This is a genomic window from Cupriavidus pampae (assembly GCF_914271485.1).
GTDB classification, from domain to species: Bacteria; Pseudomonadota; Gammaproteobacteria; order Burkholderiales; family Burkholderiaceae; genus Cupriavidus; species Cupriavidus pampae.
In genome coordinates, this window is record NZ_CAJZAG010000021.1 from 1 (window position 1) to 57,671 (window position 57,671).

The following is a 57,671-nucleotide window of genomic DNA, read 5'->3' on the forward strand; positions in this document are numbered from 1 at the left end:
CGATCACTCCGAACTCCTGCGCGTTGCCGAGCAGGACAGTGTTCTATACGTGGGTCAACATTCGATGCAAATTACAGGCCCTAGTGGGTCAGGATCGGGTGCAACTCAACACCAAGCTATCCCAACGAACGACGGGAGCGCCTTTATAAGCGGAGGTTCATCGACCAAGATTCGCCCGGGATTCGGATGCGCGACCATAAGAAAAGCCTCCCGAAGGAGGCTTGTCAGCTAGTGGCGCGGTACTATTCAGCGACCGAGTACAGGTCGGATAGTGCAACGCGCAGCTTGCCACTGTAGGCACTGCGTACGGTCGTGCGCGCTTTCGCACTGTCGGACTTTGCAACTCGCGACAGCAACACTTGCACGCCACGCTTCTGCATGGTCACGACGTCCGTCCGCAGCCGCTTGCTGGGCTTGCGCGCGGTCGTCAGACCGACAACTGTCGACTTACCTGCGTTCAAAGCCATAGAAACCTCCTGTGTCTGCATTCGGGCGCGTTACGCATTCAAACTGGGGGCCATATGCACCAGCCTCGAAGCGCCGTCCAAGCCTATTGTAAAGCAGATCGAGTTGGCTCGACTGCGTCATATAGAAATACTGGGGGATGTCGGGGAAATGCTGAGCGTGGATTGAAAGTGCTCTAGCTAGCACTTCACAGAACTGCCAAATCAGCCGCGGATGGGGAAGTGGCCAAGCCTCCGGATCGAACATCGTGTCCGCATCCGCTTCCGCCCGAATGAACTTGACCAAGCGCGCGGTTTGGGCTGGCCGGAATCCGCTTGCCCATTCGTCCGCAGTCTCTTCCACCCATTGGGGGTCGCCCTGCGCATAGACGAGAACATCTGCAAAGAATACGACGAAACGCAGGCCTGCGAATGAAATCCCAATCACCTCAATGCCCTCGTCCAATGCTAGTGGTTCGGAAATTTCGATAGCATCGGGCTGAAGGCCTGCCGGCGGCTGGCCCGCAAACAGATCCTCAAGGACGTCCGGGGTAATGTAGTGGTACATGCTTAATCGGCGGTGGGAATGTGCGTATTGTATCGGCCGGCGATGAATGTCAAGCCACCTAACAGTCGTCTAGGAAAAACCTCCCCGACTGCGCCGAATCGCCCCCAACAATCGGCGCTCCTTTGCGGCACGGGCCGCAAAGATGGAAACGCTCACTGACGAAGAGTGGTCGCCGCCAGGGTGGAGCCGCCCTCCCCTCGCTGGCACCCTCCCGCGTATCGCATCGGGGCACGGGCTCCGTCAACTTTCCCAAACGGCTGCCGACCGATGGCATCCGAAGCTTTCTTAATATGGCGCATTTTTTACGGTTCTTGATAATCTTTCTTATCCAGAACCGGAAGATCCGTCGGCGGCCTTTGCGCAGGGGCCAACAAGCAGACTCCAATCGGTTTGTTATCGCGCGCCCCGCGCCTGGCGATAGGCGTCCGCCGATGTCGTCGCCCGCTTAAGTTCCTCCTCCAGAAAACCCACCCGCCCCGCCAGCGCATCGCGCTCGGCCTGGTAGGCCTGCCGCACGTTGTCGGTCTCGAGTGCGCGCCGGCGATCGGCCGCGGCCTGACGCTCGCCCATGCGTGCGAGCTCCTCGGTCGCAGCCTTCAACGCGGCGAGCAGACTGGTCTCCTTGTCGGCCAGCCGCGCACGCTCCGTTGCTAGTGCGGTCAGCGCCGCCTTCGCCTCCGCCTGCGCGCCACGCGCGGCGGTCTCCGCAGTGGCCGCCCGTTCGCGCAGTTGCCGGTTCTCCTCCTCGAGCATGCTCATCCGCTGCGTGAGCAGCGCGGCCAGCCCGGTCCCCTCCCCTGCCTCCGGGGCTGGCGCTGGCACGCGCGGTGGCACCGCGACCGCTGGCGTTGGGCCGCGCCGCCCGGCCGCGCCGGTCTCGTCCAGCGCGACGCGGATTTCCTTGTGCAGGAACGCCCGCAGGCCGTCGTCGAGCAGCCCTCGGCGCTCGGCGTCCGCCGCCTCGGTCGGCGCCTTCTTGCGCTCGGCGATCACGGTGGCCACGGTCTGGCCGCTGGGCACGCGCGCGACGCCGGCGGCAGCCAACAAGCGCCGGTAGACCGCGGCGCCGAAGGTGCGGCCGGTGATCCGGTCGATCGCGTCGAAGGCGCGGCGCAGGAAGGCGCGGTTGTCGGCGTGCGCGACGTCGAGTTGCTGCAGGGCGCGCGTGATCGCGAGCAGTTCGGCGTCGGCGAAGGCGGTGGGGGTGCGGGGCATCGGCGAACTATCAAATGGACGTCGGTGAGGATGCGAATAGTCTACCCTTTTTCGATACTATTATCAGTATCCATTAACAGTACGATTTGTCATTAGCCCAATAATGACAATTGGTTTCAGGTGGCCACTGTCTCGATACTCAGCACGCTGACTAGCAGCTACACTCGCTCGCAGCCAGACTTACACATCACCTCAGAATGGCGGCCGTTCATGGGCGTCTTGCCACCGCAGTCGATCGCTTATGCGCTCGGCGTGATCGGCGCACTCTTCCGTCGGCTGATCTCACAGCATTATGTCTTGGCGAATCCTTTCGCCGGCCTGAAGGTGCGTGGTGCGCATCGCGCCGCTGACCTCGACGCATCGCGTGCCTTTACCGAAGGGGAATGGGCGCTCGTGCGCACGCTGGCTGACGGGCTTGAATGGTCGCAAGGCTGGAAGCCGGATGCGGCCACGCGGCTGCGGTTTCTGCTGGATTTTGGATATGCGACAGGATTGCGTGCGGCCGAGCTGGTCGGTGTGACGCTGGGCGGTATCGAGGTGGGTTCGCGCGGGGAACGCTGGCTGCATCTGATCGGCAAGGGCGAGCGCCGTGGCAAGGTGGTGCTGCCCTCGATGGCCAATCAGGCGTTGGAACAATACCTGCTCGTGCGCGGGCTGCCGGTGACGCCTGCGCTATGGGACCGACGCACGCCTATTCTCGCCAATCTGGAGGATGGGTCGCCCATCACGACGCCGCGACTTCGCGCGGTGCTGCGGCGCTTTCTGACCTATGCGGCGAAAGCATCGAGCGCGATCATCCGCAGCTTGCAGACAAGCTGCGGCGCGCCACGCCGCACTGGCTGCGGCATACCCACGCTACCCATGCGCTGGCCAACGGCGCATCGTTGACCGCCGTCCGCGACAACCTGCGCCACGCGTCCATCACGACCACGTCGCGCTATCTGCATGATGATGATCTGCAGCGTAGCGACCAGCTCGAGCGGGTGTTTGGCCGCTCGTGAGCGGTTCGCCGCGCGGCCTCCTTCAAACAAGCGCAACCAACGAGCGCAGCCAGATCAATAGATGACCGATCTTGCGCAGCGAACGTGCTCCGTCGCACCCTTCGTCGGCGCAAGCGCACGCGCTGGATTGTCTGCGTATTGGTTTCGCGGATCTCGGCTTCGCGCTCGAGGTGCGTGCGTGCGGCGCAGTACGTCTTCGACCTCCGCCACCGGCACCGCGATCACGCGTCGATACCGGAAGGGTGGATCCGGCAAATAGACGTTCTTAACTTCGGATGATCGACACGTCGAGTTCGACTTTCTAGCGCCACAGTCGAGGCTGATTTTGAGAGACCTAGCCTGGGAAATCAGGAGACCAACCGAATTGGCCCCGGATACTGGCCCACAGTCGAGTCTTTCGTCAGCAGCGTGATGCCCTCGACCGTGGCCTGTGCGATAAGCAAACGATCGAACGGATCTCTATGCAACGGAGGCAGGCTTTCGACACCAACGGCGTGCTCGCTACCGATCGGCAACTCGTGGTACTCGTTGTCCAGCAGTCCGCGCCGCAAAACGCGCGGATCGACTCGGAAGTCGTCTCGGCCCAGCCCTCTCTTGATCGCAATTTCCCAAATGCTCGCGGCGCTGAAAAATAATTCGGTTTCTTCCGATTGCATCAGTGTCACGAGCTCAGCCGGCAGCTTGTCGGGTGCGCTGGCCGCCCATATCAACAGATGAGTATCAAGTAGAACTTTCACGCGCCACCTTCGAAAAGCTGCTCGATCTCTTTCTTACCCATCTCGTCAAAGTCATCCGGGACACTGAACTGCCCTTCGAGAAAACCGAGACGCTTCACTTTTGCGCCGGTAGGTGCCGAAAGAGGCACCACCTTGACCAAAGGCTTCCCTGCTTTTGCGATGACGAACGGCTCACCGTTCGCGGCCTGTTCTACCAGCCTCGAGAGGTGGGTCTTGGCCTCGTGAATGTTGACGGTTTGCATGGCACGACAGAATAAACTAAGTTCTGTTAGTCTAGTTTACTTGCGGTGTGACTGCAAGACCCCGCAGAGTTGTTGTTCGCGGTGACCGTCAACGCCAACGGCGGCTTCGACCTAACAGATAGCAACGGCTCAGCGCGCGCGTTCGGCTTCAAGGGGGTGGATGGACAACTGTCGATGGTGATCGTCCATGGCGGCGGCTTCATGGTCGCCAAGCGCCCGGTCGCACGCACGCTGCCTGCGGTGGGCTTCGTCAATGCGTTCTGGTAACTGGCCTCAGGGCGCACGCGCTACGGCCTGCCAGCCGCCGCCCAAGGCCCGGAACGCGGCTATGGCCGCGCGGGCTGACTGCGCCTCGGCCTGCGCCTTCGCATCAGACGTTTTCAGCAGATTCTCGTCGGCAAGCAACACTTCGATCAGGCGGACAACGCCTTTCTCGTACGCTGCAAACGACGAGTTCCGCGCCTGCCGGAGCGCCAGTTCGCCGCGCTCGAGAGTCTTGGTCTGTTCCTCGCGCTTGATCAACGCCGTGAAGGCATTCTCGACATCTTCCGACGCACGCAGCACGGCCAGTTTATAACCCGCCAGCGCTTCGGCCTCCTGGCCCTTCGCCTGATCAATCTGCGCGCCGATGCGACCGAAATCGAACAATCGCCAGCGCAGCCCGGCCACGCCGGCAGCCTGGCTGGCGCCAGCGGAGAACAGATTGCCGCTGGCCACAGTTGTTGCGCTGCCCAGCAAGCCACTGAGCGAGACCTTCGGGTAGTACTCTGCAATGGCAGCACCAATGCGGGCATTCGACGCCGCCAGCCGTCGTTCCGCCACGATCAGGTCAGGCCGCCGGCGCAGCAGGTCTGACGGCGTGCCAGTGGCTTCGATCCGCGGCGCCGCAGGGATTGCCTTGGTCTCAGCGAGCTCGGCTCGATAAGTCCCCGGGGGGCTTCCAAGCAGCACGTCCATCGCGTTCTGCGCAGCTTCCAGTCCAGATTCGAGTTCCGGAATAGTGGCCTCCACCTGCGCGAGCGCGCCTTCCGCCTGCTGCACCTCCAGCGCGGCAGCAAGTCCCTTGCCGTAGAGCAGCCTGACGGTCGAAACCAGCTTCTGCTGGGTGTCCACCTGCTGCCGCGCGATCGACAGCCGAACCTGCAGCCCGCGGATGGTCACGTAGGTGTCGGCCACCTGAGCCACCGCCTCCACACGGGTGGCAGCCAGCCCAGCCTCCGAGGCTTGATATTCCGCCTGCGAGGCCTCGCGCTCGCGCCGCAAGCCGCCGAAGACATCGATCTCCCAGCTGGCGGTGAGGTCGGCCTCGTACAGGCTGCCATGCCGGTCGTAGTTTGGCGTCGCGTTGAGCACGCGGCCGAGAGGCGTTTCCACGGACTGGTATTGTTTCGCGACTTGAGCGCTGACGCCGCCTGAGGGCAGCAGTGCGGCCGTGGCTGAGCGGAGCCCTGCCCTCGCCTGCGCGACTCGTGCGGAGGCTGCCGCCAGATCGAGGTTCTGATCAAGCGCCAACCGTACAAACCGCGTCAGTTGCGGATCAGCGAATCCTTCCCACCATACTTCGATATCCGCTCTGGTCGCGGCCCGGCGCTGCTCCACGGCGCGTTGCCCGAGGAAGCGATCGGCGTTGGGAACGTCGGGCTCACGATAATCGGGGCCGACGGCACATCCGGCGAGCGCCGCCAAGGCGGTCAAGGCGACAGCAAGGCTGGACAAGGGAATAACGGAACGGGGACGAAAACGTTTGGGTTGCATGGGCTGCCGGGCTAACATAATTCAGAATATTTCAGTGACGTGTGACCATAATACAAACTAGTCACCCTTTGTCAATGACGATTCAGCGTGTAAGCTCACGACATGACCGATACCCAACCCACAACCACCGCCCCAGCGCGAGGCCCCGTGGACCACAGCGTGCGCAACCAGATCGTGGATGCGGCCACAGAGCACTTCAGTCTTTATGGATACGAGAAGACGACCGTGTCCGACCTTGCCAAGGCCATCGGATTCTCCAAGGCCTACATCTACAAGTTCTTCGACTCCAAGCAGGCGATCGGCGAGGTCATCTGCTGCAACTGCCTCGACCAGATGCGGCTCGCCGTGGACGAAGCGGTAGCCGGCGCGGAATCGGCTTCCGAGCAGCTGCGGCGGCTTTTCGGCACGCTGGCCGAGGCTGGCACGCGGCTTTTCTTCCAGGATCGGAAGCTGTACGCCATTGCCGTGGTGGCCTGCGAGGAAAAATGGCCCTCCGCCCGCGCCTACGAAACCCATATGCAGCAACTGGTCCTGAAGATCGTGCGCGATGGGCGCGAGTCGGGTGAGTTCGAGCGCAAGACGCCACTCGACGAGACCGCTCACGCCATCTATCTCGTCATGAAACCCTACCTCGACCCCCTGCAACTTCAGCATAACCTGGACTTCGTCCAAGTGGCGCCAGCGCAGCTCAGCAATCTGATTCTGCGTAGTCTGGCTCCCTGACCCTCTCTGCGGAGAATAGCGCTGGCGCAAAAATACCATTGTGACCATTGACTAAATTGGTCACTGTTACTAAAGTGAGGCCACCTGTACGGAGGCCTTCATGCTTCAGCGCCGATTTTTCGCACCCACTGTCACCCACACCGCCACCAGCGGTTCCACGTTTGCTGCCTTACTCCTGCTGCCACTCGCACTGGCGGCGTGCGGCGGCAAGCCACAGCCCGATCCTCGCGTGCAAGCGCCGCTGGTGAGGGTGGAAAACGTTCAGGACACCTCGGCCGCCCGACGTGCCTTTACCGGCATCGTTGCCGCACGGGTGCAGAGCGATCTGGGCTTCCGCGTACCAGGCAAGGTGCTGGAGCGCCTCGTCGACACGGGACAGTCGGTGAAGCGCGGCCAGCCCCTGATGCGGCTGGACCCCGTCGATCTGAAGCTGGCGGCACGTGCCCGGGTTGAAGCTGTGGCCGCCGCCAAGGCACGAGCCACCCAACTCGCAGCTGACGAAGAGCGCTACCGCGACCTCGTGGCGGCCGGAGCAGTATCGGCGTCGGCTTACGACCAGATCAAAGCCTCCGCCGACTCGGCGCGGGCGCAGCTCAGGGCGGAAGAGGCCCAGTCCGACGTGGCGCGCAATGCATCGGACTACGCGGTGTTGCTGGCCGATGCCGATGGCGTGGTGGTCGAGACCGTCGTCGAGCCGGGGCAAGTCGTGAGTGCCGGCCAGGTGGTGGTGCGGCTGGCCCGCGCCGGACAGCGCGAAGCTATCATCCAGCTGCCCGAAACGCTGCGCCCGCCGGTAGGCTCCACGGCTCGCGCGACGCTATACGGCAAGGACGGTGAGGCCATCACCGCGACGCTGCGCCAGCTTTCCGACGCCGCGGACCGACAAACCCGCACCTATGAAGCGCGATACGTGCTTGGCGGTGCATTGACCGACGCGCCGCTGGGCGCCACCGTCACGCTGCAGGTTGCCGATCCGCACGAAGCGTCGAAAACCGGCCTGCAGGTTCCCATCGGCGCGCTCCACGACCCGGGCAATGGTCCAGGCGTCTGGGTGCTTAGCGGCACCCCGGCGCACGTGACGTGGCGACCAGTCACCGTGCGCTCCATCAGCGACGATGCCGCGCGGATCGAAGGCCAAATCCGGCCCGGCGACCGCGTGGTGGCACTCGGGGCCCACCTGTTGCACGAAGGACAGCAGGTCAGAGTGACGTCGGACGTGAAGGTGGCCGAAGCCATCGCCGACAGCAAGGGCAACAGCACGGTCGGCCGCCAGCGGGGGCAGCAATGAGCGGCTTCAATATATCGGCACTGGCCGTACGCGAGCGTGCCGTCACCCTATTCCTGATCATCCTTGTCTCGATCGCCGGCATCGTCGCGTTCTTCCAGCTCGGCCGCGCGGAAGACCCGCCCTTCACAGTCAAGTCGATGATCTTCATCACGGCATGGCCCGGCGCAACGGCGCAGGAAATGCAGGACCAGGTCGCGGAAAAGCTGGAAAAGCGCATGCAGGAACTGCGCTACTACGATCGCACGGAAACTTATACGCGGCCTGGCCTGGCGTTCACCACCGTCACGCTGCTTGACAGCACGCCGCCGGCAGAAGTCCCAGAGGAGTTCTACCAGGCCCGCAAAAAGCTGGGCGACGAAGCGCGTACCCTGCCGGCAGGCGTCGTCGGCCCTATCATCAACGACGAATACTCCGATGTGACCTTCGGCCTGTTCGCGCTGAAAGCCCGGGGCGAGCCGCAGCGGCTGCTGGTGCGCGAGGCAGAGACCATCCGCCAGCGACTGCTGCATGTGGCTGGCGTGAAGAAGGTCAACATCATTGGCGAGCAGGCAGAGCGCATCTACGTGTCGTTCTCGCACGACCGGCTGGCCACGCTCGGCGTGGCGCCCCAGGACATCTTCGCCGCGCTCAACAGCCAGAACGTGCTTACCCCCGCGGGTTCGATCGACACCGACGGACCGCAAGTCTTCGTGCGCCTGGACGGCGCGTTCGACAAGCTGGAACGCATTCGCGACACCCCAGTCGTGGCCCATGGCCGCACGCTGAAACTGTCTGACATCGCAACCGTCGAACGCGGCTATCAGGATCCGGCCTCCTTCGTCGTGCGCAACAAGGGCGAACCTGCCCTACTGCTTGGCATTGTGATGCGCGACGGCTGGAACGGCCTCGACCTCGGCAAGTCGCTCGATGCGGAAGTCGCAAAGGTCAACGCCGCGCTGCCGCTGGGCATGGAACTGAGCAAGGTCACCGATCAGGCCGTCAACATCAAGTCAGCCGTGGACGAATTCATGGTCAAGTTCTTCGCCGCGCTGATCGTGGTGCTGGTGGTGAGCTTCCTCAGCATGGGCTGGCGAGTAGGAATCGTGGTCGCTGCGGCCGTGCCGCTGACGCTGGCAGCGGTGTTCGTGGTCATGGCCGCCACCGGAAAGAATTTTGATCGCATCACGCTGGGCTCTCTGATACTGGCCCTCGGCCTGCTGGTGGACGACGCCATCATCGCCATCGAAATGATGGTGGTGAAGATGGAGGAAGGATATGGAAGGATCGCGGCGTCGGCCTATGCGTGGAGCCATACCGCCGCGCCGATGCTGTCCGGCACGCTCGTCACCGCCGTCGGCTTCATGCCAAATGGTTTTGCGAAGTCTTCCGCGGGCGAGTACACCGGCAACCAGTTCTGGATCGTGGGAATCGCGCTGATCGCGTCGTGGATCGTAGCGGTCGCCTTTACGCCTTATCTCGGCGTGAAGTTGCTGCCCGAGATGAAGAAAGTGGAAGGTGGCCATGGCGCCATCTATGCCACCCCGAACTACCAGCGCTTTCGCGAGATATTGAGGCGCGTGATCGGGCGCAAATGGCTGGTCGCAGCAGTCGTCGTTGGTCTGTTCGCTGCGAGCGTGATTGGCATGGGCGCCGTCCGCAAGCAGTTCTTCCCGACCTCCGATCGTCCCGAGGTGTTGGTGGAGGTGCAGATGCCCTACGGGACGTCCATCGAGCAGACCAGTGCCGCGACGGAAAAAGTGGAAGCCTGGCTCGACAAGCAGCCCGAAGCGAAGATCGTAACGTCCTATATCGGCCAGGGGGCACCGCGCTTCTACTTGGCGATGTCGCCGGAATTGCCCGACCCCTCCTTCGCCAAGATCGTGGTACGCACCGACAACCAGGAAGAACGCGACGAGCTCAAGGGCCGGCTCCGCCAGGCCATCGCCGAAGGCCTCGCGCCAGGTGCGCGCGTCCGCGTGACGCAGCTGGTGTTTGGCCCCTATTCACCCTTCCCTGTTGCGTTCCGCGTCATGGGCTCGGATCCTGACAAGCTGCGGGCCATCGCGGATCAAGTCGGCGGTGTGATGAAGGCCAGTCCGCTGATGCGCACCGTCAACACCGACTGGGGGCCACGCGTGCCGGGGCTGCACTTCACGCTCCAGCAGGACCGGCTGCAGGCAGTCGGCCTGACCTCACACGATGTAGCGCAGCAGCTTGAGTTCCTTCTGACCGGCGTGCCAGTAACGGAGGTGCGCGAGGACATCCGATCCGTGCAGGTGGTGGCGCGCGCAGCAGGTGATGTCCGCCTCGACCCGCAGCGCATCGCTGACTTCACTCTGATCAGCGCCAACGGCGGGCGTATTCCCCTCTCGCAAGTCGGCACGGTTGACGTGCGGATGGAGGATCCCATCCTGCGTCGTCGCGACCGCACGCCGACCATCACAGTGCGGGGCGACATTGCCGACGGTCAGCAACCACCCGATGTATCGCAGGCCATCCGGACTCAACTGCAGCCGATCATCGAGCAGTTGCCGGCTGGCTACCGCATCGAGATGGCCGGCTCTATCGAAGAGGCGGGCAAAGCGAACAAGGCGCTGGCACCACTGTTTCCGATCATGCTGGCCATCACGCTGCTGATCATCATGTTCCAGGTACGGTCGATGGCGGGCATGGTCATGGTCATCCTGACCAGTCCGCTCGGTCTGATCGGCGTGGTCCCGACGCTACTGCTCTTCCACCAGCCTTTCGGCATCAACGCCCTGGTGGGGCTGGTAGCACTGTCCGGCATTCTCATGCGGAACACGCTGATCCTGATCGGGCAGATACAAGGCAACCTGAAGGAGGGACTATCACCGTACGACGCGGTGGTGGAGGCCACAGTGCAACGGGCACGTCCGGTGCTCCTGACAGCAGCAGCGGCGGTTTTCGCGTTCATCCCGCTCACCCATTCGGTGTTCTGGGGGACTCTGGCCTATACGCTGATCGGTGGCACACTCGCTGGCACGCTGCTGACGCTGGCGTTCTTGCCGGCAATGTATGCGATCTGGTTCCGGATTCGCCCGCCGGCTCCTGTGGTTGTGCAGGAGGCGTCTTTGGGACAAGCGGCGCAGGTGTCATAAGCAGCCTCCATAACAACGGGATCTCGTTAGAATCGCGGCAAGGCGATACGAGCAAGCTCGGCGAAGTACCTTGCCCCAGTCGTAAGTACTTCGTCGTTGAAGTCGTAGCGATTGTTATGCAGAGGTACGCCACCGGCTGTTCCTGACTCGCCGTTTCCGATGAATACAAATGCGCCAGGCACGGCCTGCAAGAACGCACCAAAATCTTCGGAAATCATCATCGGGGCGACAGCATCGTTCACACTCTCCGCGCCGACCGTGTTCCGCGCCGCTTCCACTGCCACGGGGACGCACCGTTCCCAGTTCACAGTCGGTGCGAACTCGTGCGTGTACTCGAACGTGCAGGTCGCACCGTGCATGCGGCAGATGCCCTCGGAGATTTCCCTCATGCGAGTCTCAAGTAGTGCCTGGACTGCTGGGGCGTAGCTACGTGTATCGCCTTTGATGGTGACGTTCGTCGGGATGGCGTTCCGAATTCCGTCGGTGATGAACTCCGTGCAAGAAATCACTGCCGACAGACTAGGGTCGACATTGCGCGAGACGATTGTTTGCAGCGCAAGAACGATTTCCGAACCAATCACGATGGGGTCGATACCCATGTGAGGCCTGGCAGCATGCGTGCCCTGTCCCTTCACATGAATCACGAAGTTGTCCTCGCTCGCCATGATGCCGCCCACGCGCGTTGCAATGTTCCCCGTCGGCAGGCCAGGCATGTTGTGCGCACCGTAGATGGCGTCAACTGGGAAGCGCTCAAACAGGCCGTCCTGCATCATCGCCTTCGCACCACGACCGTGTTCCTCAGCGGGCTGAAAGATGAAGCGAACCGTTCCATTGAAATCACGACGCTCGCTCAGCAGCTTGGCTGCACCGAGAATCATAGCCATATGACCATCGTGGCCGCATGCATGCATCTTGCCTTCGGTCTTAGACGCATGCTCACGCTCCGGCGCGTTCTCGTGAATGGCGAGCGCGTCCATATCAGCGCGCAGGCCGATGACACCGCTACCATCGCCAACCTTCAGGTCCGCGACAAGGCCGGTGCCGCCGATACCGCGGTGGACATCCATTCCCATGCCGCCAAGCAATATGGCGACGAAATCTGATGTTCTCAGTTCCTCGAAGCCCGTCTCCGGATGTCGATGAAGCTCATGCCGCCAGGACTTGAGTAGGTCGGAAAGGTCTTTATCAGCTTGCATGGAGGTGTTCTCAAAGTCGGAGGTCCACGAGCATCTTACGAGGGCACCCCCGCAAAAATTCACCGTTCTCGCCGAACGAAATGAAACGTTGTTGCGTTGCGATTCGTTCTTTCTCTGTAATCGTGACTAATATTCGGTAGAAAATTGCGCCATGGCTGATTTGCAATGAAGGAACAAATGGCACAGCAACTAGATTCATATGACCGCAAGCTCCTGCAACTGCTGCAGACCAACAACAGGATGTCTCAGCGCGAGCTTGCTGACGCGGTCAACCTTTCTCCCTCCGCGGTGAATCGTCGCATTGCGGTACTTGAAGCTGATGGAGTCATCACGGCGAACACTTCCGTGGTTGACCCGGCGAAGGTCGGGAAGCCCATTACGGTGCTCGTGCAGGTGAAGCTTGAGAGCGAGCGTCTGGACCTGCTCGACGAAGTTAAGAAACGCTTCGTCGACTGTCCGCAGGTCCAGCAGGTCTACTACGTCACGGGAGAGTTCGATTTCCTTTTGGTTCTCGCCGTCGCTGACATGACAGAGTACGAGCGGCTCACTCGCGAGCTCTTCTTTGTGGCCAGCAACGTGAAGAGCTTCCAGACGCATGTGGCAATGCAACGCGCCAAGGTAAGTCTCCAGGTGGCCATCGACAGCTAAACGAAGTCGCGCAATCCGCAGGCGCTGCTACGCACACAAAGTCACTGATAGGCGCGCACCGCGGCGATGAGGTCTTCCACATCGTCAGGGAGACGTGCGTCCGTAAAAAATGGAGACAGCTGCGACTTCCGGAGAAGCGCAGGATGTGGCCGATTGCCCTGATGCTCACCGGCGCGGTTCCACCGACTCAGAGCGCGAGCCAGGCAGATTGGCGGGCAAGCACTGATTCATGCGATTCGCCTACCAGTTGCTGATAGACGGAAGGCGCCGTGGCACCTTCGGTGTTGATGACTAGGACGCGTGAGGTTGCGTCAAGCCCTGAATCTTCAGAAAGCGATGCATTCGCACGGAGCACTGCGAGACCGGCAAGGCCCGCTGCGCCGGATTCACCGGCAACGACCGGCAGATCGCCGGTCTGCTTCCCCGCGAGTTGATGCATCGCCGTGACGGCATCGTCGTCCGAAATCGTCATGAAAACGTCCACGCTGTCCTCGAGGAAGCGCCAGGCGAGTGGCGATGTCTCACCGCAAGCCAGCCCGGCCATTACCGAGTCAACTGAGCCCGTGGCATTGGCCGGCCTCCCTAGCAATGCGCTTTGGTACAGGCAATCCGCCTGCACGGGCTCAACAACGATGAACTTCGGGCGATTCGCGCCGAAACACTCCCAGAAATAGCTGACAATGCCTGCCGCGAGACCACCCACACCGCCTTGCAGGAACACATGCGTGTACGGGCACGGCTCGCCTTGGGCGACATTCGCCTGCATCATGATTTCCGCTGCGATGGCGCCGTAACCCTGCATCACATCGCGCGGAATGTCCTGATAGCCTTCGTAGGAGGTGTCCGATACAACGGTCCAGTGATTGGCAGCCGCGAGACGGGCGGCCTCTACAACGGACTCATCGTAGTTGCCTGCAATGCGGACGATGGTTGCACCGTAGGCTGCAATGGCAGCTTCGCGCTCCTGGCTGACGTTGGCGTGCAGCACAATCACGCACTGGCAGCCAAACGACCTCGCTGCGGACGCCAGTGCACGACCGTGGTTACCGTCAGTTGCGCTGATGACGGTGAAGTCCTTCAGAAGATCCAGATACTTCCCCTCAATCAGAGCCAGGGGGTCGAAGTTCCGCTCCGGATAGCTGCGCAGAATCAGCCGAACCAAGGCAATCGGCGCCCCCAATGCCTTGAAACTACCCAGCGGCGATCGAACGGATTCATCCTTCACGCTCAGTTGCGTCACCCCGAGGCTCGCGGCAAGCTTTGGAAGGTCACGTAGCGGCGTGGGCCCCGGGTTCAGTTGGTCCCAGTGAGAGAGCCAGCCACGGCTGCGCTCGGCTTGCTCGACACTCATGATGTCCTTCAGCTCTATGGGATAGGCCGCCAGGCGTGCGCGGGTATTCTTGGTCAGCATAAGGACTCCGATGGCAGATGTTCGGATCTGAGACAGGGCTGGATGCCCGAATGTCTGCAATGTTAGAGCCGCGGTGTTGCAACAGCGTCCCCATTTGGTGAGCCCGGATGCAACAACTTTGCGTAGTGAGGGAGCAAATCGCAATGCTTCCTTGGTGCCGAGGCCGAGCCCGCTTCCTGTATCCCTAGAGCTCGTCGGCATTTGCTCCGACCCTCCAGCACGAATCTTGAATGTCAGGAATTTCCCTTAGATAGCACGCCCCAAGCTAGGGATAACCCGATCATTCTTCTCCTAACTATGCCGCTTTTTGCACCAGTGTCGCGTTTTGTGCGGTTGTTATGGGCGGATATTGGGCACTGTGAATTCCAGTCATAACCCCGTGAGATTTTGACAGTATCGAGTCGCCTCTCTGGATCGTAAATTCTCAGTGCCTCGCACAAATCCAAGAAGGAACCTCATCATGACTGCCGCCCCTTCAATGCCCCCAGAGATTGCTCGGAAGATAAGCTGGCGCTTGGGACCGCTGATGATTCTGATGTACATGGCGAATCAGCTGGACCGCGCAAACATCGGCTACGCTGCGCTAACGATGAATCAGGAGCTGGGCTTGACTGCAGCCCAATACGGGCTCGCCGCGAGCTTATTCTTCATCGGATACGTTCTTTTTGAGTTGCCCAGCAACCTCTGCATGTATCGATTCGGCGCCCGCCTTTGGATGACACGCATCATGGTGACTTGGGGCATCGTCTCCTCGCTCACTTGCCTCGTGCCGAGCGCACAATGGCTGTATGTTGCCCGCTTCGTCCTGGGCGTCTTTGAGGCCGGCTTGTTCCCTGGCATGGTGTTCTATCTCACGCTCTGGCTGCCCGCCAAGGACCGCGTGTGGATGATGTCCCTGTTTGTGACGGCTATCCCCCTGACCGGCGTGTTCGGCGCACCGATTTCCACCTGGCTGATGGAGCACGCTTCTTTTTTTGGTCTTACGGGGTGGCGCGCTATGATTTTCTTGGAGGGGTTGCCCTCCATTGCTCTCGGGATTTTCGTCTTCTTCTACCTTCCCGACGGCCCATCAAAAGCGCGCTGGTTGAGCGCAGCGGAGAAGACCACGGTTGCATCCGTATTGGCTCAGGAGCAGAAGCAGACGGACGCGCGTAACACTCAAGGTCGCGACAGTGTGTGGACGGTCATATCGAACCCTCGGGTCTGGGCGCTAGGCGCGGTGTATTTCGGCGTGAACGCCGGCATCGTGTCCTTGCTCTTCTTCCTGCCGCAGGTCGTTGCATCGTTTGAGAAGACCTTGGGAGTGAAGTACACCATCACGCAAATTGGCACGATTACGGCCATCCCGTTCGCGTTCGCCGCCGTTAGCATGCTTGTGTGGGGTCGCGTGGTGCAACAACGCCAGCTTACCAGCAAGCATGTCGCCGGGCCGCTGCTGGTCTGTGCGATTGCACTGACAGTGGCCATGTGGATGAAGTCGCCATACGCAGCAATTGCGGCGTTTGCAGTCGGAGCGGCGGGCTGCTTCTGCACCATGACTACGTTCTGGCAGTTGCCGACCAAGTTTCTCGCCGAGCGTGGCGCAGCAGCCGGCATTGCAATGATTACTAGTCTTGGAGTTTGCGCCGGCTTCGTATTGCCGTACTTCATCGGCTGGTCAAAGGACGTGACGGGACATTTCGCTGTGGCGTTCTACGGCGTCTCCGCTCTTATGGTTGTCTCAGCGATTATCGTGACGGTGCTGGAAGCGTCGCGACGAAAAGCACCGTCTGGGCTTACCACCCCTGCGTAACCGGGAAGTACAGTGTTGACGTGTCGGGGCAGCCCTGCGGCTGCACGATGCCGCTAGGGCCACATCGGTGATTGCCCTTGTAAGAAGGTCGTTGATAAGGGAGTAGGAATGCGACGCGGAGTACCTAGCCTTGGTTTGTTGCAAGCGTTCGAGGCGTCAGCCCGGCACGAGAGCTTTTCCAAGGCAGCAGAAGAACTCTCGCAGACTCATGGCGCGATCTGCAAGAAGGTCAACGAACTCGAGGAAGACCTGGGAGTTGCGTTGTTTGACCGCGTGCGACAACGCCTCGTTCTCACTCCCGCGGGCGCAGAATATGCGCGACGCATTCGCGTGAATCTGGACCAGATTCGGCGGGACACGCTTGAGCTCGTTCGGTCGGAGAGCGCCGTGAACCTCGACGTGGCCGTTGGGGTGTCGTTTGCCACCCAATGGCTCGTCCCTAGGCTGCAGGATTTTTATGAACGACACTCCGAAATCCGCGTGCACATACTTGGTCGAGACCAGCCCAACTTCTTCGACGACTCAAACTTCGACGCGACCGTCTACTTCGGGTTGCACCTATGGGAAGGCATGGCAGGGTCAACATTGATAAATGACGACCAACTTCTGTTAGTCGGTTCGCCGAAATGGTGTGCGGCAGGCGAGGAGCTGAGTCTGGAGCGGATTGCGGCCGCGCCATGGATATACACGAGAGATTTGCCGACCGCGTGGACGGAATGGGGACAGTCACTCCTAGGCCATCCAATGAAGCACAACGCGAGTACTCCTCGCTACGACATGTTCGTCATGTCGATAAATGCCGCAACCTCTGGCCAAGGCCTTGCACTTCTACCCCGAACGCTCATAGACCGAGAACTAGCCAGTGGTCAGTTGGTCGTGGCGCATCGGCACTCGATAAAGAACCCCAGCACCGTATTTTTCGCGTATCCCGAGCAACGCCGAAACTGGGAGCCGCTGAAGCTTTTCGAGGAATGGCTGCTTTCAACGGCTGCAAGCTACACCGCATCCTTGACGCAGCCCCAATAAGCGCAGGGCTTCCGGTGCAGCACCATCCTGTGAGATTTCGTCCCTATCGCTGACGGGGCCTCACCATCAGAATGATTCTGGTAGACAGGAAAGAATCCCATGAACGATATCGCAAACATCAACCTGCAGATTCCCACACCAATCGGCGGTCCGCTTCCGACGCCGGCGATACACGACTCCTTCGAGTCTGAGCGGCGAGACCGGAAACTTCGGCTTGTCGCAGCGTTCCGGATGTTCGCTCGCTTTGGACTGGCAGAGGGTATTGCAGGACACATCACTGTCCGTGACCCCGAATTCAGCGACCGTTTCTGGGTCAACGCTTACGCCCAGCACTTCTCCTGCATCAGCCCGCAAGACCTCATCTGCATCGATGAACACGGGAATGTCCATAGCGGAAGCGGTGGGCCAGTCAATGCCGCCGCCGTGGCGATTCACTGCGGCATCCACGCATCAAACCATCGCGTCACGGCAGCTGCCCATACTCACTCGGTGTATGGCCGCGCCTTCTCTGCCAGGAAACGAACACTTCTTCCGATCAATCAGGAAGCCTGTCTCTTCTTTGAAGACCAGGTCGCGTTCCAGGGTGACGTTCTCGTGCTCGACAGGGATGAAGGCCGTCGCATTGCCTCCGCGATGGGAGATCGACGCGCAGCAGTTCTGGTCAATCACGGCTTATTGACGGTGGGAACCTCCGTTGACGCAACTGCTTACCGGTTCCTCGCCATGGAGCGTTGCTGCCAGATTCAAATGCTCGCCGAGTCCGCAGGCGATTTCATCGTCATGAGCGACGAAGAGGCAAGGTCGGTTCGACGCCAGATTGGTTCGGACTATGTGGCATGGCTGGCCTTCCAAGGACTTTTTGAACAGCTTCTCAAGGATAGCCCGGACCTTCGGGAGTATCAGAAGAGCATCCGCTCAGCGTGAGCACTTCACAGTCTCTTCAGCACTAGGCCCTCAAGCCTTCGGAGCCAGCCGCATAGGCTCGCTCCGACTTGTTCCTTTAACGTACTGATACGATTGCCGCCTTCGTGGACAATGACTCGGGCTATCGCGCTGGCGTGGCTACGCGCGTAGGCTTGGCCGCCCCCTCCGAGCGCTTCGTAACCTAACGGTTAATAAGGCCGCTGCCGCGAATAGGAGGCATCGAGCCGATGCGACGCAGGCCCCTTAGATCCGATGATCCACCAACGCCGGAGTTTCAACGATGATTCTCCGCAAGAAATCCATGACCGTCCGTATTTGAGGCGAACGGCGCAAGTCTTGATGAATGGCCATCCAGATATCTCGGGAAAACGGCTCGCCATCGTGCGTGACGCGCTGCAGCTTTCCATCGATCTCCGCCAAGAAATCCGGTAGCCCGGCCACGCCAGCGCCGGCTCGTGCCGCTTCCAGGTGGCCATTGATGTCGCTGATTTCGCAGGCGACGGGTCTGTCCCCTGCAACGCCCATCAACCACTCCCGCTGCGAAACGCCTACGAATCCGGGGTCATAGGCGATGAATTCCCATGCGGATGGATCGTGCAGATGCGGATACTCCTTACTGGCATACAGACCAAACGATATGCGCCCCAGCTTGCGTACGACGCTTGTCGTTTCCTCCGGTCGCGTTAATCTCAAGACAACGTCTGCTTCCCTGCGACTCAGAGAAACCTGCCGTGCGTCGCTGCACACGGACAGTTGTATGCCGGGATGCGCACGGCGAAAGCTTGCGAGATGCCTCACCAGAAAATTCGCCACAAGTATGGGCGGTGCGCTTAGCGTGACCTTGCCGCACGGCGGCGAACGGTTGGCGTCGAGGAATCGTTCGATTGTGTGGGCGCCCTCTTCCATCTCCAGCGCCAGTTCGAACACACGCTGCCCTAACGGGGTCAGTCTGCATGTCCTGGGTTGGCGTTCGATCAAGCGCGCATTGATTTCCGTCTCCAGCGCACTCAAGCGTCGACTGATCGTGGCGTGATCGACCTTGAGACTACGCGCTGCGCCCGACAATGTTCCGGTGCGGGCGACGGCAAGGAAGTATCGAATGCTTTCCCAATCGATCATGTGTGCATATTTGCAGGGAGGGATTGCAGATATGAGGAATATTCAAACGATTCAAGAACCCCTATGATCGGCCTTCCTCCGGCCGTTAAGGACATTTCTGATGGGGCATCGTCATATTATTTTTCACTACCTGCAAGGAGAAGCATGATGCTCCGTCTCAATACCGCTGAAATGTCCCAAACCACAGGCCCCACCTCCGACTTGTTCGGCGCTGTTGGGGCCACTTTCTACATGGTGCGGAATCTGATGTGTCGTGTGAAGCAGCCCGCCATGCAAGCATTGCTATTCGCTAGCGTCGGCGCTTCACATGCGCTTGCATCCTCCGTGCCCGATGACTATTTCCATACTGGAGCCGGCGCCAGATACCTGCGCCGTGCCGACGAAGCCATCGTCGTAAAGCCTGTGCGCGAGAACGTGACCGTACTAATGGGCTCTGGTGGCAACATCACCGTGCTGTCGGGCAAGGACGGCAAATTTCTGGTTGACGCTGGCATCAGCAAAAGACATGAGAAGGTGCAGGCGGCACTCGATCGGATTGGACCTGCACCGCTACGATATGTCGTCAACACGCACTGGCATTGGGACCATACCGACGGCAATGCGTGGATGCATGCGGCAGGCGCCACCATCGTGGCGCAGGAGAACACTGCTCGTCATTTAACCGAGACGACACACGTGAATGCATGGAACTGGACGTTCGATCCAGTCCCCGAGGCTGCACGCCCGACGCTGCTGATACGCGACGAGAAGGTGTTCGACTTTGCAGGAAATAAAGTTGAAGTCGAGAACTTCGGGCATGGCCACACCGACGGCGACCTGTGGGTCTATTTCAGGGACGCGGATGTGCTGGCGCTCGGCGACACCTTCTGGAACGGCTTCTATCCGTATATCGACAACGAGGATGGTGGGAGCATCGATGGCGCCATCAAATGGGCCAATCAGGCTGTGGCCCGGACGACGGACCACACCATCGTTGTGCCCGGTCACGGCCCTGTTGGCACAAGAGCTCAGCTGATCGAATTCCGCGACATGCTGACCACAGTGCGCGCCAACGTGGCGGCACTGATGCAACAAGGAAAGTCACTCGACGAGATCGTTGCCGCCAGACCGTCCGCGGCCTTCGATGACAACTGGGGACACTTCGTTTTCAACGGGGAGCAATTCACCAGGATGGTGTATGCGGGCCTGTTGGCCACGCACCCGAAGCCATCTGGGTCTTGAAACGAGGCGCGCGCGACAGCTCTAAGGGCTCTTGTGCATGGAGGTTTCCCCCGAGCATCGTCGCCGCACGAGTACAGGATCCACTCTGGCCCCCACTCGACGCCGTCCCATTCAGTAGCTGGCATTGTCTCCTATGGCTCACCGAAGGCCAACTCCGGCCAGAAGCGGCCTATCGCCCCATTGTCATTAGCGTCCGCTTCGCGCTTACCTTCAGGCACTCGACGCATCCGCTGCCAACCATGCTCAGCCGTCAGCTCGACAGCCGCGTGCTGCGCAGCGGGCTAAACCACGCTGCATGCGGCATCCCTGCTTTTTAGAATCCTTTATATCCACCGCGAAAGCCGCGCGATAGAACATCACCTGCGGCATGGCCGCCAAGCCAAGGTCGATGACTTCCGAGCGTCGGGCTGCCCACGGATGAAAGGCACAATCCCTAACGACCGTGAACATTGGCTAACTCATACAAGTTATGGGGTGGCGGGCCACGTTGCGTCAAAATTCGAGACAACGTACCGACACTCTCTCGAACAAGGCTTCGCCCCCCATGTCTTTGTCCAGTCTGCAGCGGCGTGTCCTTCGACAGTTGGAGGAGGGCTCTCACCTCCGCATCGTTCGCTCTGCCTTAACTCGTTCTCCCGTGTATTGCGAACTCATATGTCACCAGTCGACGTGCCAAGGCTGAGGTTATCCCGATGTGGCGCATCTACAAGCTGCTAGCTACGGATCGGGTTCGGCCCGATACCGGCGAGTTGGCCACAGCGAACGAGATCGTGATGTCCATGTGCCAACAGGCGGGTCGCGTGTAAAGCGAAACGATTGAGCGGCCCCATGATGGCCACCCGGCGTGATTGGACGCCAGTCGGAACGCATCTAGCAGCGTGTAAAGTATGTGCTCGAGCAGTCGTAACCTTACGCTGTCACGGTCGCGCAGTTAAAACAAAGCTGATGAACGAGCGTTCTCACCGAGTGGCGACGCTGGTTGACTAGACTGCCGTCGAGACAACGCGTCGTGCTGCAGAAGCTTTACGCGCATTTCCTCCAGCTTTGCACGTAGCTCCTTCGGCGTGGAGTCGTCCACCTCTCGCATAGCCTCCTCCAGACAGGAGGCAAGCCGTCCAAAGACGATCTTAAAATCGGACACTGCGATCACCGCTTCGAGGACCGCAACACGGGCATGAAGCGGCAGCGCTTGATCGACGGGCGAGGCTTGGGGTGATTCCGAGTCCATGAATTTGGAAGCACAGGTGAGATCCATCTTGCACGAGAAGGGAGGCAGCAATTTCTGCTTCAACGAGCGAATCGCATAAGACAGTCACACAATAAAACCCGAGGCTTACCGCATTCTTACAGCCAGTCCGCCGCTTCGGGGTCATTGATTGCACTGGCTTGTCTGGGGGAGGGATCTAAGTCTGCGATCCCCATGGCGATTGACGACCGGGCCTGGTCGCTCGCATGCGATGACTGTAACCGCCTCACGATGTTCCCGTCGTACGTGAGTCTCCTAGGAAGAGCCGGAATCGGATCCTCCCCGCTCGATCGTGAATCACCATGCTCACCCGCTCCCTTACTGCGACTGTCGCGCCATTTTCCATGGCTGCTTGTTGGGTCACATAACGGATCCGAAGATCTCCATCAGACGTCTGAACTACCCATCTTTTTCCAGACCGAACCACATGAATGGTCTTGACCATTCACGACTCCTCCGCAATTGAATTGATTGTTCAACGCCCCTGGTCTGCAGGGACCGAAATATTATTCTGGCACCTTCGCGCAGATGCCATCCCTCGGAAAAGGGGGGCCATCATGCGCGCCACGGGCAGAGCATTGGCGTAGGGGGCCCAGCGAAAGAAGGAAAACTTTTTTAGAACAGAGCATGTCCTGCATCTCGCTACCGACCTGCGGATTGGAGGCACCACTTGCCGCTGGAACTCACATCGCGCCGAGCGGCGGAGAAGTTGCGGAGCAGCAATTCCCCATAAATAGCGCCTTATAAATCACTTATTTACTTTCATACGTGAAAGTGAAGATGCTTCCACGGAATATTTTTCTTAAGCGCCAGCTACCGATTGCAATTCCGTCGTCTACACTAACCACTGTATATTTATACAGTATCACGAGACGACATGCTCCCAGAACCCGCGAACTGCCCGATATGTGGCGCATCAGCTGAAAGACTTCGGGATCCTCAGCTACGAGGTTTTAGATACACCTGCCCGGCCTGCGGCGCGTTTGGCATCGAATCCGCCGCCTTAGCGGGATGGAACGCACCCCCCACAACTCGGCAGGACCTCGCACGGCTTCGATCCTATGGACATCTGCCGCTCATTCAGCGCGACAAGCATGGGATTCGCGTCGGGCCCGGCCGGACCTAGGCGGTGAGGCATACAAGAAGCGACAGGAGCGATTGAGGAGCGTCATGGGAAACAACCGTGCAGCTAGATGCCATCTGCCAGGAGAGCGACGCATGCGCGAACTGCAGACGCCTGGGGCGGATGGCATCCTCGGACATATCGAAAGCAGACACATTGCGAAGGCTGTGGCACTGCTTCCGGCCGCGGCGACCGCGACGCAGGAGCATCTGGACGTCGAGGTCGATACAGAGGCGTACGGCAAGGTGCGCTTCTTCGCAGAGAGAACAACTATCAGGCACCGTCGTCGGTCGCACTTCTTCTGGTCGGTTTACAGAGCTGAACCGATTCGGAGCAATGACGCGCTCTAACCCTGTTACGGCTTTGGTCTCCTACAACGACTCCTTGTGCTCCCGTTGTGGAGCGCTAAGTGTGACTGCAAAAGTATCGGCGCAACGTGTTCAAGAAGAGCACCTGGACGCCGTGCAGTTGATACTGGCAAGTGTCTGCCGGGACTTCAAAGCCGAGTTGGTGGAGTTCAACGGCGAGCACGACCACGTACACCTTCTGTACGCGAGATAGCCCGCTATCGTTACCGATGACCGGCTAATTTTTTACTTTGACCAGCGTGTCCCGGTCGGTATGGTCAAACCGCTTTCCATAGACTAACAAGTGCGTCGTGTATTCGTATTTCAGAGTGTCGCCGGACACCGTTAGAGAAATCTCGACAGAATTGGTGGAATCGTTATGGACCATATATTGGGCCTGGGCGACTCCTTGGCTCTTGGTGGTCATCCTCATGGTTTTCCCAGGCCGGCCTTCCGCCACGAAACACACTGAGCGAGGAATGCAAGAGGTATCGTAGACGAGGTTGTTCGTCTTATCGTAGGTCAGATAGCCGATCTGATCATGGAACCAATGGTGATTGCTGGTCCTGTATATCGACTGATGATAGATCACGGAAATTAGAGATTCGGCGCTATTGTTGGTATCAGGAATATTGGGCGTGATTTTTATGATTTCATAGAAAGGAGAAACTGCTTTCCCGCCCGTTCCGACAGCGGAGCCGGTCTGACCCGGAGCGACGTCTACCCCGGTCGCGCTTGCACTTTTCCAGGCGCCAATCAGCGGGGCAAGTGGTCCGTAGTCTTGCACCTTCCCATTAATGGAGATACTTTGCGTAGGGCTTTCGGCAAAGGCCAAGGTGCCGGTCGCCACGAGAGACGCGACGAGCGTCGAAGCGACGGCGATGACTCTTTTCATGGGTTTCACGACAGCCTCTACTCCCTGAGAGTTTGCGAGGTTATGAGGCGCTCGGGTCAAATTAGGACTTACGCGGCCACTAGGCCTAGGCACCTCCACTTGTCACAACGGAGGCAGAATCCTTGGGACTTGAGTGCATAGTGTTGTGTGTTGCTGCCGTCTACGCGATGACGCGATCATTACAGTATCGTCATGCAGTCAATCGGGGGCGTGTGTTGGCTCGGGTGGAAGTTCGGCGAATCCGCACTTTGGGCCTTCCTTTAAGCCGCGTGATTGCTCGCGTCGGGATGGCTTGCGTTCGCAGTGCGAAAGTGCCGTCTATTGATTGCACCGAAAACTGACCCACCGCGGACAAGCGTCCACAACAAGCCCCGGTGGCGCACTTTGCGCCAGCGCGCTGGCCCCATTGACGCGTGCATCGATCACCAAGAGTTGCTTGCTCGCGGGGTGCGCCGCAAGCGTATCAGGTGCATCAGGCGCATGATTGCCCGGCGCTGCACCATCCGGCTGCGGTTGTTGTGTCTGCTGCTGATGCTCAACGGCAACGCCGGCCGCAGCGTCATACAGTAGCCGAGGCTCGAGCGCTAGGGCATGACTGGCAGGCAGAAAGTTGGCAGTCTGGCGCATATCCGGTGTCCTGCCCGATGAGACGAGGCCCGTTCAACCCGACAACACTTACCCGGCACGTCCAGATAGACAAGAAGCGCCATAGATCAATACGACGGGCTGACCACGACATACTGCGGCCCCTGCGGCATATATCACGTGCTGCCGCATTGCTAATAAACCATGCCGCCAGCGGAGCGCGCACCACGCCGCCTCGTGGTCGTATCAGGTCTCCCCTTCCCGGCCGCGCTTCAGGGACGTGCCGTCCGACCTCCGGGGCGCGTCGGCCACATCTCAGTTGAGGCTGCCCGGATCTCGCGCCACCTGTTGTCGCTTCGCTTTGGCCGCAAAGTACGCGCCGATTTGCTTTTGCGAGATGCCCCCTGTCTTCTTGGTGTCGATCTTGTCGTAGTTTTTATAGACCTCCGGCATGGCACTTTCAGCTTCTTCTCGACTCAATTTTCCATCGTGGTTGATATCGGCATCATTGAGCTTCTGCGTGAATTCCGCCTTGGCCTCCTGAGCATTCGCTGGTTTCTGCCGCGCAAAGGCATTCATTGAAACGAGCGCAATCATCATGCCGACACTTCCGGCAGCGACGAAGTAAGATCTCATCAAAAGCTCCCTAGTATTTTTGACTGCAGCAATTTGGAGAAAACCAATGAACTCTATCGCAGCACTTATCGACATCGAAGTGACGATTTCAGTCTCAGTCATGAAATTTTTTATTGGATTCGCTTTCGGTCTTGCCGACGGCAAATTGAAATTGCTGCTCTCCCCGTGAGTACTGCGGGCCTAGGAGCGCAGACGCGCGATCGCTGACGCCGCCATCGGCGGTGCGCGGTGATTACGACTTCGAGTGATGCCGTGAAATTTGGAAAGATGAGCGATTGCCTCGGACGCGACTTTCCACATCTTCTACATATCGGACAAGCTCTTGCCGCTGAGTTAGCGCCATGCGCTACCAACCTGAATGTAGAAGGCGTTCTGTCCCCGGCTATGGGCTACATCGATTCCCATTGACAATCCCAGCTTGCGTGCAAGCATGTAGCGAAATCCGGCGCCGACACTTACCACTGTTGTGGCATCAGAAAAGTCATGCCAGCGGCCATATGCCTTTCGATAGATTTATCGACAAGAACGAACGCCAGCTGCGGCTACTCGAGGCGCGCCTGAAGCAGCCCTCTGGCGCGCGACGTGCGGAAGAACATCATCCCGAGGTAGTTAAACTCAGGCAGGCAGGCAGGCAATCTATACGCTGCGGGTGCGCCGCGCAGAACTGGCCGATCAACTAGCGCGGCGGGCAATTCTGGCCGGACAACCAACCACCACTTCTCAACATCGCACGCGATTCGAGCGCGAATCAAGCGGACACTAAATCGACGCGACCTGCGCATCATCTCGGCTTGGACCCCTAATTCCAAGTGAGATTAATTCAGCAGGCTGGGCTGTCGAACCGGTCAGTGAGCGGAAACTTACTTCTCACGGACTCTGCCGACGGGTTTAGCATGCAAACCTAGACCGGTCCCTCGTCAGCCCTACCGGCGCCGTTGCATAGGTTTGGATTTCGGACAGCGGCACCGAGACGCTCCGCCCTAAACGGGGCACCCTCCGTTTTTCCGCGCAGCCATAGTCTGCTCACGTCTTGCCACCCGGGTCGCAATCCCTGAGATGAAGCCGAAACCTAATCTTTCCTTCGCGATCATGGACCACCATATCGATCCGGCTTTTATAGCCGCCTTCATGGCCGTCGGGGCCGCACTTTGCTTTGCACCCATCGAGCCGGCCCGCATGCTGGTATGGAATGCGGTGCTGAGCGGAGTGGCCGCTGCACTGGCGATGAACGTGCTTCAACTTATGTCGCGGCGGCCCAAGGTCATGGGAGGATTCTCACCACCCGTTCAAATACACCGTCTCGCTTGGTGCGAGACAACGGTGATGTGGTTCACGTTGTTCGTGCTTGGTCTGACAGCAATCGTTTGCTGACTTTCGTCTCAGTGGTCCCCTCCCGCTTGTAGGACGAGAAACGAATACATGACGCCAGGCACGGGCGACGCTCTCGCCGTGCACTGTATCAATGACTCGGGACAAGGCCGCACAGCGAAAGCTTAACCCAGGCTGGCTGGCTTCAATGCACACATCGAGAAATCCGTGGATATAGCTGCCCTCGAAAGACTGCTTCGCAAGGAGGCGACAATCCTTCGCCAGGGGCTCGGCTTCGATGAATGAGTCGGGAAGCCGAGCCCGCGAAGCTGCTATGCTGATGATCGGTGTTCTCTTGATCTCGGGCGATGGGCACTCTTCCTGTAGCTTCACAAGCATTAATACCGACTGACGACATCGCTGCGGTGGGGCGAATTGCGGCGGTCCCCACGATTTTGCAGGTGGTTTGTGAGGTGACGGGAATGGGGTTCTCGGCCGTCGCACGAGTCACTGACGAATCGTGGACTGCCTGTGCGGTTCACGATCGTGTGTCGTTCGGCCTGGATGCCGGCGGGCAGCTGGATCTACGCACGACACTATGCTTTGAGTCGCGTGCCGCGCGACAACCCATTGTTGTGGATGATTTCGAAATGCATCCGCTCTATCGAAATCATCACACTCCCCGCCTCTACGGCTTGAGGAGTTATATTTCTGTTCCAATTGTATTGCCGGACGGCTCCTATTTTGGGAACCTCTGCGCGATCGATTCGCAGCCGGCGTCCGTTGCCAACTCCCGTACGCTGGCAATTTTTGAAAGCTTTGCGAGTCTGATCGCCGCCCAGTTGGCAAATGACCGAGCTACACAAGGCGTGTATGCGGCCTTGTCCCAAGAGCGCGAAGTAGCCAAATTGCGTGAGCAGTTTATAGCGGTACTTGGCCACGACCTGCGAAATCCCCTTTCTGCAATCAGTTACGCAGCTCAGAGCTTGATCGCGCAATCGAGCGAACCGCTAAGTATGAAAGCGGGGCAGCGAATTCAATCCGCGGTGCAGCGCATGTCGCGACTTATAGAGGATGTGATGGATTTCGCTCGGGGACGTCTCGGCGCCGGCATGTCAGTTTCCATGCGCGAAGAAGCCGACCTCACGAGCCCGCTACGGGCTGTGATCGCCGAGCTTGCCGAAACACATCGCCCCCGGGAAGTCCTCGAGGAGATTCACATCGCTGGACCGATTCGGTGCGACGTAATCCGCCTGCAGCAGTTGGTTTCGAACTTACTCGGTAACGCGATTGCATATGGGGACGTCGATACGCCGATCGTCGTACGAGCGCACAGCAGTCACGGACAGCTGATGATTACCGTGACCAACGGCGGCACGCCGATCGCGCCGGAAAATCTCAAGCGGATCTTTGAACCTTACTGGCGCCCAGCCCAGCGGAGCTCTGTGGGCGGGCTGGGACTTGGCCTTTACATCTGTCATGAGATCGTCAAGGCGCATGGCGGCACACTCGAGGTCCGATCCACGAACGAAGCCGGGACATGCTTCACTGCCCGCCTGCCCTTGCGCTGACCGAGCCGTAGCCATAAGCCTAGCCAATTAAGCATGATTTATTTTGCTTTACCGGGCTTGACCGCCACCGTCGGCGAGTGAACATCGAACGAAACGCTTTTTTCGACTCGTGTGAGCTGCCACAGATTTGTAGAGCTTCACCGCTACGCCCGACTTCGTCAGACGTAGCTTGAAGCTGCGGCCCCACTTCGAAACGTTCAGCCCGCTCCCGTCGCCGTGTGCCCCGCCTCACGAGCGGACAAAGAAACCGTTCGCCGTCAGGCCAGCCGGTTCGACACGTGCGGCACAGCGGCTACGGGCGCGGTGGCACTCACTGCGTCTTCGTGGTCGTCATCACCGCCAGCCTGTCCGAGATCCATCCCCGAGGTTTCGGGCAGCAGTGCCGCTGACACCATTACTACGGCATAGCCTACCCCGGCGGCCATGGCGATGGCCAATGCCAATGACGTGCGTCCGCTGTTGAGCCAGCCCACCGCCAGCGGAAAGAAAGAACCAATCACACGCCCAAGGTTGTAGGCCACGCCATAGCCCGTGGCGCGCACGCTGCTGGGGTACGACTCCGATATCGTCGCGCCGATACCCGAGAACACACCCTGCATCAGCACGCCCAAAGGAAAGCCCAGAAACAGCATTGAGGTGTTGGACACCGGGATCACCATGTAGATCATGGCCATCACGAATGCACCGGCTGCGAACGCAATATAAGTCAGCCGACGCCCCCAACGATCGGTGGCATAAGCGCCCGCGACATAGCCGACCAGCGATCCGAGAATGGTGACGGCCAAATACGAACTGGTGCCGAACACCGACAGGCCTCGCTCAGTCTTCAAGAAAGTGGGCAGCCACGTGGCGATAGCATAGTAGGCGCCGAGCATGCCGCCTGACAGCAGGCTACACAGCACGGTCTTGCGCAGCAGTGGACGTCGGAAGACGCGCGCGAGATCGGATGCCGCTGAGACATTGCCGCGTTCAGCGCGACTCTTCAGGAAGACTTCGGGCTCCTGCAGGTTGCGCCGTAGATACACGACCACCAGCGCGGGCAGGATGCCTAGGAAAAAGCAGACTCGCCACGCTGTCTCCGGTTCGAAAATGTTGAACGTGATCGCATACGCAATGGCAGCGCCTCCCCAGCCGAACGAATAGCTGCTCGCTGTAAAGCCCGAGTACTTACCGCGATGTGCGGGATTGCGGATCAATTCCGTCACCAGCACCATGCACAGCGATGACTCGCCGCCGAACCCGAGACCTTGAAGCATACGGAACACCATGAGCTGTTCCGGCGAATTTGCAATGCCGCACAGGAAGCATGACACCGCGAATACGAGGATTGTCCACCGCAGGACTCTCACGCGGCCGAACCTGTCAGCCAGCAAACCTGCGCCAATGGCGCCCACCAAAGAAGACACCAGAGTCCACGTGACGATGGCTCCCGCCATGGACTTACTCATCCCCCACTGCGCTAGAAGCGTGGAGATCAGAAACGAATAGATCATGAAGTCGAACACGTCGACAGCGTGACCCAGAAACGCTCCATAGAATCCCTTGCGCTCGGCGCGCGACAACTCCCTGAACCAGTCAAGCATGATCGATTCCTCCCGTTTTTTTAATCAGATAGACGTCGCCGCGACGAGCGCGCGGGGCGGCTGAAATGAATAGCCTGCGCCTTCCAGCAGTTGGGCAAAACGCAGCGACGTCAGGTCACCAAAGCGGCGCGCGACGATCTGCACGCCTACCGGTAGGCCGTCGCGCGCGGGGCCGATGGGCGCCACGGTTGAAGGCAGCCCACACAGTCCCGAATGGCCGGCCCAGAACAACTGCGACGTCAGCGGCCAGGGTTGCCCGTTCACCATGATCGATCGCTGCCATGGCTCGCCGATCTCGTCGATGGGAAACGCGGTGGTCGATGCGGCCGGGCACAGAAGCACGTCGAAATCGCTGAAGACATCGCCCCAGGCGCGTGCAAACTGCTCACGCGCTCGCTGCAGCAGCAGCCAGTGGCGATGGCTGAGCGCCGAGCCAGTAAATTGCAGTGTCGCGTAATTGTCGTCGCCATCGTCCGGATGACCAGCTCGATGGAGCGCGTTGGCAAACGCCGCTTCATCAATATGCAGCGACGTAGTCGCGCGTAGGAGCATCACGTAAGTTCGCCAGAGGGCGGATGCATCAAAGTCGGGACGGACGCGCCATTCGACCTGCGCGCCCTGCTCGGTCAGCCAATGTCCGAGCTTCGAAATGGCATCGCTAACCGCTGAATCGGCTTCCGCCAGCGGATGCGATGGCAATACAGCAACGCGGAAATCGGCAAGGCGCGTGTGATCACACAGCGGTAGCGTAAGGTGCCATGCCGGTGCATGGGCGGCATCCGGGCCGATGATGGCGCGAAGCACGAGTTCCAGGTCGTGCGCGCTTCGCGCGACCGGCCCGGCCACGTTGATGTCCTGTTCAGCGAACCCTGCATCGGCATTGCCGTGCCCGCGCAGCGGCACGATACCGTGACTGCTCTTGTGCGAAAAAACGCCGCAGTAATGCGCCGGATTGCGCAGCGACGAGCCGATGTCCGAGCCGATGTCGAAATAGCTCATCCCAGCACAGACTGATGCAGCACTGCCGCCCGATGACCCACCTGGTGTGCGAGACAGGTCGTGCGGGTTGCGCGTAGTGCCGTAGATGGCGTTATAGCTCTGCCAGTCGCGCAGCCCTAGCGGGACATTGGTCTTGCCGAGCAGGATCGCTCCTTGCGCGCGCAGCCGCTCTACCACCACCGCGTCGGAGTGGGCGCGATGGTTCGCACGCGCGGGCGCTCCGCACGTGGTTGGCCAACCAGCCACGTCGAATGATTCCTTGATCGAGAATGGAATGCCATCGAGGGGGCCGCGCGGGCATCCCGCCTGGCGTCTTGCGTCGCTTTGCGTGGCGGCTTTTCGTGCGGCTTCGAAATCAGCCAGCACCATCGCATTGACGCTGCCATTCCACTCCGACCATGCGGCCTGACAAGTCTCCACCAGCGCCAGAGCGGTGGTCTCACCTCGCGCCAGATGTTCTGCTGCCACGTACGCGGGCAGAAATGGATCGGGCCCACCAGAAGAATCAACTGGCATCACGTCCTGCATTGTCACGGTGGCTCCGTCGTTGTTATAAGACCACCGCGACCTGAGTGTCGTCTGGTGGCACCTCCTCCGATTTGGTATACTATATCCACAGTTTTCCAAATAACAAGGAGAGCTGAAGAACCACGTCGAGATGCACCGCAACAAGGATTCCAAGGCGTCTCCGCCGACTGCACTTCACCATACGCAATCCGATTGCACCAAACCCGAAGCAATTTTGTATACCGTTTGGTGCAAAGAATGGGGTCTTTCGAGAAGGCGTAGCGCGTCAGTGGCGGCGCTGAGTCGCAGTAGGCGGGCACGCACGCAGACACCGACAGCAATGCCCCGCTGGGAACGCGTCTTAACACTACGTACCGGGAAAGTGGTGTGAGGCATAAAACTGACGGCGCCGACTCATCCGAAGCCTAGAGCTTGCTCGCCTCGCCAGAATGGCACTCGAACGTTTTCAGCCGCTTCGTGGATCGGATGACTCATGCCTCGCCTAGGCTGCGGGGTCGCGGCAACAACAACGCCAGCCTGGAGCTCGAGAAGAACGTGCGGGCACAGCACTGGCGCCCCTTCTATCGTCGCTCGTCGATTTCTCTTTGTATGTCATTGTCCGGCCAGCAACAGCGCCTTGTCCGACTTCTAAAGCAGGGTTCTCAGCTCCGGATCGTACGTTCCGCCCTGAATCAATCACCCGTTTACTGCGAGCTCGTCGCGGCTGAAGCGGCGACAGAAGTCGAAGTCATCGCGATGTGGCGCATCCATAAACTGCTTGCCACTGGCGTTGTACATCTGGACACCGGCCAGATTTCAACCGCGAGAGCGATCGTGGTTTCCGTCCGTCCATCAAAAGATGACTTTGTATAGCGGCCCCTACTGCTCGCGGCGCCGACAGCTTCGTTGGCCGTCTCGGAGGCTGCTCCATTATGAAGAAGCTAAGCTCCACGGACCTTCCTCTAACGAGAGACACGCCTGGGCGCTGCGCGTCGCATGCGGATGTTTTCGCATTCCAGGCCGAGTTGTCAGAATCCGGGCACAGGATGGCATCGCGTGGCGGGTGGCAACGACAGTCATCAGCGGGGTACTAGTACATGCGGGAGTAGCTCATTTACATGATCGGCGTAAGGTTTGCACACTCATTACCCTCAGACCCGGTGGCGGCTGTAAATCTTCGGGGGAATCGTTGCCCGTGCGAAATGCGTGCTATCGGCCACAGCGCAACCGGTACACACAGCGAATCGCTCCCCTCGATGAAGCGTTCGGCTGATCTGATAAATCGCCGACGATCGGCGCGGCTTCTTCACTCAGCCGGGACAGTAATACACTAAGCCGCCGCGGCAACGCGCGGTCGCACGAGCACTCGACGTTGGGCTCATCACTCCAAGCAATGGAAACGGCGACAACCTGTAGCCGTGCTGCCGTGTAGGGTGAAAACCCCCTGCGCGGATGTATGCGTCGGCGGTAAGGCCGAAGTTCGCGCTGTGGATGTGCCGATGATCGCGTCTGCGTTGGTGATGACCGTCAAGTGCGTAGCTACGGAAGATGGGGGGCCCAAATCGTCGACCGTGAGGAGCCCGCAGCCGGCGTCGGCGCCTTCGTGGAATTTGGGCAATTAACCAAAGGGGGCCACTCGGCGGTCGACATCGGTGAACGCGAGCCAGCGGGCGCGGGCTACGAGCAAGTATTCCGGGCAAACGAAGCTCAAAACCTCTCGTTACCTCGTCCCCAACCTCGTCGGGAACAGAGTTTGCAGTCCACTGCGGTTGTCTTGCTACAGGAGATCGCAATGGATGCTACCCATTCATCATGCTTCTGCTCAAGCCAAGCCTTCCCAGAGGCTTCGGAAACCCACCCTCTTGCCGTGGTGACAAGCGCTTCGTCGGGTATCGGCTACCACTTGGCGGAACGTTGCACGAGGGCGGGAATGGATCTGATGATCGTGGCTAACGATGCCAGGATCAACACAGTAGCAACATCGCTTTCGAGAGAAGGCACAAGCGTGGAAGTGTTGCAGGCTGACCTTTCAAGGCGAAGTGGCGTAGACAAGCTGGTGGCCGCTTTGCGCGGGCGACCTGTTTCGGTGCTCTGTGCAAATGTTGGCCGCGGCTTGGATCGTGCATTTCTCGACCAGCCGTTCCACCTCATCACACACGTGGTTGAAGCCAATATTACCGGGACCCTCTATCTGCTTCACCATGTCGGGCGGATCATGCGGGCGCAAGGCGCGGGGCGAATCTTGATCACCGCGTCGATGGCCAGCTCGACACCGGGGAGGCACCAGGCCGTCTACAACGCGTCGAAGGCCTTTCTTGACATGTTCTCATTAGCGCTACGTCACGAGGTGTGCGACTTCGGTGTATCAGTAACATGTCTCATACTGAACGGCTCAGAGAGTGAGCTCCTCGAACCCGACGATACCTACCATCGCCGCGTCGCCAAGAGCGGCAAAGACTACCTCGCTGAAGTAGCTCGGATGGGCTTCGGTGCCATGATGCGGGGCGACAGTGAGGTGGACACAGGTTGGCAGGGCAAGCTGCGTGCGGCCATTGCTAACATCACACCGGGCGACACTTTGCGAGAACTACATCTTCGAACGGCAGAGCCACAAGCGGAAAGCTCCGGTTTTTAGCGGAGAAGAACGATGGCCCCGTATTTATGCTTCGAGGATTTGCGTCAACGAGCGTAGGACCGAGACCGATAGCGGTGGCCCTAAGTTTGATCGAAGCTCCGACTATCGACACATTGGAGACGATCATGGCCAACAAGGACATCCATGTGGTTCCCGCCGGCGACCAAGGTTGGGCGGTCGAAGCGGTCGGCGGTGGTAAGCGAACTGTTTTCGCTAGTCAAGAAGAAGCGATCGAAGCTGGTACCGAACGCGCCAAAGAAGATAAGGTTGAGTTACTAATTCATGGCCGGGATGGACAAATTCGCAAGAGAAACTCTTTCGGCCACGACCCACGCAACATCAAAGGCTAAGCGGAAAAATGTCTGCGCGGCAATCGTTACAACCCCGCAGAGGATTGTGTGACCTATTCCAAAGGGCCACTAACGAGCCATTCTGCCCATGCTGAATAGTCCGGATCGACGGGACATCCGATCCGCTTGCATTCAGCCGAAGAGCCTTGAGTCGAACGTGAACGGTGCTATCTCAACCACCTGGACGCTAGCCATATCTGGGTGCAATGGATTCAGCAGCAGGTTGAAGTCAGCGGGGCAGACAACCGATGGGACTTTCAACGCTAGATGCGTGCCCTCCTCGATCCAATTCTTGCCAATATCCATGGTGGATTGTGGATCGCGTCCGGGCGCATCCCAATCGACCGGCACTTGCGGAACGAGAGAATCCGCGAAACACCTATCCGAGATCTCAATGGTCACTAAGAAATGCTGCGCTGCCGGCATGAGGCCGCCTAAGTGGACAAGGGTCTCGAGCACGGTCGTAGAGGGATTGCAGCATGTATAGACGACCCGCATGCCGCGGGGATTCCAGCGACCGCCTGCTAGAGCGGCCCCATTCCCGCTTAAATCATCTGCCTTGTAACGCCCTGGCTTTTCCTTTGCGAGGCGATAAACCTTCATACGGGGATGCCGAACGCCGCGCGCATCAGAATGTCCTTTACTCGATCGTATCCGGGCTGGGAGTCCAGCACTTCCAGGGGCTTCATTCCGTCCAATTCGAAGAGGGGCTTCTGCATCCATTGGGCAGCGAGCTTTGCATCCTCCAGAACGTCCGTGGCGAGCTCGAGAACATATAGAACGCGCGCGACCCGGTCAGACTCCGTTCCGGATAGACGCTCGTGCTTCGAAATCTTGCGAAGCACGGTCGAGCTGGGAAGCCCGATCCCGTTCAGAAGGGTCTGAACCGGAATGCGAAGCAACTCCTTGGCCACGCGTTCTACGATGGTCGCATCCATCCCCTCGCGGATAGCCTTTCGTTGCTCCAGCGCACCCATCCGGCGCAGAAACAGATCGAAGTCATCCGGCTGGGCTCCGAGACCACCCGTGCTAGCTGCGATTGCCGAGGCCATGTTGAGTTCTCTCATTTGGTCAACTGATTACTCTCATTTTAGACCCTCTCGAATGGTTGTCAACATATTCCCATTTGAGAAGACGAGTGATCGCATGCGAGGGGCGAAAGAGTCTCCCAGAATCCTTGCAAGCCTGACGTGCCCACGACGTAGAAGTGTCCCAAGGCCCACGACTCGCCAAATACACATATCCCCTTCATGCCCGGCGTCCTCCACACGTGAGATTTGTCGCCAACTTTCACATGTGAAAGTTAGCATTCATTTTTTAGAACTCTCTACGCTCATCCAATGGGCACACCGCTTGCTCCTAGGTTTGGTAGCGACGCCATGCGCCGCTCGCTAAAGGAGAACCGGATGGCAAAGCAATCAACGGGACGCCCCTCGCAAGCGTCCGAAAAACTCAACCCGGGAGTGCGCACAGACCGCGAACAGGTCCAAAGTCGAAGTGCGGACCCGGGCCAGAGCAGCTACGGCGGCTTCAAGGACCAAGACCCTCGCATTCAGCATCAATCGGAGGCGAAAAAAGACGGCAAGCGGAAGCCTAAGTAAATCCGCAAAAGAGCAAAAGCCGGCCTGATAAAGCGTCGCCCGCTCAGCAGCTCGATTCGGTAAGAACTACCGGCATCGGAATACTTCGAAGAGGCTTCGACATGAGTTCCATTAGTGACGTTGCACAGTTCCTCATTCGTCATCGAGTGATACTCGCAACAGCCGAATCATGTACGGCTGGCCTGATTGCTTCTCGAGTGGCCGAAATTCCTGGCACCGGTGACGTTTTGAAGTGCGCGATCGTGGCGTATGCGCCCGCCATCAAGACCTCGCTGCTGCACGTACCACGTAGCCTCATTGAAAAGGAAGGCTTGACTAGCGAAGCTGTCTCCTTCGCCATGGCTGTCGGGATCATGCGCCTCTGCGATGTGGACCTCGCGATCGCCAATACTGGGGTGGCCGATGGCGGAGCAGACGATGAAACGAAGAGCGGAACGCAATGCTTTGCTTGGATATGGCGCCGCAGGGATCGGTGTGCAGGCTTTACGGAGACGCGACGGTTCATTGGTGAACGAAACATCGTACGGAACGCGGCAGCCGAATTTGCCCTGACTCGTGTGCCGTCCCTTTACGAGCGATTCCAAAGAGGTGAAGGAACTGCTGTTGTGATCCCTGTGTCCCGCGCCTGGTGAGTGCGCGATTGTTTTGTAGCGCGCGAACTTTCTTTCAGTATATAAATATAGATGTCGCACCCCACGCGCCGCGCTTTGTCACTCAGACATTGTTTGCTCGGCTACCCGGCCGTTTTCGCTCATTGCCAAGCGACGGTCGGGTGACAAATAAAGGTAACGGTCTGCTACTAGCCGTTGCTCGAGCGTTACGACTGACCTGCCTGGGCGTCCGGCGTGGGCATACTTATTGTGGGCATACTTGCACAGCACTAGACTCGGGCCACCGATAACGTCACGCTCCGCCCCAACGCACGGTTTTCGATAGTTGCCATACTCAACGATGTCGATATAAACAAAAACAACTGCTGCAGCAGCTCCGTGAAGGATCTACCTTGCGCGTCGTGCGGTCTGTGCTAACCGGGCGTCTTCCTTCCCCACACTCCAATTGCGGTTGAGATAGTGGCGTGGTGGAGAATCGAGCGACTTCTTGCAATAAGCGCCCTCTGCCCCGACACGGGGAGTGTCGACACAGCAACTTGGCTGAAACTCTCGGCTCCTAAGCCGTGACCTTCTGAACAGCGTCATGACTCTCTCGGGTCACTCCGACCGGCGCGTATCCCGCTCTGCCGCGCCCGCTGTCCAGAATCCATGCTTTGCCGACTGGCAGCCTTAGCACCCGCGGCCCCTTCTACTCCCTACCATGCAACTGCGGTCGCGAATTTCACGATCGCAGTTTGGAATGGAATGGCCTAACCGGAGGAACCGCCATCATGACGACACAATGTTACTTCGGTCATCAAGCACGAGGCTTCGCCCGCCCCATTGCGGACGGCGTCTTCCAGGCGACAGGGGCAGTTGAGCAGGATGGGGACACGCTCGCGACATCCGATTCGCTCGGCGTATTTCATACGCGCGAACGTGCCGTTGCACAAGGGCTCGCGTGGGCGAAGGTGTGGATAAGCGAGCGTCGGCCACCAACCGCCTCCGTGAATCCTCTTTCACTCAAGGACGCCAGGCCGTGACCCAAGCACCGACGCAACACCTCGTCGAAGAAATGAAACGAGAGCGGCTGGATCTTTACATCGCCGAAGGCAGGAATCTCATTCGTCAGCAGATCGCCTCCCTACGGCAGGCGCGGTCAGACGGATTGCAGATAACCACAAACGAATCGCTCTTACCCGCGCTGGTCGTCACGGTATCCGCCCTGCGTCGTCAGCGTCGTCACTGCATTGAGACTACTGCCGCTGCAGACGGGCGACAACAGCCAGCAGCGCATTCAAAGTAATCGGTTTGGAAAGGTGCGCATCGAAGCCGGCGCGCACATCAGCGTCAATGTCATCCTGACGTCTGAAGCCACTCAGGGCGATTGCATGGATATCGGCAAATTCGGGCCGGCCGCGAATGGCACGAAGCAATTCGTAACCATCCATGCCAGACATGTCCAGATCGAATAACAGTAGATGTGGCCGCGCGCTTTCCACCTGCGCCAGCGCACTCTCGCCACTCGCTGCAATTCCAACCGTCGCGCCTTCCGACTCGAGAAGCAGCTTGAAGGTTTCGACGGTTGGCGCATCATCATCCACTATCAGCACCTGCATACCCTGCAGGGTCGAGGCGGGTACTGCGAAAGCATCGTCAACAATTTCGTGGGTAGGAGCGCACGGCAATTCCACGGTGAAAGTCGCGCCCTGATCTAGCCCCGCCGACTCCGCGCGTACGGTCCCCCCTTGCAACGTAACGAGTTCCTTCACTAGCGACAGCCCAACGCCAAGTCCGCCGCGACGACCCGGTGAGAAACCCTGACGGAACAAGTCAAAAATATAAGGCAACGTCTGCGCGTCAATGCCCGTACCTGAATTGCGGACAACCAAGCGAATCTGCGCGCCATTCCGCGAGAGCGCGACGCCGATGCAGCCGCCCTCTTCCGTGAACTTGACCGCATTGCTCAGCAGGTTCCAGACGACCTGTTCCGTACGTGTCAGATCCGCATGCGCCCACATCGGTTCATCGGCAAGCTCGCAGGCTAGCGCCAGCCCCCGAGCGCGCGCATCGGGCAACACGGCATCACATGCGCGTCGTACGACAGTCCGAAGGTCAAGCTTCTCGCGTACAACCGACAACTTACCGGTACGAATGCGCGACATGTCCAGCAAATCGTCAATGAGTTGCGCCTGACCCGCGATTGATCGGCGAATCGTATTAGTAGCGCGCTCGATGGTGGGATTCTCCCGGCTCTCGGGCAAACGCGCGATTAACTCATTGCTGACACTGATCAGATTGAGAGGATGCTTGAGCTCATGCGAGACATTGGCCAGAAACTCATCCCGACGGAATTGCTCATGCTGCCATTTGCCCCCATCCGCTCGCGGTGCGCTCGCCGGTAGCACTTCGTCGAGGTCGCGCGCGATCTTTGCAAAGCCAATCACGCCACTTGTATCCAGGCGGGATAGGACACCACTCGAACGAAAACGCTTGCCGTCCTTGCGGAGCTGCCAACGATCCTCCTCCACGCGCCCATACTTGCGCGCTTGGGCGATCTCCTCTTCGGGTACACCGCGCTCCCGATCCTCCGGTGTAAAGAGGATGTCCGCCAGATTACCCAGCATCTCGCTCTCGGCATATCCAAAGATTCGCTCGGCGCCCCGGTTCCAGCTCGTCACGCGACCTTCATCGTCGAGCGTAATGATCGCGTAGTCCCGTGTGCTCTCGGCCACGATGTTCATTCGGCGCTTGCCCTCGCGCACCTGCTCTTCCGCCGCCCGACGCGAGGTAATCTCGATAAACGACAGAACCGCGCCGTCGATCCTGTCCTCGGTCGTGCGGTAAGGCAGGAAACGCGCAAGGTACCATCGGCCATCGATACTGCGTAGCTCTCGCTCAATCAACCTGAGCGAGTCAAACGCATCGGCGGCATCCGCAGCGAGCTTGTCGTACTCTAGCCGGTGCGTGATATCGAGCAATGAGCGGCCAATATCCGAAGGGATGATGTTGAACACCTCCGTCGCCCGAGGCGTGTACCTCTTGATACGGATGTTCCGGTCAACGAAGATCGTACCAATGTCGTTTGCGGCGATCAGGTTTTGCAGATCATCGTTGATCTTGCTAGTCTCCTCAACCGTGGACTTCAGTTCTGCATTGACTGTGGTCAATTCCTCATTGATAGACTGAAGCTCTTCCTTGCTCGTTTCCAACTCTTCGCTTGCCGATCGCAGTTCCTCGTTGATGGCTTGCAATTCCTCGTTCGATGCCTTCGACTCCTCCGTGGATGTCTCGGACTGCTCGATGGTCGCCTGCAGTTGCTCCTTCGTGCGTTGCAACTCCCGCTCGAGCTGATTCACGATGGGATCCCGCGACACCGCCTCGGAAATACCGCTGCCGGCGCTCGTCCTGTCTTCGACTTCATCAAACAACACCAGCACGAAATCGGTGTCGGAGTCGGCATCGTGCACAGGCCGGGCGATCATGTTGACGAAGTACTGGCGCCCGTCCCGCGTAAGTTCCACACGGCGAACCTCCACACTGTTATTAGTCTGAAGGGCCTGAAAAATGGCAGTCCGTAGCTCCAACCGCAATTCGGGCCTGACCGCGGCAATAATGTTGTGCGATGGGACGCCTCCCGCATACTGAAGAAAGCGTCCTGCCCGATCCGAAAGATGAACAATGTTGGAGTCACGATTTAACAGGACACTCGGCGGGGCGTATTGCTCCACGAGTCGCTGATGCAGATCGCCAAACGAGAACTTACGCTTGTCTGCAGGCTGCTGCACGGTCATATGCATGTGCGTCTTGGACTGGCCAAGGTGCGAAACCGGCGTGGCGGAGTCTATCCCCATGGCGATGTTGGCACGATAAATTCGCGCCTTCTTGTCGACCATGGTGAACAGATCTCCGACAGCATCTGCGGTTTCCGAGCCGCCAAGGAAAAGAAACCCTCCTGGGCGCAGCGCGAAATGAAACGTGCGCAAGATATCAATCTGCGCATCTCGATCCAGATAGATCAGCAGGTTGCGACAACACACCATGTCAAGCCGGGAGAAAGGTGGGTCGCTCAGGACATTGTGGATCGCGAACAGGATGTGTTCGCGCAGCTCGGTCTGGATGCGATAGTGTGTGGCATCTTGCGTCAGAAACCGACGGGCTCGAACGTTATCCACGTCTGCGAGAATGGAGTCAGGGTACAGACCCAACCGTGCGGTTGCGACCGCGCGTTCATCGATATCCGTGGCAAAAACCTGGAATTGCACGTTGTCTCCAGCTCGCTCTGCGGCTTCCTGAAGCACCATGGCGATGGAATAGGCTTCCTCGCCCGTCGCGCATCCCGCCGACCAGACTCGGATTGGTGCATCGACCAGCCGATTCTGCAGCAATTGCGGAATTACCACTGCCTGCAGCGTCTCGAAGGCGTCACGATCACGGAAAAAGTTCGTCACGCTGATTAGCATGTCCTGCAGGAGCTGAGGGGTTTCCTCCGGATGCTCGTGCAGATAGTCCCGATACTCACGCAGATCCGTCAATCCGTTCACCTGGAGACGGCGTTCGATCCGTCGCAGGAGAGTCGCTCGCTTGTATGGACGGAAGTCGTGCGAAGTGCGAGTGCGAAGAATCATCAGGATATCGCGCAACACTCGCTCCGTTCTCTCCGCGACCCCTCCATGGCTCTCGTCTGGTTCAGATGTATCGGGGAGCTGAATACGACTTGCGTTGATCCAAAGATCCATTAATCGCTGAGGCATTTCTGGCGCAGACAACACCAGATCGACCATGCCCGTGTTGATGGCTGCTCGCGGCATGCTGGGGAACTCTGCTTCATCTGGTTGCTGTGCGATGGTGATGCCACCGAGCTCCTTGACGCGTGTCAGACCGACGGACCCGTCGGAGCCCGCGCCAGACATCACAATGGAAATTGCGCGCTCGTGATGCGCTTCGGCCAAGGAGCGGAAGAAGAGGTCAATCGCCGCGCGCCTATCGTCGTGCGATTGTGCGGGCTGGACGCGCAGATACCCGTCCACCATGGTCAAAACCATAGATGGCGATATCACATAAACGTGGTTGGCTTCGACAGGGTTGGTATCGTTGACCTGAACTACGGGCATCTCGGTCACGTGACGCAACAGATCGGGAAGCACGCTGGCGTGATCGGGCGCGAGGTGCAGTACGATCACGTAAGCGGCGCCGGAGCCCGCCGGCAATGCTTCAAAGAACGCCTTCAGTACCTCAATACCGCCAGCCGATGCGCCTATCCCAACCACCGGAAAGTTGAGGTGGCTCGTTATAGGCGCTGCGGGAGTTCGGACCATGGCTCGAGTATTAGGTGGGCGGGTGGGCGGGTGGGCGGACTTCAGCGCCATGATACGCCGAGCGCCCCACCCTTTCGCGTCGATTGCCGGCTGGCGTCCGCTAGCAGGCGGTAAATTCTGCAGACTTGAGAAAGTATGAGCAGGAATCACCCGAAGCGCCTGGGACACTCGGGACGCAAATGACGTCGAACGTGAGCTTGACCGCCCGCGTCGAGGCCGGGTGTCACACCTGTGATAAGTCGGACGCCCAAGCCAGTCTAGGTCTGCGGACTGGGGCCGAGCTACCTCCAATCAACTCCGTCGACGGCCGTTTCGCCAGCACGTTTGCTTTCTTGCTGCGCTTGACGATAGGGGGACCGACCTGTATAAACAACCAAGCAGGATCTCAAGTCACAGCCTCGATGTACCTGACGCCTAACGTCACTTTCCTTGTTGCTCTCCTTGATCGTCGTGCCTTGCTGGCGTGTTCGCCGGCGGAGAACTTTTTAAGGATTTCACAATGGAAACCGGTACTGTAAAGTGGTTCAACGATTCGAAGGGCTTCGGTTTCATTACGCCGGATGGCGGCGGAAATGATCTGTTCGCTCACTTCTCCGAGGTCCAAGGAAGTGGTTTCAAGTCGCTGCAAGAGGGCCAAAAGGTCCGTTATGTTGCTGGCGTGGGACAGAAGGGCCCCGCAGCTACGAAGATCGAAGCAATCTAATACTCATTGCTTAGAAGAAAAAAGCTCCGCGATGCGGAGCTTTTTTCTTTGTGGGCCTACACAATGACGATCCACGCCCCTGCATGACCTACCTGGCATTCAGTGCAATCGTTGCCATACGATTGATCCCCGGCTACATCCAATGCCGGACTTGTTTGCAGCTGAACAGGATCGTCGCCACAAAATCTCGGCGTCGGACGGTTGTGGAGATCATTGCCATTTCTCGTTCTCGATACACTGGTCTGCGCCAGCACGGGTCGGCGCGTTTCGCATCGCTTAGCATTCAGGCGTGCGTGCGTTGGAAAACCGTAACGCGCCAGACCACCGCGGGCAGTTCTAAGCCAGCCACACTGTGGCGCCTCGCAAATGAGCAAAGATTTTGAATAGGGCTTCGAACTCCGACTGCGTTCCTGTGAGGACCCTCAGGGCATACGCGCCCCGCATTGGGCCTCGAGCGCGAGGTCTCAATTCCTCAAGCTTATCGGTACCAACGTCGGTCACTTCCGAGCACCTGTAAGAATTGCACCTGGAAAGATGCTGACCTACGATTCGGTAGAATGCCGTGCCCTTTCGGCGGGATCCTTCTCAATTCGTCGCCTTTCAAATCTGCAGATCCCTTTTATCGCAATAGCGTGCAGGCTGATCTCGGGTTCCGGAAAGACAATCGCAGCTTCCTCGCCGCTATGCGGCGCTGCTTGGCAAGCCCTGTTACGTTTGGACCGAACTGACTGGCATACCCTGTTCTTTGAGTTCCGACCTCGATCGTCTTCACTGAGTTAGGTCATGACCGAATGTGAGCACGCTAGACCTAGACGGCGTGGCGAGTCAGTTTTTAACGCATGCCTTTAGCCGGAAATGCTTTCGGCGCGTGGGCGGACGGTGCCGAATGAACGGCGTTGGGCAATAGATGCCAGCCGAATATCGCCAAATTCCGATGCCGTTTGCTTGCAAAAGGGTTTCGGCCGAAGCAACATAAGAATCCATCATGGACCAATAGAACTATGCCTACTTATAAGCAGCTACTCGAGCAACGTACGCAGCTGGACCAACAGATTGCAGAGGCCCGGGCCCAAGAGGTAGGTGCCGCCATTGCACGTATCCAAGAGTTGATGACTCAGTTCCAATTGACGACGGAAGATATCCTCGTGAAACGGCGAGGAAGGAAGCCAGGGAGCAAGAACACGAAGCAGAAAGAATCGGTCGCCCTCTTTCAGGACCCGAAGACTGGAAAGACATGGTCTGGCCGCGGACGTGCTCCTGCATGGATCGGAAAGAATCGCGAACGCTTTCGCATTGCTGCTTAAATAGTCTTAGTCGTCGCCGCGCCCAAGTTCGCTGCCATGGGAGCGCAGGACGCGGCGAGAGCAGCTGTGCTCTGGTTGCACAGAGCTCTAGGGTCGCGCCTCGTCGTCGCCCCGAATCACTTCCACCATCACGTTGTTCCTGCTCCATGGAAAAACGCCGCGCTCTCCTGCCTTTGCTCTCCCTCCCCTGCTGACTTTTGCCTCAAGCGCCGCTAGGCACCAAAAATAATTTACATTACTTTTGTCAGCGCAAATTCGCCTGTCTCGGCGCACATTGAACTATTTTCTGTTTATTATCAGGCACTTAACTCCCGCTTCTTAAGGCATGCATTGCGCTTCCTAAAACGGAAATCCCGGCGCCGACAAGAATCGTTGGCCCTACGATCTACCCGCCGGGTCCGGTGAGAATCGGCACCCAATCCTCTTCACCCTCGGCTGTCCGAGCTTCCCTCAGGAGCTTTCATTGTTGAAGATCGAAGTCCCTCGCACAGCGAGGTCGGCTAGAGACTGGCACGCTCTCTACATATCTCGTGGCCGACGCCCTTCACTTGAATCATCACGTCCGTCCCGCCACAACACAGGATGACGTGTTCAAAGGCGCGGGTATCAGGCCACTCACTTCGGCGCGGTTACACCTCGCGCATGACCGAGGTCAGCATGTCCGTCCCTCGCCCAAGGGCGGCACTTCTCACAATTCCTCACGCCGTCGCGGCGTTAGCGAAAGCTCCAGCCTCCGGTTTAGATCGCACTTAGTTTGAGATGAACGGTACGCATCAGGCATCTGAGAAACGGCCCCACTGATCGCTAGACTCGCCAGTCAAAAATTAAATGACTGATATTTTCTATAACGTGTTCTTGTGTTTCGGGATTGGGCGACGATAGGTTAGTGACCGGGGGGGCGGTATGTTCAGAGCCGAGCATCGATTGGATCTGGAGCATCCGGATTCCGCGTGCGTCAGATGTAAAACCAGATCTAGTTCGTGGTGAACGTCATTTTTGGGGAGAATGAGTTCAACGCTTCCGCGTTGCGCTGATCCGCGCCTCCATCACTTTCACGTGTGAAAGTCTGCCTCGTCGCGTTGCCAAGTTGCTCCGTTAGCTTTGCCCGGCGCTATCACCAATTTATCGGCACACCGGGCATCCGCACCCCGCAGGGTTCGATCGCTCCGCGGCACCTCACCGCGCACTTTCACATGTGAAAGTAGTCCCGCACAGCCTTTCCCTGACAAGAGCTCTACTTTCATGTCGCCTACGCGCACACGCTGAGGATGTGAGGGGAAACAGGGGAGCATTCAGCTAGCGCAATTCAGGTGCCGGCAACGATCTTGAACAGGCATCATGGTTCACACGTGAAAATGGTACGTACCCACGGCGCGAGGAGACAAAGATTCAAAGATAAGCTCTTTGGCCATGGGCACTTTCACATGTGAAAGTGCCCCAGTCATTGGCTCAGCTGCGGCAAGGGAGTCGCTATAAACGCCGGCGATAGAAAGCATTTTGCCGGCAATAGCCTCTGCTAAGGCTCTCAGTAAGCTAGGCATCAATTAACGACCGCTTCCGCTTTAACAGAACAGTAGGACTCGCGAGGGTACCCGCACATGAGCAACGCGTCCGTCAGAGACGCCCATCCAATGCGCCAGGTGCCCTGAGCTTGGTGAATGACCATCCTCACTTTCACGTGTGAAAGTGGTCCGCCCTGCGATAGCGCTCCGAGGCGCAGCGTGTCGCGACCGGTCGTCGTTAGGCGCAGCGGCTGCAACTAATAGATCGCCGACATACCCCCTCTATGCCCGACAGCCTCCACTTTCACACGTGAAAGTTGGCATCGCTTCGAGCCATCTCGCTAGCGACACGTCTTAGCGAAAGAGGGCATCAGACTTTCACATGTGAAAGTCACCGTCTGCGGCGCATCTAGTTCAATGCAGATCCCCGCGATACCGAAACCCGGCTGGCAACTTTCACGCGTGAAAGTCGGTTGGTTCCGAACTACACCCCTGCCGATGTACATCATCGAGACCAGAGGAATCTATGGGGGCTGCAAGTCCCTAATTGCGACCCACATATCGCGTGTGGCAGCACAACAACGAGATGCGAAAAATTCTGCATCAATCCCGTCGATGTTCTATCAATGAACATTCAACGTAACAATATCCATTCATTTTATGGTATTTTTAATAAAATTTTGGAGAATTACATGGCTGCACGCATCGTTACGGTGTTCAATCAGAAGGGCGGTTGTGGAAAAACAATGACGTGCATGCAGCTAGCTGCGGCGTTCGCGCTTCGTGGCCATCGCACGCTGTTGGTTGATATGGACAAGCAAGGCACCAGCACCATTTGGGCAGGGCAGGCCGGCGCCGATAAGCCCTTCCCAGCCACGGTTATCAGCCTTGCTCCGCTTCGAGAAAAGATGCTTGGCGAGATCGAGAAGCATGCGGCGAACTACGACTTCATCTTCATCGATTGCCCACCCGCCATCGAGTCCTCCATTCCTTGGGCAGCGCTTAACGTTTCCGATATCGGCCTTATCCCGGTTATCCCGCTGATGGATAACGTTTGGGCGAGTAGAGAAGCAAAGGAGCTGGCGCGCCGCGCTAAGCAGGAGAACGCGTCGTTGCAGACCTACTGCATTCCATCCATGTCCCGTCGCGGCAACGTCTTCAAGGCATGCACTGAGATTCTGCAGGACGACCAGGAGATCCCGCTTCTCGATACCGGCTTGCAACAGCGCAACGCATACGGCGAATCGCAGATGTTCGGTCTGAGCGTTCATGCCGTTGCTGGAGCCGGTGCAGCCGTGAAGGAAGTTGAAGCACTCGCGGATGTCGTGCTGGAAAAACTTGGATTGCCCGTCGGTAAGAAATCAGGCAAGACAAAAGCGACTAAGCAGAATGTGGAGGTGGTCTGATGACGAAGAAGCTTGACCTTATGCGGCAGCAAGCAAATCGAGCGCTATCCGTGGCGCCTCCTGCGGATCGATTTGCGCGTGCACAGGCACTCGTAGAGCGCCAGCCTAATGGCTTCGCGGCAAAGGCTCCTGAGGACGGTCCTGCGGCCCGATTGCCAGGATCAGACATCAGCGATTCGCAACGGCCAATCGAACGCACGGCGGCACGAGCAACGAACGATGAAGTCGCGGGGGAGCCTTTCTACGAGGAAACGGATATCTCGCTTGTGGACGAGAATCCGTTCAATGCCAGGCGTCTGTATCGTCCTGAGCGAGTGCATGAACTAGCCGCGAGCATTCGGGCTGACGGTCAGCTTGTCCCCGGCATCGCGACGGTCAGAAATGGTCGCCGAGTTCTTGCTGGCGGCCACTATCGGCTGCGGGCGCTAAAGGTTGCTGGTAAGACAAAGATCAAGCTGCTCATTCATCCTGGTCTCACGGACCAGCAACTCTATCAGCTCTCGTACAAAGAGAACGCAGAGCGCGAGCAACAGACGCCGCTGGACAATGCGATCGCCTGGGATGCCTTGATCAAGGATGGGATCTATCCCAGTGAATCAGCAATCGCCGAAGTCACGGGTATGTCGCTGCCTAACGTCAACAAGACGCTTTCCGTCCTGAAGTTGAGCAGTGGCGTTCTGGATCTGGTCAGGGAGCGCCCCGAGTCGTTTGCGTTGACCACCTTGTACCAACTGAGGCTTCTCGAGGGCGCTGCCGGCAGCAGCGTCGCCTCAGAGATGGCCGTGAAGGTGCGAGACGAAGCGGCCGTTGCCAAGGACGTAGAGCTACTGCGGGCCCGCTATGAGAACAAGCCCGCGCGAAAGACCAAGGAAACCTCGCGGCAGCATAAGTTGCTGGGTCCCGACGGCGCCCACGTTGGCTTGCTGAAGGATTGGGATTCCGGCAAGGTCACCTTTGAGATCACCCTGAAAGATCCTTCGAAGCGCCAAGAGCTGATCGAAGAACTGAAAGCAAGATTCTCTTCCCCAACGGAATGACCCTAACCGCCAACGAAATTGTTGCGAAGACGCCGCTTCAAGCGGCGTTTTTCGTCGTATGCAGTCAAGAAGGGCGGGTTGATCATGTCCTGAAAAGCACATCTGCGTTTAAGTGATTTAGTAAACACTGTAAACCCTTTAGGTAAACATTTAGGCTCTGTAAGTGACTGATATCAATGGTGTTTTAGCGCTATAGGTGAACACTGTTGGGTCTTAGGTGCACTGCAATGGGGAGAAGGGGTTGTGGATTTGGGGATGAGGTGCACGCCATTGGGGGGAAAGGGGTGGGGATTTGGGGACTAGGTGAAAAGATTTGAGAAATGCCCTTGGCAGACCTTGGGTGAAATGATTTGGGGATCTCCTAGGTGAAGCTATTTGGGGCTTCCTCATCCGTGGCTGAGAGATTCTCGAATGCAGGTGAACGACTTTGGGGATCCTAGAGGTGAACATTTTTGGGGTGCCCGTGATGGCGTTTGAATACCCAATGCCCTTCACCCTCATGCTCCTATAAGCGACTCCTCTCCATTTAGAGGGCGGCCTAACAACAGCGACTACTCACTTACATTTTCGGATCCGCTGAAGGTGAAATCTTTTGGGGTCTCTCGCAAGGTGAAGTCTTTTGGGGCATTCCGCGGAGTGGATCCTAACTTAGCCATCTCGCAAGCCTCAGGTGAACAGGTTTGGGGAGGCAAGGGTGAACATTGTTGGGGTAAAGCGGACGCGCCGAGTATTCAGGCCGGAAAGCTCACCAAAAACCTTCACCTTTTGCAGCGAGAAGAAGCCCCTACCAGTTCGTCCCGGAGAAAGGTGTACAGATTTGGGTAGCTTTCGAGACTCCCAGGTGAACGGATTTGAGGTAGGTCACGCCCACGAGCGGGTCTTGGTAAGTCTCCGGAATCAAAGCCTTTTCCACTGTTGCTTGCCCGCCGCGTCGATTCTTTCTCCGCACTTGATAGGTGAACACTTAGGGGCTAAGATTTCACCATTAACGACTTGCGGACGCATTGGGATGGCAAAGGGAAAGCCGAGTCAGAAGGCGGGCCAGATCGCGCTGTTTCAGCAGCCAGAGGTGCCGGAGCCGTTCAAGAAGGCGGTTCAAGCCATTCACGTCTCCCCTGTGAACGGGGCGCTGACGCTGCAACAGCGTCGCCTGTTCAATGCGCTGATCAAGAACGCCATCGAGCTGCGGATTGGGCAAAATGGTTCAGCTGACACGTTCCACATCTCGATCCCCGAGATGATGTCCAATCTGGCGCTCACTACCAAGGACACGGGATACATCAAGGAGACAGCCAAGTCCTTGATGCGCACCGTCGTCGATTGGGATCAGCTCAACAGCGATGGTACGGCCACCTGGACCGGCTCGACGCTCCTCGCTGGGGCGAAGATCACAGGCTCGCAACTCTCGTATTCCTTTGCGCCTCAGATCCGTGAAGAACTGCTGAACCCTGAGCGGTACGCCATGATTGACATGCGGATCGCCCGGTTATTCCGACGCGCGCACTCGTTAGCGCTTTGGGAGAACACGGTGCGGTACGAACGCGTGGGTATGACCGCGAGGATTCCGCTTAACGTATTTCGAAATCTGATTCTCGGTCGCGAGGAAGGCGAGACGAAGTACAAGGAATACAAGATCTTCAAGCGCGCGGTCCTGAACCCCTGCATTGCAGAGATTTGCGAGGTGTCCGACCACAACATCGAACTGATCGAACATAAGATCGGTCGCTCTGTCTCGGAACTCCAGTTCAAGATTACCCGCAAGGAATCCGGCGCACCCGAGGATGATGGGCTGGGAGAGTTGATCCAGGCAATGGTCAAGCTCGGGATGCCATCAAGCGAGGCGCGCAAGCTGGCGAAGACACATGGCGTGGAGCCCGTGCGAGAGGCGCTCGCGTACCTGAAAGCTCGTCAGACCAAGAAGAACGCTCCCCCGATCGACAACGTGCCTGCGTATTTTCGTAAAGCACTGGCCGAAGCATGGGGCAAGGGGATGCCGAAGCAGGAAGACGCAAAAGAAGAAAAGCCCCAGGCGCAACCCCCGCAAGCAAAGTCTCCAGCGGAGGCGATGGAGAAGCTCGTGGCTGCGCGACTGCCGCAAGCGCAAGAGTACTTCCTGGAGTTGTCCGCGGAGGAGCAGGCACAACTCATTGAGAGCTACAACGGTCAATGCGCCGCAGCCGATCTTCGTTTGAACGCGGCCAAGCGGCCCACTAAGCTGGCCCAGACGAGTTTCTACCGGTGGCTTGCCGATCAGACTTGGGGGCAGCCGTCCTCCGATGATGTGCTTAATTTCATCCTGACTGGGAAGACAGGCATCTAGTGCGCTGGTAAGTGGGCTAGGGCCACTCCGAATTGGGGCGCATGTCATGACGCACAAGGAGTACGACAAATGGAAACCTTGAACTTCGATGCGAGCGATGTCCGTGAAATGACCTGGCATCTCTCGGCGCTCATGACGAAGGTGCCGCTGCATGCCATCGCTAACGAGCGTCAATACGATATCGCCGTCAGCGTGCTTAACGGTCTGCTGGATGCTGGCGGAGCTGATGAAAACCACGCCCTCGCGCCACTCGTCGATATCATCGGTGGTCTTATCGGTGATTACGAAGACGCCAACCATGACCTGCCGGGCGCCACTCCAGCCGCGGTACTGCGTGAACTAATGAACCAGAGCGAGCTTCGCCAAGGTGATCTTGCGGATATCATTGGAAGCCAAGGCGTAGTATCGGAGATTCTGAGTGGAAAGCGCGAACTGAACGCCAGACAGATCGCGCTACTCTCCAAGCGCTTCCACGTAAGCCCCGCAGTTTTCTTTGCCGAAGTTGCCGAAGCAGTCTGACCGGCAGGCACCGACGCCAAATGCAAGTCGCCTTGGTGAACTGACCCCCTAAAGTTGGACGATCGGTAACGCTAGGCACCAGGGGGTGACTTCTGTATCGCACAGTCTTGATGTCGCGGCGCAACGCATCCAACAGCTGAGCAACACTGCCGACCTGCCAAGGGTGAAGCATTCAGACTTGAGTGTTCTGAAGAAGCTCAACGCCGATGCGATGACGCAAGCGGACTGATACCCACCCGCTAGCAAGCATGCGCAAAAGGAATTCCCGGGGTTTAGGCCGGAGAGGAAGTCAAGCCATGCCCGACTCCACAATGAAGCGCGAGGTCGGGTGCTTCTTCGCGGTAGACAGGAGCATGGAGCGGCGAGCACGCGTGAGACCGACGTAGAAGAGCCTGCGTTCCTCAGCTTCGGGACTGTCATCGTCTGGGATGACGGTCTCCTCCAATCGAATGAGAGCGGTATGGTCCCATTCCAGCCCTTTACTGGAGTGGAACGTTGTGAGAACGACGGCGTCATCGGCCGGCTCGTTGTTCCTTTGGCGCAGAAACGCAACGCGATCGGAGAACAGTCCGTTCAATCTCGATAGGACGTCGTACGTGGTGGTGATAGAGCGCTTCGCTTGATCTGATCTCGCCCGCGTGGTCATCCACTCCATAACTCCGTCAAGGATGAGCGCGTAGAACTGCCGCACGAAAAGAGATCGCCACTCCGCGAGCTTCTTCGTCAGTTCAAGATACTTGTCTGCGGCTTCTTCACCAAGCCCCGCTGCGACGAGGTCTTTTTTCTTGATACGCTCCGCGTCCTTTGCCGACGAGAAGTTTCTGTGCAGTAGTTGAAGGTCAGCAGCGCCAATGCCGGAATATCCCAGTAGGGCATCCAGCCCGCCTGACTTCGACTGCTCGATCAGCTCGAGCAAGTTGCCCATCAATGCCGACTCTGGACGATCCAGGATTGAGCGGCCAGCAGCGCGGTGGTATTTCACCCCATGCGATCGGCAGACTGCCTCAACCGGGTCGAGGATCCGATTCGTACGGGCTAGGATCGCCGCAGTGCCTCCTGCGCGTACCGCGGCCGACATCGCTTCCATTGCCGAGACCGCTTCCTTGTACTCGTCATCGTGGCGCGAGAACGCGACGCTGCCTCCCGGACCACGGTGAGAAACGAGATCCTTCACCACTCTCTCACGGTTGTGGCGGATGACCTTGTCGGCGATGGACAGGATTTCGTCATGCGAGCGGTAGTTCGTATCGAGCACGATCTGACGGGCATTGAACTCATTTGAGAAGGCCTCGATCCCTCGCAGACCTAAAGCAGAGCGGAAGCCATAGATTGACTGATCGTCGTCGCACACGACTGAAACTGCGGTGCCAGCCCGAGCATGTAGGGCGGTCCAGAGCGCCTGATGCGAATCTACGTCCTGATACTCATCAACTAGCAAGACATCCACTTTGTAGGGCTGGATGGAGCCATTCTGCATTCCCTCAACTGCATACCGCATCAAGTCCTGAAAATCCACGCGGCCATTTCTCAGCAACGCCTCTTGATAGGCAGCAAACAACTGCCCCTCAACCGTATCAAGGGCGGGCGCGTCCAGGCCCGTTTTAAGGCGTTCGATCGCGGCGATGGCATCTTCCAACTTCCAGTCAATGCCGGTCTCCTGTAGCAACTGAATAAGGATCGCGGCACGCTCTCCATCGGATGCAATATCCGGGCGCTTTCCAGTCTTGGATGCGAGTTGCTTATAGGCGAGCGAATGGAAGGTGCCAGCGAGAAGTCGCTTCTTTGCCTCCGGTCCGGTCAGCGCCAAGATCCTGTCACGTAACTCGACGGCTGCATCTTTGCTGAATGTCACGGCGCCAACCGTCACGTACGGCCGCGCGAGCAATACAGCAGCCTTTGCAGCAATTGTTGCCGTCTTACCAGCCCCGGGTACGGCGACTGCCACACAGTGGCCGACATGGTCGACGACCTCGCGTTGAGAAGGGTTCAATCGTGCGAGCACAACGTCGAGAGACATAGCGGTTCTAGAAATCGCAAATCGCGCAATGAGATACGTAACACCCGCGGGAAGAATCGTTGACCATGTGCCTCAAACGGGAAGAGCGATGAAGCAACTGACAGACGATGGAGCTAGCTTGCCGGGGAGAACGTGGCACCTTCTGTCAGATTGGTGACCATTTGGGGATCAACAGGCCGAAGGTGCCACTTCGTGGCAGCCGAGCTTCTAGACGGCTCGTACCGTCTCCATCAACTTCAGATGCGTGGTGAAGCTGCGCAGGCCCAGTGGCTGGAACTTGCGCAGGAAGCGCGTCACCTCCTCGTTCACGTCGGTCTGGTCGCGAATGCCGTTCCACACCATGAAGTCGAACTCGTCCATCGTCTTGTCGAACTTGATAAGTACCTGCAGAGCGCGGACAGCGAAGCGGGAATACGCTTGCACTTCGAGCTGGATTGCTGGGCGGACAATCTCGGGACGGAAGATAAAGTCGCCCTTATCCAGCATGTCTTTCTCGCGCTGCTCGCGGTAGGCCGTTGCCACGCGGAGCTGCTCATCGACATACTCCTCGAGCTTCGCCATCTCGGATTCGAGATACGTCTCGACCGTAGCCAGTTCGGTGCGCGAGAACGTGGGCTGACCGAAGCGCTGAAGATTCAGCGACATGCGGTTCATGTACGGCCACCACTGTTCGAACAGTGGGCGCAGACGGGTATGGTTGATCTTCAGGCCAACCACCACGACTGCCGCACCAGAGAGCTGACGGGTGAGAATCTGCATGCCGAGTTCGCGCCGACGGCGCACGATCGCCTGGCGGTCCTCCGGCGAGAGTTCGCGGAAGCGCTTGCGCGTGCGCTCGACTTCCGCCTTCTTCTGCTCGGCATCCGCGGAGGTGATGATCCCTTCCTCGCGCAGGGCGTCGGCCGAAGCGGCCATCTGCGTCAGTTCAGTCTCAACATCCTCGGGGGCCGTAACCGAAGCGCCGCCGCCATCGATAGCAGCAGTGGCGTCGCCTTCGGGCAGGAGAGCCTCAGCCAGGTCTTCGGCGTGAGCGCCGATCTCAGCAGTCGGGGTCATGGTGGTATCTCCGAAAGTAGGCCAATGTCTGGCCGATATGGTCGTGATTGGTTAAGGCGGGTTAGCGCCCAACATGGAAAGCAGAAGCCAGTCGCCAGCTCAGCATGCCGACGACGGCAACACCGACGGTCCACCAGTAGGCCGCAAACGGCAGTGGAAGCAGCAGGGCCGATGCACCAAAGCCGAAGCACACGAGGAGTCCGTGGGCTGCGACGTGGAATGTCACAGGGTTCGCGAAGCCGGCCGACGCCGCGCGGATCCTGCGCGACACCGCGCCATCGTTGAGCAGCGCGCACAGCAGCACAAAGCCGCCGAACGCCCAGTACTGCGCGACTGACGCGCGGTAGACACCGCGGTAGATCGTGAGCCAGAAGTTGCGCATCCAGTTGCGCCCAAGCTTCGCGGTGCCACCGTCGGACAGTATGGTGTCGGCGTCCGAGCCGGAGAACGAAGCTTTGACGGCACCGGTTGTGACGAACCAGCGCACAAACCGCTCGTTAGCGAGCGCGATCGCGTGGTCAGCGCGCGCGTTCCCAAGGACGCGCGTAACTGAGGTCTGCTCGGATTCACTGATTTCGAAGTCACTCTTGTCCGGCAGGAAGGGGACGGTCACACAGATCATGAGTGGCGCGAAGAACAGCCACAGGCGGACGTGAGAGGCAAATCGACTGGCCATGATCAGATGAACTTGCTGAGGATGAGAAGTGGCAGTGCCGCGAGCGCTGCCAGAGCGCCAACAAGGAACAGAGGCCTGTGTGCCGCGATGCCGATGAGAGCAAAAGCCGGAGCACAACCCTCTGCAACGAAGTTTGGCGGTGGCGACAAATCACGGTGGCTGGCATCGGTATACCAGGCGTGCATCGCCGCGGCCTGTGTCCGTTCGGCCTTCAGCGCATGCACAGCGACGCCGATCGCAGCGCGCGCAGCAAATCTTGCGGGGTAGCCTTGCGCGGCGATTAGCCGCCGGCGCGCTTCAGTGTGCAAAGTTGCCAGCGACATCGTAGGCCTCGAAGTAGCGAGTGAAGCTGTAGCCGTTGAGCACGCGTGCAGCGAGCTGGAAGGCGGCGCAGCGCTGGGAGACGTGGCCCGGCGTGGGTTCATCGACCACCTGACAGACATAACCTGACGGCTGGCGCTGCTCGAATGCCGGGATGGACTCGAGGTAGGGGTACCAGACGTTGTAGCGCTCGCCTTTGAACGCCGCGTAGCGTTTGACGTACAGGTCGTGGGCGCGGCCGAACAACCCGCGCATGAACGCAACGTTGGCGTCGCCGTGTTTGCGGGCGAGCCTCCACGCCTGAATGGCGTCATTGAGCATCTCTGCTACCAGCGGCTCATCCCGAACTCGGAAGTTGATGCCGATGTAATCGACAACGCGCGTGCAGACTTCATCGAGATCGGGCGAGAGCGTGATGATCGGCGTGAGCTTGGTCGACATCCTGTGCTCTTTGACGACCTGCCGGAACAGAGTAGGGGAACGCATTGGCAATTAACCTTGAATAATTGGGATACGACCCTGGTAGACCGAGCCGCCAGAGATGCGCAGGAAGTACTGCAGGTTCGGCAGTTGCATAATTAACTCGGGCGGGATCAGCGGCGCTTTCTCAAGTTGCGTCGAGCGCGAGACCGAACCACTGAACTCCCCGACGTGAGCTTCCGTCCCAGTGCTCGTGCTGCTCGAAACGACAATGTTCTGAATCGCAGTGTTGCCGGCCTTTTCAGCAAACCACTGGGCGGTGTCGATATCTTCCAAGCGTAAAACGATCTGGTTGTTCAGATTGCCCAGCACACGTATGTTTTTGGTGAGCTTTCGGGTCCGCCGCAGGCGGATCGTTCGGCTACGATCTACGCAACACCGCGTTCGCACGCATCGATCAGCAAAGTTGGGCCACACGATCGGCTCGATTGCGCCCACCCCCCCTTTCAATAGCCAGCGTGTTTGCGCCATGCCGCGGCATGACGCAAGCGCGTTCACGCGCGCTGTCCACGGGTTTCCTTGCTCGTTGAGCATCGAACCATCGCCTGGCATCCGCCAGGACCATCCCCTTGCAATGTTTTGGAGAGAAACCGTGGAATCCCTTGCTTATCTCGTCAAGCGCCCCCTGCAACTGCTCGTGCTCTGCATGGTGCTGTATCTCGCCTCCCAGTCGTTTCCCGTCGGTCTTTTCGTGACGGTTGTCGGGGTCTCGTATCTGTACAACAAAGCTATCTCCAGCAGCCGAAGCGTGCCTGCGGCGCCGAAGGTCTCGATGCCGGACTATCCGTCCACGCTGAAGTCCGAAGCGCCTCAACCGGAAGAGCAACCCGAGCAGCTGTACCAACGCTCGGCGGTTGTAACACCGATTCGTCGAACGGGAACGAACAACCGTTCCTGATCTGTTGCCGGCCAGCCTTTGGCCGGCCCCTTCCACCTGTCGCGGGTACTCGATACCCGCCGACAGGTGGGTCTTCGGGCGTCCGTCCGGAGACCATCATGGAAACAACCACCGCAGGATGGCAACTGGACTTCTTCGGAGAAGCGGCCGCCATCATTGCTCCTCCCCCGGCGATCGAATCTGATGCCGCCGAAGACACTGTCGTCGATGAATCGCTCCGTGAGCGCCTCGCTGACGCGCTAATTGACCTGGCTTGTGGCAGCCGCCACGGCGTCAACATGCCCGAATCACTGTTGGACTGCGCAAAGCTGTTGCGACAGCGCATCCGCAATGAGTCCGTCGATCTCAAGGAGCTCTCCATGACGATCGGCTGGATCTTTGGATTCTGGGACGGCGCCATTCCCTATACCTACGTCTGCGAGATCAGTGGTGTGAGCCCTGAGGTGCTCCAGGACGTGATTCTCGGCAACGCCCGCCTGATGGCCGTCCTCGATGACGTCAAGCGTCAGCGCTATGGCTCTCTTCTCTGAAACCCTATGTCACTGTTCAACCTGATCAAGCAGGCCGCAGCCGCGTTAGCTGGCGAGCGTGCCGAAACCCAATGCGACCCTGACTCACAAGTGGACGCGATCCCTGTGGGCACCGGCGCAGATAACGAGTTTCACATGCAGATCGACGGCATCCCGAATCTGTTTCGGGACGAAGGGGCCCGCGTGGTGCACTTCGTGGCCGAGTTCGATCGCCGGATCCAACACACCACCTTCGGCAACAAGCTATTGCCCGAGGTCGTGCCACGCTGGAGCAAGGTCCGGACGTACGACACGCCGGGCGTGACCCCTCAAAGCGTGGCCGAAGAGGTGGTGCGCAATGCCAGACAGGAATCGGCCAATGCCCAACGCAAGGACGCCAGGCCCGACCGGAAGCCGCATGAAGGTGCGGAGACCGGGCGCAACGTCGCGGAGCCGCCGCCTAAGCCTCGCGTCGCGGAAGCGTCCTCGTCCAACTACACCGTGGGCAAGCTGCTCGAGTGGGGGGAGATGGAGTTCCCCAATCGCAAGCAGGGCGGCAATCCGACCTACACCTCTTTCGCCGTGAAGCTGGAAACCAGCACCGGCGAGAAAATTCTGCAGGGCGAGGGTCTCAAGGACGTTCTGGCCAACGCCAGATGTGTACTTGGTGAACGTGTCGGGATCAAACGCCTTCACAAAGAGAAAGTGCCCGCCTTCGATCAGAAGTCAGGGCGTCCCATCCTAGACCAAGCCGGCAAACAGAAACTCTGGGATCGCTGGGTCTGGTCGATCAACCGCATTCATTGAAAGGAGTCGTCAACATGGCGTCTGTCAACAAAGTCATTCTCGTCGGCAACCTCGGGGCCGACCCTGAAGTCCGTTATCTTCCGAGCGGCGATGCTGTGGCCAACATTCGGCTTGCAACGACCGATCGTTACAAGGACAAGCAGAGCGGCGATTTCAAGGAGGCCGCCGAATGGCACCGCGTTGCGTTCTTCGGCAAGCTCGCCGAGATCGTCGGACAGTATCTGAAGAAGGGCTCGTCAATCTACATCGAGGGCCGCATCCGTACGCGCAAGTGGCAAGATCAAGCGGGGCAAGAGAAGTACAGTACCGAGATCGTTGCCGACCAGATGCAGATGCTTGGCGGTCGTCCGCAAGGCGGCGATGAGGGGGGCAACTTGAGTCGCGAGTCCGAGGGCGCCGGCGGAGGTCGATACGA

51 protein-coding genes and 3 pseudogenes (1 of these 54 running past the window's edge) are annotated in these 57,671 nt (G+C 58.7%); 28 read left to right on the plus strand and 26 right to left on the minus strand.

All coding sequences use genetic code 11. The features are described 5' to 3' along the window. Positions 1-242: 242 nt before the first annotated feature. The 3 genes from LDO41_RS33400 to LDO41_RS33410 all read right to left on the minus strand — a co-directional run bounded on the left by LDO41_RS33400 (position 243) and on the right by LDO41_RS33410 (position 2,226). Positions 243-467, minus strand: a complete 225-nt coding sequence (locus tag LDO41_RS33400; protein ID WP_223995806.1) for a hypothetical protein — start codon at positions 465-467, stop codon at positions 243-245. Continuing rightward, positions 448-1,011 carry a hypothetical protein gene (locus LDO41_RS33405; protein ID WP_223995807.1) on the minus strand — a complete coding sequence of 188 codons (564 nt, stop codon included), beginning with the start codon at positions 1,009-1,011 and terminating at the stop codon, positions 448-450. Before LDO41_RS33405 ends, LDO41_RS33400 begins: the two co-directional genes overlap by 20 nt. A gap of 393 nt (positions 1,012-1,404) precedes the next feature. Further along, complete coding sequence (locus LDO41_RS33410; protein WP_223995808.1) at positions 1,405-2,226, minus strand: cell envelope biogenesis protein TolA; 822 nt, start codon at positions 2,224-2,226, stop codon at positions 1,405-1,407. A 195-nt stretch (positions 2,227-2,421) separates the two neighbouring features. Here LDO41_RS33410 and LDO41_RS33415 point away from each other — a divergent pair. Next, positions 2,422-3,227: pseudogene (locus tag LDO41_RS33415) on the plus strand (tyrosine-type recombinase/integrase); the annotation flags it as partial. A 347-nt stretch (positions 3,228-3,574) separates the two neighbouring features. Here LDO41_RS33415 and LDO41_RS33420 read toward each other — a convergent pair. Next, the gene (locus tag LDO41_RS33420) at positions 3,575-3,964 is read right to left on the minus strand and encodes a type II toxin-antitoxin system VapC family toxin (protein WP_223995809.1); all 390 of its coding nucleotides are present in this window, start codon (positions 3,962-3,964) and stop codon (positions 3,575-3,577) included. Next, a complete protein-coding gene (locus LDO41_RS33425) occupies positions 3,961-4,206 on the minus strand; it encodes a type II toxin-antitoxin system Phd/YefM family antitoxin (protein ID WP_223995810.1) in 246 nt (81 codons plus the stop codon). Before LDO41_RS33425 ends, LDO41_RS33420 begins: the two co-directional genes overlap by 4 nt. 72 nt (positions 4,207-4,278) lie before the next feature. Between LDO41_RS33425 and LDO41_RS33430 the strand changes: the two genes are divergently transcribed. After that, positions 4,279-4,473, plus strand: a complete 195-nt coding sequence (locus tag LDO41_RS33430; RefSeq protein ID WP_223995811.1) for a hypothetical protein — start codon at positions 4,279-4,281, stop codon at positions 4,471-4,473. 6 nt (positions 4,474-4,479) lie between these two features. Here LDO41_RS33430 and LDO41_RS33435 read toward each other — a convergent pair whose 3' ends face one another. Then, entirely contained in the window at positions 4,480-5,961 is a 1,482-nt protein-coding gene (locus tag LDO41_RS33435) for an efflux transporter outer membrane subunit (RefSeq protein ID WP_223995812.1), read from the minus strand. Between the two features lie 102 nt (positions 5,962-6,063). Here LDO41_RS33435 and LDO41_RS33440 point away from each other — a divergent pair, with 102 nt between their 5' ends. The 3 genes from LDO41_RS33440 (at position 6,064) to LDO41_RS33450 (ending at position 11,070) form a co-directional block, all read left to right on the plus strand. Beyond that, complete coding sequence (locus tag LDO41_RS33440) at positions 6,064-6,684, plus strand: TetR/AcrR family transcriptional regulator (protein ID WP_223995813.1); 621 nt, start codon at positions 6,064-6,066, stop codon at positions 6,682-6,684. 100 nt (positions 6,685-6,784) lie between these two features. Next, on the plus strand, positions 6,785-7,972 hold the full coding sequence (locus tag LDO41_RS33445; RefSeq protein WP_223995814.1) for an efflux RND transporter periplasmic adaptor subunit: 1,188 nt from the start codon (positions 6,785-6,787) through the stop codon (positions 7,970-7,972). Next, the gene (locus LDO41_RS33450; RefSeq protein ID WP_223995815.1) at positions 7,969-11,070 is read left to right on the plus strand and encodes an efflux RND transporter permease subunit; all 3,102 of its coding nucleotides are present in this window, start codon (positions 7,969-7,971) and stop codon (positions 11,068-11,070) included. Before LDO41_RS33445 ends, LDO41_RS33450 begins: the two co-directional genes overlap by 4 nt. A gap of 26 nt (positions 11,071-11,096) precedes the next feature. On the opposite strand, the gene LDO41_RS33455 is transcribed toward LDO41_RS33450, so the two are convergent. Then, complete coding sequence (locus tag LDO41_RS33455; RefSeq protein ID WP_223995816.1) at positions 11,097-12,266, minus strand: M20 aminoacylase family protein; 1,170 nt, start codon at positions 12,264-12,266, stop codon at positions 11,097-11,099. Positions 12,267-12,443: 177 nt separating this feature from the next. Here LDO41_RS33455 and LDO41_RS33460 point away from each other — a divergent pair, with 177 nt between their 5' ends. Continuing rightward, the gene (locus LDO41_RS33460; protein ID WP_223995817.1) at positions 12,444-12,914 is read left to right on the plus strand and encodes an Lrp/AsnC family transcriptional regulator; all 471 of its coding nucleotides are present in this window, start codon (positions 12,444-12,446) and stop codon (positions 12,912-12,914) included. A 187-nt stretch (positions 12,915-13,101) separates the two neighbouring features. On the opposite strand, the gene LDO41_RS33465 is transcribed toward LDO41_RS33460, so the two are convergent. Further along, complete coding sequence (locus tag LDO41_RS33465; protein ID WP_223995818.1) at positions 13,102-14,325, minus strand: diaminopropionate ammonia-lyase; 1,224 nt, start codon at positions 14,323-14,325, stop codon at positions 13,102-13,104. Between the two features lie 460 nt (positions 14,326-14,785). Here LDO41_RS33465 and LDO41_RS33470 point away from each other — a divergent pair, with 460 nt between their 5' ends. From LDO41_RS33470 to LDO41_RS33480, 3 genes are all read left to right on the plus strand, one after another. Next, positions 14,786-16,117: an MFS transporter gene (locus LDO41_RS33470; RefSeq protein WP_223995819.1), complete on the plus strand. Its 1,332-nt coding sequence runs from the start codon at positions 14,786-14,788 to the stop codon at positions 16,115-16,117. A 135-nt stretch (positions 16,118-16,252) separates the two neighbouring features. Beyond that, the gene (locus LDO41_RS33475) at positions 16,253-17,143 is read left to right on the plus strand and encodes a LysR substrate-binding domain-containing protein (protein WP_253074822.1); all 891 of its coding nucleotides are present in this window, start codon (positions 16,253-16,255) and stop codon (positions 17,141-17,143) included. 99 nt (positions 17,144-17,242) lie between these two features. Further along, positions 17,243-18,067 (plus strand): class II aldolase/adducin family protein, encoded by an 825-nt coding sequence (locus LDO41_RS33480; protein WP_223995821.1) that lies wholly within the window; start codon positions 17,243-17,245, stop codon positions 18,065-18,067. 243 nt (positions 18,068-18,310) lie between these two features. On the opposite strand, the gene LDO41_RS33485 is transcribed toward LDO41_RS33480, so the two are convergent. Beyond that, positions 18,311-19,186 (minus strand): LysR family transcriptional regulator, encoded by an 876-nt coding sequence (locus LDO41_RS33485; protein ID WP_223995822.1) that lies wholly within the window; start codon positions 19,184-19,186, stop codon positions 18,311-18,313. 144 nt (positions 19,187-19,330) lie between these two features. Here LDO41_RS33485 and LDO41_RS33490 point away from each other — a divergent pair, with 144 nt between their 5' ends. Further along, positions 19,331-20,407 carry an MBL fold metallo-hydrolase gene (locus LDO41_RS33490; RefSeq protein ID WP_223995823.1) on the plus strand — a complete coding sequence of 359 codons (1,077 nt, stop codon included), beginning with the start codon at positions 19,331-19,333 and terminating at the stop codon, positions 20,405-20,407. Between the two features lie 931 nt (positions 20,408-21,338). Here the strand turns inward: LDO41_RS33490 and LDO41_RS33495 are convergent. Beyond that, positions 21,339-21,698, minus strand: coding sequence for a hypothetical protein (locus tag LDO41_RS33495; protein WP_223995824.1), 360 nt, complete (start codon positions 21,696-21,698; stop codon positions 21,339-21,341). Positions 21,699-21,879: 181 nt separating this feature from the next. Continuing rightward, a complete protein-coding gene (locus tag LDO41_RS34450) occupies positions 21,880-22,098 on the minus strand; it encodes a DUF2188 domain-containing protein (protein WP_223995825.1) in 219 nt (72 codons plus the stop codon). Positions 22,099-22,871: 773 nt separating this feature from the next. Here LDO41_RS34450 and LDO41_RS33505 point away from each other — a divergent pair. Further along, the gene (locus tag LDO41_RS33505; RefSeq protein ID WP_223995826.1) at positions 22,872-23,126 is read left to right on the plus strand and encodes a hypothetical protein; all 255 of its coding nucleotides are present in this window, start codon (positions 22,872-22,874) and stop codon (positions 23,124-23,126) included. Beyond that, positions 23,113-23,337, plus strand: a complete 225-nt coding sequence (locus LDO41_RS33510) for a transposase (protein WP_223995827.1) — start codon at positions 23,113-23,115, stop codon at positions 23,335-23,337. Before LDO41_RS33505 ends, LDO41_RS33510 begins: the two co-directional genes overlap by 14 nt. A 24-nt stretch (positions 23,338-23,361) precedes the next feature. Here the strand turns inward: LDO41_RS33510 and LDO41_RS33515 are convergent, their stop codons facing one another. From LDO41_RS33515 to LDO41_RS33530, 4 genes and pseudogenes are all read right to left on the minus strand, one after another. Next, a complete protein-coding gene (locus LDO41_RS33515) occupies positions 23,362-24,018 on the minus strand; it encodes a heme-binding beta-barrel domain-containing protein (protein WP_223995828.1) in 657 nt (218 codons plus the stop codon). A 318-nt stretch (positions 24,019-24,336) separates the two neighbouring features. Next, a complete protein-coding gene (locus LDO41_RS34455; RefSeq protein WP_223995829.1) occupies positions 24,337-24,645 on the minus strand; it encodes an LEPR-XLL domain-containing protein in 309 nt (102 codons plus the stop codon). A 273-nt stretch (positions 24,646-24,918) separates the two neighbouring features. Then, positions 24,919-25,341 carry a calcium-binding protein gene (locus tag LDO41_RS33525; protein ID WP_223995830.1) on the minus strand — a complete coding sequence of 141 codons (423 nt, stop codon included), beginning with the start codon at positions 25,339-25,341 and terminating at the stop codon, positions 24,919-24,921. A gap of 231 nt (positions 25,342-25,572) precedes the next feature. Beyond that, positions 25,573-25,743 (minus strand): annotated as a pseudogene (locus LDO41_RS33530) (BamA/TamA family outer membrane protein); the annotation flags it as partial. 552 nt (positions 25,744-26,295) lie between these two features. On the opposite strand from LDO41_RS33530, the gene LDO41_RS34460 reads away from it, so the two are divergent. Both LDO41_RS34460 and LDO41_RS33540 read left to right on the plus strand, forming a co-directional pair. Further along, a complete protein-coding gene (locus LDO41_RS34460) occupies positions 26,296-26,610 on the plus strand; it encodes a divalent metal cation transporter (protein ID WP_223995831.1) in 315 nt (104 codons plus the stop codon). 305 nt (positions 26,611-26,915) lie between these two features. Beyond that, the gene (locus LDO41_RS33540; RefSeq protein ID WP_223995832.1) at positions 26,916-28,118 is read left to right on the plus strand and encodes a GAF domain-containing sensor histidine kinase; all 1,203 of its coding nucleotides are present in this window, start codon (positions 26,916-26,918) and stop codon (positions 28,116-28,118) included. Positions 28,119-28,375: 257 nt separating this feature from the next. On the opposite strand, the gene LDO41_RS33545 is transcribed toward LDO41_RS33540, so the two are convergent. Continuing rightward, the gene (locus tag LDO41_RS33545) at positions 28,376-29,701 is read right to left on the minus strand and encodes an MFS transporter (RefSeq protein ID WP_223995833.1); all 1,326 of its coding nucleotides are present in this window, start codon (positions 29,699-29,701) and stop codon (positions 28,376-28,378) included. A 24-nt stretch (positions 29,702-29,725) separates the two neighbouring features. Then, on the minus strand, positions 29,726-31,216 hold the full coding sequence (locus LDO41_RS33550) for an amidase (RefSeq protein WP_223995853.1): 1,491 nt from the start codon (positions 31,214-31,216) through the stop codon (positions 29,726-29,728). A 423-nt stretch (positions 31,217-31,639) separates the two neighbouring features. Between LDO41_RS33550 and LDO41_RS33555 the strand changes: the two genes are divergently transcribed. From LDO41_RS33555 to LDO41_RS33565, 3 genes are all read left to right on the plus strand, one after another. After that, positions 31,640-32,080, plus strand: a complete 441-nt coding sequence (locus LDO41_RS33555; protein ID WP_223995834.1) for a hypothetical protein — start codon at positions 31,640-31,642, stop codon at positions 32,078-32,080. A 919-nt stretch (positions 32,081-32,999) separates the two neighbouring features. Then, positions 33,000-33,842, plus strand: a complete 843-nt coding sequence (locus tag LDO41_RS33560; RefSeq protein WP_223995835.1) for an SDR family NAD(P)-dependent oxidoreductase — start codon at positions 33,000-33,002, stop codon at positions 33,840-33,842. A 125-nt stretch (positions 33,843-33,967) separates the two neighbouring features. Continuing rightward, on the plus strand, positions 33,968-34,192 hold the full coding sequence (locus LDO41_RS33565; RefSeq protein WP_223995836.1) for a DUF2188 domain-containing protein: 225 nt from the start codon (positions 33,968-33,970) through the stop codon (positions 34,190-34,192). Between the two features lie 132 nt (positions 34,193-34,324). Here the strand turns inward: LDO41_RS33565 and LDO41_RS33570 are convergent, their stop codons facing one another. Continuing rightward, on the minus strand, positions 34,325-34,795 hold the full coding sequence (locus tag LDO41_RS33570; protein WP_223995837.1) for an RES family NAD+ phosphorylase: 471 nt from the start codon (positions 34,793-34,795) through the stop codon (positions 34,325-34,327). After that, complete coding sequence (locus tag LDO41_RS33575; RefSeq protein ID WP_223995838.1) at positions 34,792-35,259, minus strand: antitoxin Xre/MbcA/ParS toxin-binding domain-containing protein; 468 nt, start codon at positions 35,257-35,259, stop codon at positions 34,792-34,794. The genes LDO41_RS33570 and LDO41_RS33575 overlap by 4 nt, the downstream gene beginning before the upstream one ends. Positions 35,260-35,894: 635 nt before the next feature. Between LDO41_RS33575 and LDO41_RS33580 the strand changes: the two genes are divergently transcribed. Next, positions 35,895-36,425, plus strand: a complete 531-nt coding sequence (locus tag LDO41_RS33580) for a CinA family protein (protein ID WP_223995839.1) — start codon at positions 35,895-35,897, stop codon at positions 36,423-36,425. A 1,214-nt stretch (positions 36,426-37,639) separates the two neighbouring features. Here LDO41_RS33580 and LDO41_RS33585 read toward each other — a convergent pair. Continuing rightward, positions 37,640-41,701: a CheR family methyltransferase gene (locus LDO41_RS33585; RefSeq protein ID WP_223995854.1), complete on the minus strand. Its 4,062-nt coding sequence runs from the start codon at positions 41,699-41,701 to the stop codon at positions 37,640-37,642. Positions 41,702-42,200: 499 nt separating this feature from the next. Between LDO41_RS33585 and LDO41_RS33590 the strand changes: the two genes are divergently transcribed. From LDO41_RS33590 to LDO41_RS33615, 6 genes are all read left to right on the plus strand, one after another. Continuing rightward, complete coding sequence (locus LDO41_RS33590; protein WP_223995840.1) at positions 42,201-42,404, plus strand: cold-shock protein; 204 nt, start codon at positions 42,201-42,203, stop codon at positions 42,402-42,404. Between the two features lie 1,109 nt (positions 42,405-43,513). Beyond that, positions 43,514-43,708 (plus strand): H-NS family nucleoid-associated regulatory protein, encoded by a 195-nt coding sequence (locus LDO41_RS34465; protein WP_377745451.1) that lies wholly within the window; start codon positions 43,514-43,516, stop codon positions 43,706-43,708. Between the two features lie 2,128 nt (positions 43,709-45,836). After that, on the plus strand, positions 45,837-46,616 hold the full coding sequence (locus LDO41_RS33600) for an AAA family ATPase (RefSeq protein WP_223995842.1): 780 nt from the start codon (positions 45,837-45,839) through the stop codon (positions 46,614-46,616). Then, positions 46,616-47,653: a ParB/RepB/Spo0J family partition protein gene (locus LDO41_RS33605; protein WP_223995843.1), complete on the plus strand. Its 1,038-nt coding sequence runs from the start codon at positions 46,616-46,618 to the stop codon at positions 47,651-47,653. Before LDO41_RS33600 ends, LDO41_RS33605 begins: the two co-directional genes overlap by 1 nt. Before the next feature lie 1,009 nt (positions 47,654-48,662). After that, the gene (locus LDO41_RS33610; RefSeq protein WP_223995844.1) at positions 48,663-49,973 is read left to right on the plus strand and encodes a replication initiation protein; all 1,311 of its coding nucleotides are present in this window, start codon (positions 48,663-48,665) and stop codon (positions 49,971-49,973) included. A 69-nt stretch (positions 49,974-50,042) separates the two neighbouring features. After that, positions 50,043-50,492 carry a helix-turn-helix domain-containing protein gene (locus LDO41_RS33615; protein WP_223995845.1) on the plus strand — a complete coding sequence of 150 codons (450 nt, stop codon included), beginning with the start codon at positions 50,043-50,045 and terminating at the stop codon, positions 50,490-50,492. 289 nt (positions 50,493-50,781) lie between these two features. Here the strand turns inward: LDO41_RS33615 and LDO41_RS33620 are convergent, their stop codons facing one another. From LDO41_RS33620 to LDO41_RS33645, 6 genes and pseudogenes are all read right to left on the minus strand, one after another. Further along, positions 50,782-52,509: an ATP-dependent helicase gene (locus LDO41_RS33620; RefSeq protein WP_223995846.1), complete on the minus strand. Its 1,728-nt coding sequence runs from the start codon at positions 52,507-52,509 to the stop codon at positions 50,782-50,784. 207 nt (positions 52,510-52,716) lie between these two features. Next, a complete protein-coding gene (locus LDO41_RS33625) occupies positions 52,717-53,565 on the minus strand; it encodes an ATPase (protein ID WP_223995847.1) in 849 nt (282 codons plus the stop codon). A 61-nt stretch (positions 53,566-53,626) separates the two neighbouring features. Then, entirely contained in the window at positions 53,627-54,241 is a 615-nt protein-coding gene (locus LDO41_RS33630) for a DUF4400 domain-containing protein (protein ID WP_318036311.1), read from the minus strand. Between the two features lie 2 nt (positions 54,242-54,243). Beyond that, complete coding sequence (locus LDO41_RS33635) at positions 54,244-54,564, minus strand: hypothetical protein (RefSeq protein ID WP_223995856.1); 321 nt, start codon at positions 54,562-54,564, stop codon at positions 54,244-54,246. Continuing rightward, the gene (locus tag LDO41_RS33640; protein WP_223995848.1) at positions 54,539-55,048 is read right to left on the minus strand and encodes a hypothetical protein; all 510 of its coding nucleotides are present in this window, start codon (positions 55,046-55,048) and stop codon (positions 54,539-54,541) included. Before LDO41_RS33640 ends, LDO41_RS33635 begins: the two co-directional genes overlap by 26 nt. Before the next feature lie 6 nt (positions 55,049-55,054). Beyond that, positions 55,055-55,360, minus strand: a pseudogene (locus LDO41_RS33645) (TraM recognition domain-containing protein); the annotation flags it as partial. A 274-nt stretch (positions 55,361-55,634) separates the two neighbouring features. Here LDO41_RS33645 and LDO41_RS33650 point away from each other — a divergent pair. From LDO41_RS33650 to LDO41_RS33665, 4 genes are all read left to right on the plus strand, one after another. After that, positions 55,635-55,940, plus strand: a complete 306-nt coding sequence (locus tag LDO41_RS33650; RefSeq protein ID WP_223995849.1) for a hypothetical protein — start codon at positions 55,635-55,637, stop codon at positions 55,938-55,940. A gap of 98 nt (positions 55,941-56,038) precedes the next feature. Further along, on the plus strand, positions 56,039-56,470 hold the full coding sequence (locus LDO41_RS33655; protein WP_223995850.1) for a hypothetical protein: 432 nt from the start codon (positions 56,039-56,041) through the stop codon (positions 56,468-56,470). A gap of 6 nt (positions 56,471-56,476) precedes the next feature. Next, positions 56,477-57,256: a hypothetical protein gene (locus LDO41_RS33660; protein WP_223995851.1), complete on the plus strand. Its 780-nt coding sequence runs from the start codon at positions 56,477-56,479 to the stop codon at positions 57,254-57,256. A gap of 14 nt (positions 57,257-57,270) precedes the next feature. Next, positions 57,271-57,671 carry the 5' portion of a single-stranded DNA-binding protein gene (locus LDO41_RS33665; protein WP_223995852.1) on the plus strand. 103 nt of this gene lie beyond the right edge of the window, so 401 of the gene's 504 nt are visible here — the first part of the coding sequence; it begins with the start codon at positions 57,271-57,273; its stop codon lies off the right edge, out of view.

Coding starts and splice junctions, on each gene's coding strand:
- LDO41_RS33400 (WP_223995806.1), bottom strand. CDS start 467: ATGGCTTTGAACGCAGGTAAGTCGACAGTTGTCGGTCTGACGACCGCG.
- LDO41_RS33405 (WP_223995807.1), bottom strand. CDS start 1,011: ATGTACCACTACATTACCCCGGACGTCCTTGAGGATCTGTTTGCGGGC.
- LDO41_RS33410 (WP_223995808.1), bottom strand. CDS start 2,226: ATGCCCCGCACCCCCACCGCCTTCGCCGACGCCGAACTGCTCGCGATC.
- LDO41_RS33425 (WP_223995810.1), bottom strand. CDS start 4,206: ATGCAAACCGTCAACATTCACGAGGCCAAGACCCACCTCTCGAGGCTG.
- LDO41_RS33435 (WP_223995812.1), bottom strand. CDS start 5,961: ATGCAACCCAAACGTTTTCGTCCCCGTTCCGTTATTCCCTTGTCCAGC.
- LDO41_RS33440 (WP_223995813.1), top strand. CDS start 6,064: ATGACCGATACCCAACCCACAACCACCGCCCCAGCGCGAGGCCCCGTG.
- LDO41_RS33445 (WP_223995814.1), top strand. CDS start 6,785: ATGCTTCAGCGCCGATTTTTCGCACCCACTGTCACCCACACCGCCACC.
- LDO41_RS33450 (WP_223995815.1), top strand. CDS start 7,969: ATGAGCGGCTTCAATATATCGGCACTGGCCGTACGCGAGCGTGCCGTC.
- LDO41_RS33455 (WP_223995816.1), bottom strand. CDS start 12,266: ATGCAAGCTGATAAAGACCTTTCCGACCTACTCAAGTCCTGGCGGCAT.
- LDO41_RS33460 (WP_223995817.1), top strand. CDS start 12,444: ATGGCACAGCAACTAGATTCATATGACCGCAAGCTCCTGCAACTGCTG.
- LDO41_RS33465 (WP_223995818.1), bottom strand. CDS start 14,325: ATGCTGACCAAGAATACCCGCGCACGCCTGGCGGCCTATCCCATAGAG.
- LDO41_RS33470 (WP_223995819.1), top strand. CDS start 14,786: ATGACTGCCGCCCCTTCAATGCCCCCAGAGATTGCTCGGAAGATAAGC.
- LDO41_RS33480 (WP_223995821.1), top strand. CDS start 17,243: ATGAACGATATCGCAAACATCAACCTGCAGATTCCCACACCAATCGGC.
- LDO41_RS33485 (WP_223995822.1), bottom strand. CDS start 19,186: ATGATCGATTGGGAAAGCATTCGATACTTCCTTGCCGTCGCCCGCACC.
- LDO41_RS33490 (WP_223995823.1), top strand. CDS start 19,331: ATGATGCTCCGTCTCAATACCGCTGAAATGTCCCAAACCACAGGCCCC.
- LDO41_RS34450 (WP_223995825.1), bottom strand. CDS start 22,098: ATGGTCAAGACCATTCATGTGGTTCGGTCTGGAAAAAGATGGGTAGTT.
- LDO41_RS33505 (WP_223995826.1), top strand. CDS start 22,872: ATGCGCGAACTGCAGACGCCTGGGGCGGATGGCATCCTCGGACATATC.
- LDO41_RS33510 (WP_223995827.1), top strand. CDS start 23,113: ATGACGCGCTCTAACCCTGTTACGGCTTTGGTCTCCTACAACGACTCC.
- LDO41_RS33515 (WP_223995828.1), bottom strand. CDS start 24,018: ATGAAAAGAGTCATCGCCGTCGCTTCGACGCTCGTCGCGTCTCTCGTG.
- LDO41_RS34455 (WP_223995829.1), bottom strand. CDS start 24,645: ATGCGCCAGACTGCCAACTTTCTGCCTGCCAGTCATGCCCTAGCGCTC.
- LDO41_RS33525 (WP_223995830.1), bottom strand. CDS start 25,341: ATGACTGAGACTGAAATCGTCACTTCGATGTCGATAAGTGCTGCGATA.
- LDO41_RS34460 (WP_223995831.1), top strand. CDS start 26,296: ATGAAGCCGAAACCTAATCTTTCCTTCGCGATCATGGACCACCATATC.
- LDO41_RS33540 (WP_223995832.1), top strand. CDS start 26,916: ATGGGCACTCTTCCTGTAGCTTCACAAGCATTAATACCGACTGACGAC.
- LDO41_RS33545 (WP_223995833.1), bottom strand. CDS start 29,701: ATGCTTGACTGGTTCAGGGAGTTGTCGCGCGCCGAGCGCAAGGGATTC.
- LDO41_RS33550 (WP_223995853.1), bottom strand. CDS start 31,216: ATGCCAGTTGATTCTTCTGGTGGGCCCGATCCATTTCTGCCCGCGTAC.
- LDO41_RS33560 (WP_223995835.1), top strand. CDS start 33,000: ATGGATGCTACCCATTCATCATGCTTCTGCTCAAGCCAAGCCTTCCCA.
- LDO41_RS33565 (WP_223995836.1), top strand. CDS start 33,968: ATGGCCAACAAGGACATCCATGTGGTTCCCGCCGGCGACCAAGGTTGG.
- LDO41_RS33570 (WP_223995837.1), bottom strand. CDS start 34,795: ATGAAGGTTTATCGCCTCGCAAAGGAAAAGCCAGGGCGTTACAAGGCA.
- LDO41_RS33575 (WP_223995838.1), bottom strand. CDS start 35,259: ATGAGAGAACTCAACATGGCCTCGGCAATCGCAGCTAGCACGGGTGGT.
- LDO41_RS33580 (WP_223995839.1), top strand. CDS start 35,895: ATGAGTTCCATTAGTGACGTTGCACAGTTCCTCATTCGTCATCGAGTG.
- LDO41_RS33585 (WP_223995854.1), bottom strand. CDS start 41,701: ATGGTCCGAACTCCCGCAGCGCCTATAACGAGCCACCTCAACTTTCCG.
- LDO41_RS33590 (WP_223995840.1), top strand. CDS start 42,201: ATGGAAACCGGTACTGTAAAGTGGTTCAACGATTCGAAGGGCTTCGGT.
- LDO41_RS34465 (WP_377745451.1), top strand. CDS start 43,514: ATGACTCAGTTCCAATTGACGACGGAAGATATCCTCGTGAAACGGCGA.
- LDO41_RS33600 (WP_223995842.1), top strand. CDS start 45,837: ATGAACATTCAACGTAACAATATCCATTCATTTTATGGTATTTTTAAT.
- LDO41_RS33605 (WP_223995843.1), top strand. CDS start 46,616: ATGACGAAGAAGCTTGACCTTATGCGGCAGCAAGCAAATCGAGCGCTA.
- LDO41_RS33610 (WP_223995844.1), top strand. CDS start 48,663: ATGGCAAAGGGAAAGCCGAGTCAGAAGGCGGGCCAGATCGCGCTGTTT.
- LDO41_RS33615 (WP_223995845.1), top strand. CDS start 50,043: ATGGAAACCTTGAACTTCGATGCGAGCGATGTCCGTGAAATGACCTGG.
- LDO41_RS33620 (WP_223995846.1), bottom strand. CDS start 52,509: ATGTCTCTCGACGTTGTGCTCGCACGATTGAACCCTTCTCAACGCGAG.
- LDO41_RS33625 (WP_223995847.1), bottom strand. CDS start 53,565: ATGACCCCGACTGCTGAGATCGGCGCTCACGCCGAAGACCTGGCTGAG.
- LDO41_RS33630 (WP_318036311.1), bottom strand. CDS start 54,241: ATGGCCAGTCGATTTGCCTCTCACGTCCGCCTGTGGCTGTTCTTCGCG.
- LDO41_RS33635 (WP_223995856.1), bottom strand. CDS start 54,564: ATGTCGCTGGCAACTTTGCACACTGAAGCGCGCCGGCGGCTAATCGCC.
- LDO41_RS33640 (WP_223995848.1), bottom strand. CDS start 55,048: ATGCGTTCCCCTACTCTGTTCCGGCAGGTCGTCAAAGAGCACAGGATG.
- LDO41_RS33655 (WP_223995850.1), top strand. CDS start 56,039: ATGGAAACAACCACCGCAGGATGGCAACTGGACTTCTTCGGAGAAGCG.
- LDO41_RS33660 (WP_223995851.1), top strand. CDS start 56,477: ATGTCACTGTTCAACCTGATCAAGCAGGCCGCAGCCGCGTTAGCTGGC.